Origin of the sequence: Stenotrophomonas sp. A3_2, from assembly GCF_036624925.1 — a bacterium.
GTDB lineage: Bacteria > Pseudomonadota > Gammaproteobacteria > Xanthomonadales > Xanthomonadaceae > Stenotrophomonas > Stenotrophomonas hibiscicola.
Window position 1 is genome coordinate 1 of record NZ_JAZKVY010000327.1, and the last position, 55997, is coordinate 55997.

The following is a 55997-nucleotide window of genomic DNA, read 5'->3' on the forward strand; positions in this document are numbered from 1 at the left end:
GACCACGCAGAAGCGCGCCGCCGGCGTCGCGATCTTGGTGCCGAATCCCGCCCCGCCCGCGCGCTTGCCGACACACGTGATTAACCCGCAGCGGTGGGGCGGCCGCGTCCCCCCGGGGAGCGCCCGGGCCCCGCCCGCCCGCGCCCCCCCCCCCGCCCGGGGGTGCCGCTGCCGCCTCCCGGCGGCGGGGTAATCACCTGTGTCGGCACGCGCGCCGGCGGTGCCGGATGCGGCCCCCAGCGCGCGCCGCCGGCGGCCCGCTTCTGCGTGGTCGGAATACCGATGCCGACGCCGCCACCCACATGCGAGCCGAACGTGCCGGCGCCCACCGACATGCCCACCGGCGAGCCACTGCTGCCTACGCCCATCAGCACCACGCCATTGGCGCCCAGCGCGGCGGCCTCACGCTTCAGGCGTGCCACGGCGGCATCGGTCTGGCCCTGTGTGCCGAAGCCGACGGCGGACGCCGATTCCAGCTGGGCGATTTCCTGGGAACCGGCCGGAGGCGTCGAATAGATCTGCACCAGTGCCGGATCGATGGGTGCGCGGGCGCGGCCCAGCATCACCTTGGAGGTGCTGGCACAGCCGGCGGCGACCAGCAGGATGGCCGCCAACGCGGCCCAACGGATGTTCATGGCACGACCCCTGTAGGACTGGTTGCGATCATCGGCGGGCCACTCTGAATCGGCGCCAACACCCGGGCCAGGGCACGCACGGCAGCACGCTAGCACGCCGGGGGTGACAGCCCCGCCAACGGCAGTAGGCGACGGCAGCGGGAACGTCTATGGTTGGGGCAGGAACCAACTGCGGGAGAGTGGCATGGGCGTGATCAGTCTGTTGTGGGGCGTACTGGCGCTGTTGTGGATGATCCTGGCGCTGATTCCACTGCTCGGCTGGGGCAACTGGTTCCTTATCCCGTTCGCTGCGGTGGGCGCGGTCATCGCAGCGCTGGGCATCCTGTTCACCCACCCGAGCAAGCGTGGCCGGGCCTGGGCCGGCCTGGTCCTGAACGGCATCGTGGTGGTGGTGGGCATCCTCCGCCTCGGCCTGGGTGGTGGCGTCATCTGAGCCCGCGCCCGGGTGCGACAGGGCGTCGCAGGCGCACGGCCGATGGCCGGGCGGGGGCGTACAATGAATGGCTGCGCGAGCCCCCCGCGTGCCTGTGAATCCGCGCCCGGCGCGGCTGCCCCATGATCATCCGACCCCGTCCCCACGGCTGGCAACTGCTGTACATCCTGCGCGGTTCGATCGTCAAAGCGATCGCGCCCAAGGTGCTGGCCATCCTGATCCTGTCCATCGCCGTGGCTGCGGTGGTGGAACTGGCGCCGCCGACCGGCATCGAACGCGTGTCGGTCACGCCGTTCACGCTGCTCGGCTTGGTGCTGTCGATCTTCCTCAGCTTCCGCAACAGCGCCTGCTACGAGCGCTGGTGGGAAGGCCGCAAGCTGTGGGGCCAGCTGGTCTACGAATCGCGTTCGCTGGCCCGCCAGGTGAACCTGTTGCTGGCCGATGACACCGGCCGCCGTCGCCGCATCGCCTACGTCACCACCGCGTTCGCCCACGCCCTGGCCGGGCGCCTGCGTGGGCGCATCGTGGCGCTGATGGCCCTGCCGTGGCTGGACAAGCGCCAGCGCGAACAGCTGGGCCAGCGCGAGAACGTGCCCGACGCGCTGCTGGCGATGATCGCCGCCGAACTGGCCCAGGCGCTGCGCAGCGGTGAGCTCGATCCGATCCTCTACACCCAGCTGGAAGAGCGCCTGCACGCGATGTCGTCGATCCAGGCCGGCTGCGAGCGCATCCTCACCACGCCGCTGCCGTTCGCCTACACCCTGCTGCTGCACCGCTGCGCGTGGATGTTCTGCGTGCTGCTGCCGTTCGGCCTGGCCAGTTCGCTGGGCTGGGGCACGCCGGTGCTGTCGGCGGTGCTGGCTTATGCCTTCTTCGGCCTGGACCAGCTGGGCGAAGAAATGGAAGACCCCTTCGGCCTTGAGCCGAACGATCTGCCGCTGGACGCGCTGGTGCGCACGATCGAGATCGACCAGCTCGATGCGCTCGGCGAACGCCCGTTGCCCGAACCCCTGCTGCCGCAGGGCTACCTGTTGCAATAGCCACTCCTCGGAGCCTGCCATGTCCCACCCGCTGTACCGCCCGCGCCGCATGCGCCACGACGAGTTCTCGCGCCGCCTGATGCGCGAGAACACGCTGACCACCGACGACCTGATCTACCCGGTGTTCGTGCACGAACTGGCCGGCCGCACCGCAGTGCCGTCGATGCCGGGCGTGGAGCGGCTGTCGATCGAAGAACTGCTGAAGGTTGCCGAAGAGGCGCTGGAGCTGGGCATCCCGGTGATCGACCTGTTCCCGGTGATCGACCCGTCGCTGAAGTCGCTGGACGCATCGGCCGCCTGGGCCGAGGACGGCCTGGCGCAGCGTGCGATCCGCGCGCTGAAGTCGCGCTTCCCGGAGCTGGGCGTGATGACCGACGTGGCGCTGGACCCGTACACCACCCACGGCCAGGACGGCATCATCGATGACAAGGGCTACGTGCTGAACGACATCACCGTGGAAGCGCTGGTCAAGCAGTCGGTGTCGCACGCCGAAGCCGGGGTCGACATCGTCTCGCCGTCGGACATGATGGACGGCCGCATCGGCGCGATCCGCCGTGCGCTGGATGCCGACAACCACATCAACGTGCGCATCATGGCCTACTCGGCCAAGTACGCCTCGGCGTTCTACGGCCCGTTCCGTGATGCGGTGGGTAGCGCGGCCAGCCTCGGCAAGGCCGACAAGAAGACCTACCAGATGGACCCGGCCAACGGCGACGAGGCCCTGCGCGAGATCGCGCTGGACCTGGAAGAGGGCGCCGACATGGTGATGGTCAAGCCGGGCATGCCGTACTTGGACCTGGTGCGCCGGGTGAAGGAGACATTCGGTGTGCCGACCTTCGCCTATCAGGTGAGTGGCGAGTACGCGATGATAAAGGCCGCCTTCGCCAACGGCTGGCTGGACGAACGCGCCTGCGTGCTGGAGTCGCTGCTGGGCTTCAAGCGGGCCGGCGCCGACGGCGTGCTGACCTATTTCGCGCCGCAGGTGGCGCGATGGCTGCGCGAGCGCTGACAATAGCGACACGATAGACGGAGGACTGCGATGGCACCCGAACTGGGATGGATGCAATGGCTGATCTGGGGCACCGGAACACTGGTGTTCGGCGCCATCATCGTCGGTGTCTTCATCGCCGCCTGGCGGGCCGGCAAGCGCCCGCCGGAACAGCTCTCCGCTGCCCGCCACGTGGCCCGTGAGCAGGCGCTGCCGGACAGCGTGCAGGCCGAGCTGGCCGCGTTGAACCAGCGCAAGGACAACGGCCAGCTGAGTGAGCTGGAGTACGAGCAGCAGCGCGCCAAGGTGTTGTCTCGCTGACGGGTGGGTGCCAACCTTGGTTGGCACCTTGGCGTGCCGACCAAGGTCGGCACCTACCCCGCGATCATCTACGCATCGCGTGGATCTATCGCACGCACCTGGCACCTCCATCGCCCTGGTAGTCGCCAACCTTGGTTGGCGTCTGCCGTTACCGCGCGCCTGGCACGCACCCGGCCACCGCCGCCACCTTCGGCACCGCCAAGCGGTACACGTCCACGCCACCGGCGCGCGGCGCCTTCGCCGCGCTGCTGGCCACCAGCATCTCGCCCGGCTTGGCGTTGTCGATCACAGGCGCGCCGGTCCAGCCGCCGGTCTGGTTGAACGACAGTCCCAACGGCTGCAGGGCCGCGCCACTCCACGCGCAGCCGCTGCTCCACACCTGTGCGGTCGTGCCGCTGCCGCGGCTGAACACCACCGCGCCGTCGTTGCCCAGCCAGTCGCCGTCGGTCTCGTCGTCGCCGCTGTTCAAGGCGGTCAGTGCGGTTGCCGGGCCACGCACGCCCTGCGCGTCCAGCGTCGCCACGAGCAGGTCCCAGCCGGCACCACGCCCCTGCTGGCGGGCGAACAACAGCCGCTTGCCATCCACGCTCAGGGCTGGTCCGCGCTCTTCGCGGCGGTCACCGTCGCCCGCCAAAGGCTGCGCCTTGCCCAGCTGGCCATCGGCGGAGACTGCGGCGCGGTGCAGCGCCAGCCTGCCCTCGCGGCCGGCCGCGAACAGCAGCCAGTGGCCGTCACGGCTGAAGTAGGGATCACGGACCTCACCGGCCACGCCTACCGGCAGGGCCTGCGCCTGCTGCCAGCGGCCCTCGACCACGCGCGCCTGCCACAGGCCCCAGCCCGCCTCGCCGCGGCGTGCGAACACGATGCGCTGGCCATCGGCGCTGATCGTGGCGCGGCCCTCGTCGGCACGGGTGGAGACCACGCCCATGCCTTCGATGCCGTACTCGTTCAACGCCATCGCCACGGGGGCAGAGAGTAGACTGGCGGCAAGCACCAGCAGGGGCGGGGTGATGCGCATCATCCGGGTCCGTGCACGAAAGAGCATCAGTCTAGCCAGCTTGAGGATTCCATGACCGACCGTTACGCCGTCTTCGGACACCCCGTTGCCCACTCGAAGTCGCCGCAGATCCACGCGACGTTCGGTCGCCAGGAAGGCATCAGCATCGACTACCGTGCAATCGACCTGGCCCCTGATGCGTTCCTGGCCGGCCTGGAAGCCTTCGCCGCCGAAGGCGGTGTCGGTGCCAACGTCACCTCGCCGCACAAGGAAGCCGCGTTCTCGGTGTGCACCACCCTGACCGCGCGCGCGCGCCGCGCCGGCTCGGTCAACACGCTGCTGCGCAAGGGCGACCGCTGGCACGGCGATACCACCGATGGCATCGGCCTGGTGCGTGACCTGACCGACCGCCATGGCCTGGACCTGCGTGGCCGCCGCGTGCTGCTGATCGGCGCCGGCGGTTCCGCGCGCAGCGTCGCGCCGGCGCTGCTCGATGCCGGCATCACCGAGCTGGTGGTGGTCAACCGCACACCGGAACGCGCCGATGAACTGATCGACGCGATGGGCGAACCGGGCCGCGCGATCAGCCGCTACTGGGAAGACCTGCGTGACCTGGGTGACTTCGAGCTGATCGTCAATGCCACCTCGGCCGGCCGCGACCGCGACGTCGAGTTCAAGCTGCCGCTGTCGCTGGTCAACTCGATGACCACCGCCGTCGACCTCAACTACGGCGAGGCTGCCATCGCCTTCCTGGCCTGGGCACGCGCGTCGAACTGCCGCAATACCGTGGATGGGCTGGGCATGCTGGTCGAACAGGCCGCCGAGAGCTTCCTGCAGTGGCATGGCGTGCGCCCGCAGACCGATGAGGTCTACCAGTCGCTGCGGCAGGGCTCGGCCGTGCTGGCCGGCGAGGACTGATCGATGGACGGCACAACCCTGCTGGTGACCGTGCTGAGCATGGTGGGCGTGCGCCTGCCGGTGCTGATCGCGCTGTGCATCGGCCTGGTCTGGGTGGTCGGCGCGCCGCGCGATGCCACCCGCACCGGCGCCCTGGCCGGCCTGCTGCTGTTGCTGCTGTCCAGTCTTGGCGGCCTGGCAGCGGGCATCCTGCCGATGTGGCTGGTCAGCAGCGGTAACTTCGGCGCCGTGTCGGGCATCGGCACCATCCTCGGCGTGCTGCACTTCGCGCTGGCAATGGTTGAAGCCATCGGCGTGGTGCTGCTGGTGTGGGCGCTGGTGCGCCTGCTGCGGCTGCGTGGCAACGTGGTGCAGTGACCTCCCGGTGACGGCCCTGGTCTGTCCCCAGCAGCGTCCGGCGTGTTCATCCGGCCGCCGGGTGTCGTCGCTGGCTTGTTCAGGCAGGCAGCGGCGGCGGTCGTGGCCGGCCATGCGACAATGACCGGCCTGATCCAGCTACGGTAGTTCCCGGCGTGACCGAAACCGTCGCCGCTCCGCGCATGCTCGATGACGCCTTGAAGGACGCGATCCGCAAGGCGTACACCACGCTGCAGGCCAATACCCCCGGCTTCTCCACCCGCCGCTCGCAGAGCCAGATGATCGGCGTGGTGTCGCGTGCGCTGTCGAAAAGTGGCGGCGTCGGCGTGGTCGAGGCGCCCACCGGCGTCGGCAAGAGCCTGGGCTACCTCACCGCAGGTGTACCGATCGCGCTGGCCACCAGGAAGAAGCTGGTGATCAGCACCGGCACCGTGGCGCTGCAGTCGCAGCTGGTCGAGCGCGACATTCCCAACTTCCTCAAGGCCACCGGCCTGGAGGCGACCGTGGCGCTGGCCAAGGGCCGTACCCGCTACCTGTGCACGCGCAATGCTGCCGAGGCACAGGGTGAGGGCTCGCAGGGCGGCATGTTCGAGGATGACGCGCCGCTGTTCGATCGGCCGCTGGCGCCGATCGAAATGGACATCGCCAAGCGCCTGACCGACGCCTTCACCAGCGGCAGCTGGGATGGCGACATCGACAACGCACCGGAGACCATCAGCCCCGGCCTGCGCAGCCGCATCACCACGCCGGCCTCGGGCTGCGCCGGGCGCCGCTGTGCCTATTCGGCGCAGTGTGCGGTGCTGCGTTCGCGCAACACCGTGCGTGATGCGCAGATCGTCGTTACCAACCACGCGCTGCTGCTGTCGGCGCTGTCGATCGGCGACAGCGACAACGGCCAGCCGTTGATCGCGCCGCCGTCGGACATGCTGCTGGTGCTGGACGAAGGCCATCACATCGGCAACGTGGCGATCGACCAGGGCGCGGCCAGCCTGGCGCTGGATGAAATGGCCAAGCGCACCGGCCGCCTGCAGATCCTGATCGCCGGTGCCTACCGCGCGGTCGACAAGGACCGGCTCGGCAACCTGCTGCCCAACGAAGCCATCGAGGTCGCCAGCAACGTGGCCAAGCAGCTGCGCGCGTTCCGTGACCACATCGAGCGGGTGTGGATGCCGGCGCCGGCCGACGAGGAACCAATGTGGCGCGCGGCCAACGGGCGCCTGCCCGAGGCCTGGCGTGAGCCGATCGAGGCGCTGGCCGACGATACCCGCAGTCTCTACAACTGGGCGCATGCCGCCACCGCGCAGGTGGCCAAGGGCAAGCCGGACGATGCCGCACGCGAGCGCCTGCAGCGCAACCTGGGCATGGCGCTGGAAATGATCGAGCAGCAGTACAACCTGTGGCAGGCCTGGCGCCGCGAGGACAAGGACGGCGCGCCGCCGATGGCGCGCTGGGTCACCGCCACCCGCGACGGCGACCTGGTGCTGCACGGCTCACCGGTGTCGGCCGCGCACGTGCTGCGCAAGCTGCTGTGGGATGAAGTGGATTCGGTGGTGATGACTTCGGCGACGCTGACCGGCGGTGGCGATTTCCAATCGCTGGCGATCGACAACGGCATTTCCGAAGAGGCCGAGATGGTTTCGCTGTCGTCGCCGTTCGACCTGCCCAACCAGGCCGAGCTGATCGTGCCGAAGTTTCCGGTCACCCCCGACGATCGCGAAGGCCATCCCCGCGAAGTGGCGCGCTACCTGGACACCGAGCTGGACTGGGCCAAGGGTTCGATGGTGCTGTTCACCTCGCGCTGGAAGATGGAGAAGGTGGCCGGGCTGATGTCGGCCGCGCGCCGCAAGCAGGTGCTGGTGCAGGGCGAGATGTCCAAGACCCGGCTGATCGACGAGCACCTGCGCCGCGTGGCCGCAGGCGAGGGTTCGGTGCTGTTCGGACTGAACTCGTTCGGTGAAGGCCTCGACCTGCCCGGCGAAGCCTGCACCACGGTAGTGATCACCCAGGTGCCGTTCGCCGTGCCGACCGACCCGCAGACCGCCACCCTCAGCGAGTGGTTCGAAGGGCGTGGGCTGAATGCCTTCAACCTGATCGCCATTCCGCACGCGCTGCGCACGCTGACCCAGTTCGCCGGCCGCCTGATCCGCACCTCCACCGACACCGGCCGCGTGATCATCCTCGATTCGCGGCTGCTGACCCGCCGCTACGGCAAGCGCATCATCGACGCGCTGCCGCCGTTCAAGCGCGTGATCGGCTGACACGGGGTCGGGTCCCTTCCGCAGGAAAGGCTCTGACCCCACCACGCACTCTGCTGTTCAACCGCCCAGCGGATTCCGGCAGGCCTGGTTGCCCATCGCATTGTGGTAGTCGCGATCAAAGCAGCGCAGGAAACCATCGAGCACGTCCAGGTTGGGCGGCCACGGCACATCCACCTTCTGCCCGCCGGCGGTCGTGAAATGATAACGCCCATTCTTCAGCGCCCTGGCAATCTGCTCCGGCGCAGGAATCGCAATCAACCTTGCTCGCGCGTTCTCCAGCGCCGCACGATCGCGCCGCAGGAAGGCGATCGTGCCGTCCACGTAGGCGTTCCAGTAACCGGGGTCGGTGTCGGTGGGCTTGTAGGTGCGCTGCATCAGCGCCACCGCCTGCGGGTACTGGCCCGCCTCCGCACGCATCTGGCCTTCATGCCACAGAATCATGGTGTTGCCCGCAGCCTTGGGCAACGCAGCATAGGCGGCGAGCAGATCAGCGGCTTCACGGTGGCAGCCGCGGTCGGCCAGCGTGCGCCAGCCACCTTCCAGGTCCTGATCGAACGCATCCGGTTCCATCGCCAGCATCGCTGCACGGTCGTAGCGGCAGTCGGGTGCTTTTGGCGGTTCTGTCGACGTGCCCATGGCAGCGGCCAGCGCAAAGGAAAGCAACATCATCGCAACCTCCGTGTTGGTGACTTCCTGGACCACCATAACGGATCAGGATGGGTAGTGCCGGCCGCTGGCCGGCAGCCTCATCGATCTGGGCCGTCACGGTGCAGGTGCCGGCCAGCGGCCGGCACTACCGTATGGCGGTCAATCACCCAGCAGGGCGGTGTTGCGCACGGCGCCCTTGTCGGCGCTGGTGGCGAGCAGGGCGTAGGCCTTCAGCGCGCTGGTGACCTTGCGCGGGCGCGGCGCACGCGGTTTCCAGCCGCTCGCATCGGCGTCGGCGCGGCGTTGGGCCAGCGTGGCCTCGTCCAGCAGCAGGTCGATGCGGCGGGCGGGGATGTCGATGCGGATGCGGTCGCCATCTTCCACCAGACCGATCGTGCCGCCGCTGGCGGCTTCCGGCGAGACGTGGCCGATCGACAGGCCCGAGGTGCCGCCGGAGAAGCGGCCGTCGGTGAGCAGCGCGCACTGCTTGCCCAGCCCCTTCGACTTAAGATAGCTGGTCGGGTACAGCATTTCCTGCATGCCGGGGCCGCCCTTCGGCCCTTCGTAGCGGATCACCACCACATCGCCCGGCCGCACCTCGTCGGCGAGGATGCCGGCCACGGCGGCGTCCTGGCTTTCATAGACACGCGCGGGGCCTTCGAACACATGGATCGATTCGTCCACGCCGGCGGTTTTCACCACGCAGCCATCGACAGCCAGGTTGCCGCGCAGCACCGCGAGGCCGCCCTCCAGCGAATACGCATGTTGCAGCGAACGGATGCAGCCCCCGGCGCGGTCCAGGTCCAGCGTCGGCCAGCGCGTGGCCTGGCTGAAGGCCTCCTGGGTGGGAATGCCGGCTGGGCCGGCCTTGAAGAAGGTGTGCAGGGTGTCGTTGTCACTGCGCACCACGTCCCAGCGTTCCAGTGCGTCGGCCAGGCTGGCGCTGTGCACGGTTGGCACCGTGGCATCGAGCAGGCCGGCGCGATCCAGCTCACCGAGGATGCCGAACACGCCGCCGGCGCGGTGCACGTCCTCGATGTGGTACTTCGGTGTGTTCGGCGCCACCTTGCACAGCTGCGGGACGCGTCGCGACAGCGCGTCGATGTGGGTCAGGTCGAAGTCGACCTCCGCTTCCTGCGCTGCGGCCAGCAGGTGCAGGATGGTGTTGGTGGAGCCGCCCATGGCGATGTCCAGGGTCATCGCGTTGGCGAACGCGGCCTGGGTGGCGATCCCGCGCGGCAGCGCGCTCGGGTCTTCGCCGCCGTACCAGCGATGGCAGAGCTCGACGATCAGGCGGCCGGCGCGGCGGAACAGCGCCTCGCGGTCGGCATGGGTGGCCAGCGTAGTGCCGTTGCCGGGCAGCGACAGGCCCAGCGCTTCGGTCAGGCAGTTCATCGAGTTGGCGGTGAACATGCCCGAGCAGGAGCCGCAGGTGGGACAGGCGCTGCGCTCGAACGCGGCCACCTTCTCGTCGGAGGCGCTGTCATCGGCGGCCACCACCATCGCGTCGACCAGGTCCAGCTTGTGCTCGGACAGCCTGGTCTTGCCCGCTTCCATCGGCCCGCCGGAGACGAACACCACCGGGATGTTCAGGCGCAGCGCGGCCATCAGCATGCCAGGGGTGATCTTGTCACAGTTGCTGATGCACACCAGCGCGTCGGCGCAGTGCGCGTTGACCATGTACTCCACGGCGTCGGCGATGATCTCGCGGCTGGGCAGCGAGTACAGCATGCCGTCGTGGCCCATCGCGATGCCGTCGTCCACGGCGATGGTGTTGAATTCCTTGGCGACACCGCCGACCTGTTCGATCTCATGCGCGACCAGCTGGCCAAGATCCTTCAGGTGCACGTGGCCGGGCACGAACTGGGTGAAGGAGTTGGCGATGGCGATGATCGGCTTGTGGAAGTCGCCGTCTTTCATGCCGGTGGCACGCCACAGGGCGCGGGCGCCGGCCATGTTGCGGCCGGCGGTGGAAGTGCGGGAACGGTATTCGGGCATGGCGGGCGGAACGGGCGTGCCGTACGACGTGGGGGTCAGCCGATCATGGCCAATTTTTTCGGTTGCTGCTGCAACCACCGGAGGTGGTCCGGCCGGGCTGCGCCCGGCACCCGAAGAGGCAACGTCCACGTCAACGCCAAAGGCGGGCGCTCCGTGGGATGGCGGGGGGGGGGGGGGGGGGGGGGGGGGGGGGGGGGCGGGCCGCGCCCCGGGGGGGGGGGGGGCGCGCCCCGCCCCCCCCCCCCCCCCCCCCCCCCCCCCCCCCCCCCCCCCCCCCCGCCTTCGACGTTTCCTGTGACTGTTGGTAGGTGTCGACCTTGGTAGACACCGGTGGATCCACGTCATGCGCGGATGATGGGGAACGACGAAAATGAAAGGCCGTTCATCTTTCGCACTTTGCCGATTCCGGTTGCTGGCCCGGATTTGGCATCATTGGGGCATTGATCCGTCGACAGGGCATGAGGCCATGAAACGTTCCCGCACCACCGCGCTGCTGCTGATGAGCGCTGCGCCGCTGCTGTTCACCGCCTGCCAGAAGGAGCCGGAGGTGAAGGTGCAGGAAGGCCTGTACACCTCGGTGGAGGCCTGCACCGAGGCCACCGGTGATCCGTCGTCGTGCCGCAATGCCTTTGCCGAAGCGCAGAAGCAGGCCGCCGATGCGGCGCCGAAGTACGCCAGCAAGGAAGCCTGCGAGAAGGATTACAAGCCGGAGCAGTGCGTGCAGCAGCACACCTCGGCCGGCACCTCGTTCATCGGCCCGATGATGATGGGCTTCTTCATGTCGCAGATGCTGAGCAACCGCGGCGGCCTCGCCCCGCAGGCGCCGGCGTCGGCACCGGCATACCAGGACAAGAACGCTGGCTGGGCGCGCCCGGCACCGGGCGGCACCGGTGGCCTGAACACCGCCAGCGGCATCGGCGCCGGCAAGGCCGGTCTGGCACCGGTCACCAGCGAACCGAACCGTGCGGTCACTGCCAGCCGTGGTGGCTTCGGCAACACCAGCGCACGCCGCAGCACCAGCGGCAGCTACGGCGGCTGATCGACCCATGCAGCGCATCCGGATTGCCGAGCGTGCCCAGTGGCGGGCACGCGCGGAGGAAGCGGGTTTCCGTTTCCATACCATCGATGGCCAGCCCTACTGGGATGAAAGCGCGTACTACGCGTTCACCCTGCGCCAGATCGAACAGGACATCGAAGACCCCAGTGCCGAGCTGCACCAGATGGCGCTGGACCTGGTCGGTGATGTCATCGGCAGCGAGCGGTTGATGGACCAGCTGGCGATTCCGTCGCATTACCGCGACTGGATCGCCGACAGCTGGCGCCAGCGCCAGCCGCACCTTTACGGCCGCCTGGACCTGGCCTACGACGGCACCGGTCCGGCCAAGCTGTACGAGCTGAACTACGACACGCCGACCTCGCTGTTCGAGGCCAGCTTCTTCCAGTGGCAGTGGCTGGAAGACCAGCGCAACGCCGGCCGCCTGCCGCAGCATGCCGACCAGTTCAATGCGATCCATGAGGCGCTGGTCGAGCGCTTCGGCGAACTGGCCACGCAGCTGCCGCCACCGCTGTACTTCAGCGCGGTGGGAAGCTCGGAAGAAGACCGCGGCACGGTCGAGTACCTGCGCGACTGCGCGTCGCAGGCCGGCCTGCATGGCCAGGCCATCGCGATCGAGGACATCGGCCTGTCCGAGGATGGCCGCTTCACCGCGCTGGATGATTCGGTGATCGGCACGCTGTTCAAGCTGTATCCGCTGGAAGACCTGATGGCCGAGGAATTCGGCCGCGCGCTGCCCGCTTCGGGCGTGCAGCTGCTGGAGCCGGCCTGGAAGGCGGTGCTGAGCAACAAGGGCATCCTGCCGTTGCTGTGGCAGCGCAACGTAGGCCATCCGAACCTGCTGGAGGCGCACTTCGATGACGGCAGCACGCTGGCCCCGGGCTGGGTGCGCAAGCCGCTGTTCTCGCGCGAAGGTGCCAACATCGAGATGCACCTGGCCGATGGCAGCACCCAGCGCAGCGACGGTCCCTATGACGGCCCGGCGATCATCCAGCGCGCCCATCCGCTGACCCGCTTCGAAGGCGGCTACCCGCTGATCGGCAGCTGGGTGGTGGGTGACCACGCCTGCGGCATCGGCATCCGCGAGGACGACAGCGCGATCACCCGCGACAGTGCGCGCTTCGTGCCGCACGCGATCGTAGATGAGGCGCCGACGCGGATCTACGTCTGATGACGGTGCGGCGCTGGCCTGGCCGGCATGGGCGTGCCACGCCCGTGCCGGGTCGGCATTTCGATGACGGGCGCAGCCTGCAGGCCTTCGCGGACCGCGTCGCGGTGCGTTGCCACCGCTGCGATGCCCCCGGTTGGGTGATCGCCCGCTGGGAACCCTATCGATGGACCGCGCGTTTCCGCTGCACCGGCTGCAGTTCTGCGTTGGATAGTGGTGACTGGGTCGGTGCGGTCTACATGCTGGGCCGCCAACCTTGTGGATTCTGTGGGTATCAGTGGCTGCATGTGCGTCGCCGGGCTCCCGCCGGAGTGCCTGCACCGGCGTGCTTCGCTGCTCGATGTGCGCAATGTGATCGCAGTACCGATGTTTCGGTCGCGGTGCGTCCGTTGCGTGACGCCGAGCCTGCCGATCCGCACTTCGGATTGCCGCTGCGCCTGGTCGAACCGACCCGCGCGGGCCTGCTCTGGGCCTATAACGCTGAACATCTGCAGGCACTGCACGAATACGCGGGCGCGACGTTGCGCGAAAGCCGCGGCCATCACCGATCCATGTTCTCGCGCCTGCCGCAGTGGATGAAGCTGGCCCGCAACCGGGCGCTGCTGCAGCGTGCGGTGGAGCGGTTGCAGCGGCGCTTGCTGCAGGGGTAGGTAGTGCCGGCCGCTGGCCGACAGCCGAGCAAGGGCTCGGCGCTACAGACAACCCGATTCGTGTAGAGCCGAGCCTACGCTCGGCTCAGAGCAACCCTTCGCGCTTCACCGCCAGGTAGCGCTCCACCAGCGCGCCGGGCAGGGCGTCGGCGGTCACGTCCAGCACCATCACCTTCTCGCTGCGCAGTGCCTCGTGCGCCTTCGCGCGCTGCTGCAGGTACAGCGCGGCGGCACCGGCCTGGGTGGCGTCTTCCAGGGTCTGCACGTCACCCTCCAGCGCGCCATCCAGCTCGCGCTCGCGCAGGCTGGCCACGCATACCAGGTGGCGCCGCTGCAGCAGGCGCACCGCCGCCAGCAGGTCTTCGATGTCCTCGTCGCGCACATTGCTGACCAGCATCACCAGCGCACGCCGGCGCTGGCGCAGCGATACTTCGGTGGCCGCAGCCAGGTAGTCGGTGGCCACCGCGCGCGGCTGCAGGTCGTAGCTGGCGCGCAGCAGGTGCTCGACCGTGCCCATGCCGCGCTGTGGTGCTACCCAGCGGCGTTCGCCCCCGGCAGCGTACAGGCCGGCGGCATCACCCTGGCGCAGCGCCAGGTAGGCCACCACCAGCGAGGCATTCAAGGCATGGTCGAAGTGCGAGAGCCCGCCTTCGCTGGCCAGCATGCGTCGGCCACTGTCGAGCATCAGCAGCAACTGCTGGTTCTTCTCGTCCTGGTACTCGCGCGAGATCAGCTTGCGCGCACGTGCGGTGGCCTTCCAGTCCAGCTGGCGCAGGCTGTCGCCGATGCGGTACTCGCGCATCTGGTGGAAGTCGGTGCCTTCGCCACGGCGGCGCTTCACGTGCGCACCGACCAGCCGCGAGGCCTGGTCGGCACTGAACAATGCGAAGCGGGTGAGCGGCACGAAGTTCGGATAGACCCGCACCTCCAGCGCCGGCGGCAGCGTGCGTTGCTGCCACCACAGGCGCCACGGCGAGCGCATGCGCAGGTGCACCCCCTCGAAGCGGAAGTGCCCACGCTGCAGCGGCTGCAGGTGGTAGTGCAGGGTGGACGCCGTACCGGCCTGCAGGCGCACGCGCTGCGGCAGCGCTTCCAGCGGCCAGCCGCCGGGCACCAGGTCGAACACCTGCACCGTCATCGATTGCTCGGCCTGCACACGCAACGCCGCCTCGCGGCGCACGCCCAGTGCCAGCGCTTCGGGCAGCTCGCGCTGCACCTGCGGCGACGGACGCCGCCACTGCCGCCACAGGTCCCACAGGGCGGGCAACGCGATGGCCACGGCCGCCAGTGCCCAGCTCCAGCGCGGCAGCCATCCGCCCAGCACCAGCCCGCCCAGGGCGGCCCAGGCCAGCAGCAGCGCCAGCAGCAGCGGGGCCGGCCTCATCGGCGCGGCGCTTCCACCTTGGCCAGCAGCGCGCCCAGCACATCGTCGGCGTCCTGGCCTTCAATCTGCAGTTCCGGGGCCAGCGCGATGCGGTGCCGCAGCGCCGGGCGGGCGATGTCGCGCACGTCGTCCGGCGTGACGAAGTCGCGGCCGGCCAGCACCGCCTGTGCGCGCGAGGCACGCACCAGCGCGATGCTGCCGCGTGGGCCAGCGCCGACCGCGATGCCCGGCCACTGCCGGGTCGCCGCGACGATGCGTACTGCGTAGTCGATCACTTCGTCATCGACGGTGATCGCCGCGGTGGCGCGCTGCAGTTCCAGCAGTTCGCCGGCACCGAGTACGCGTGGCACCTGGCTCAGGTCGAAATCGCTGGCGGCGCGGCCACTGGTGATCGCGGTCACCATGCGCTTCTCGTCCTCCAGCTGCGGGTAGTCGATCAGCACCTTCAGCAGGAAGCGGTCCAGCTGTGCCTCCGGCAGCGGGTAGGTGCCTTCCTGCTCCAGCGGGTTCTGCGTGGCCAGCGCCATGAAGGGCGGCGCCAGGGTGAAGGCCTTGCCCTCAATGGTCACCTGGCCTTCCTGCATTACTTCCAGCAGGGCCGACTGGGTCTTGGCCGGGGCACGGTTGATCTCGTCGGCCAGCAGCAGGTTGGTGAACACCGGGCCGCGGCGGATCTTGAAGCTCTCGCTCTTCGGGTCGTACACCGCGTGGCCACTGACGTCGCTGGGCATCAGGTCGGGGGTGAACTGCACGCGCCCGTAGTCCAGCTCCAGGGCCTGTGCCAGTGCACGCACCAGCAGGGTCTTGCCCAGCCCGGGCACGCCTTCGATCAGCACGTGGCCACCGGCCAGCAGCGCCACCAGGATCTGGTCCAGTACATCGGCCTGGCCGATGAAGGCGTGTCCAACGGCGGCGCGGATGGCATCGACGCGTTCGATCAGGCGGGCGTTGGCGGCCGCCGGCAGCTCGGGGACTTCGGTCATAGCAGGGATCTCATCTGGAGCAGCAAGCGGATACGCTCGCGCAGGGCGGAGGAATCGTGCGGCGGAGGTGGCGTCAGTGCGGCGGCAACACGGCCTTGCGGCCACTTCAGCAGTTCGGCGATGGCTTGTTCGCGTGGCGCACCATCCAGTGCGGCAGCCACCGGTGCGCGCAGGCGCAGGCGGTGCAGGAACAGGGCGAGAACGGCCTCGTACAGGCGCGTACCGTGGCCGAAACGCAGCAGCAATTCACCACTGGCGTGCACGTGTTCCAGCAGCGAACGGCGTTCCAGTACCGGTGACGGCAGCAGGCTGCCGAAGCGTTGCGAGCGGGCCCACAACCAGCCCAGCAGGGCCAGCAGCAGCGGCGCCCACAGCGGCCAGCCCTGGTAGAACAGGCGCGCCCACAGCGACGGTGGACGGCTGGCATAGATCAGCCAGACCGCACCCTTGCCGTAGTTCGGATCGAGCAGATAGCGGGTCAGGTCGCGGTGAGCCTTGTCGTGCAGGCCATCGCTGGCACCGCCGGCGGCCGCGGCCAGGCGCGCGGCAGGCGAGTCGACATCACCGCGCAGGAACTCCATGTCCGCCAGCACGCTCACCTTGCCCTGGCCATGGCGCAGGCGCGCAAACACTAGGTCGCGATCCGTGCCCCAGCGACGTTCGGCCTGTGCACTGGCGGCAAAACCCAGGGTGAAGCGGCGGCCTCCACAGAACTCAACGTGACCAGGATCGTCGTCGACATGGAACGGCTGGCAGTCGCTGCGCTGGAACAGGCTGTCCACGCCCAGCTGATCCAGCAGGGGCCCCTGCGTGCTGCCGGCATCGTCCTCGGCCGGTGGCGGCGTCCGCACCAGCAGGTGGCCGCCCCCGTCGACCCAGTCCAGCAGCGCGCTGGCGACGGGCGGCGGCAGTTCGCTGCTGTCCTGCAGCAGCACCACCGTGTCGTGTGGCCCCAGCGTCATTTGCCGCAGTTCCAGCCGTGGCCGCGAGTGCACGTCAATGCCGTCGGCGCGCAGGGCCTGGCCGAGCACGTACAGCGGGTTGTAGCCAGCTTCGCCCTGCGGCGGCAGCTGCACGGTCTCGGTCACCCGCTCATGCGTGCGCAGGTAAAGGATCGTCAGCGGTACACCGAACAGCACCAATGCACCGAGCAGCAGCGACCAGAACAGGCGCGGGCTCATGCCTGCCACCCGTACTGCTGGCGCAGCGTATCGGCCAATGCATCGAAATCGGCGCGGCTGGGCAGGCGGCCACCGTAGGCGGCGTACTGCCACATGCGCACGATGCGCGCGAACAGGTCACGGTCGCTGGCCTCGGGCATGCGCCGCGACGCGCGCAGGCATTGCGCTTCGGTGGCACCGGGTGGAAGCGCGATACCGCTGCGCTCGCCCACCGTGCGCACGCTGGCGCGGTACAGAAGGGCCAGCGCCTGCCGCGGCCGGCCCTGGTCCCAGAGCAGGCCGGCCTGGGTGGCCACGTCCGGCGGCAGCACCACCGGCAACTCCACCTGTTCCTCCACGACCGGCGGTGCGGCCTCGGCCTTGCGTCGGCCACTGCCCCGCAGCCACGGCAGCCACAGCCGTGCGGTCAGCAGCAGCACCAGCAGCAGGACGCCGAGCAGCCCCCACAGGCCCCATTCGGCCAGCCGCGCCAGCCAGGCGATGCCGTCCTTGCGCGCTATGCGTTCACCGTTGCTGTTGGTGTCACGCTGCAGCTGCTTGTCTTCCTTCTTCTCTTCCTCGGCCTGTTCGATCGGCTTCCAGCGGGTGACCTGGCGGGTCGGGCGCTGCAGCGGGTCTTCATAGGCGCGGTTCACTGCCTGACGGAAGCCGGCGGTATCCACCGGCGTACCGCCGAAGATCATTGCCGGGGTGTTGGCCGGGTCGATGGTCGGTGCTTCGTCGCTTTCCTCGGCGTCGATGCCACGGTCGTTGGGCTTGCCAATGGCTCGTTCGGGCTCGGCGTCTGTGTCCTGCGCATGCACCGGTGCGGAGACCAGCGGCAGTGCCAGGCACAGCAGCAGGGCCAGCGTCGATACCGCCGGCAGCAGCCGCTCGCGCAGGCGGCGCAGGGCGATCTCCACATCCCAGGCTTCCATCTGCGTGCGCCGGTTCAAGTACAGGCCAAAGCCCGCACCGACGAAGAACGGGCCGATCAGCACCGAGGCCAGCCAGCACGCCAGGTTGAAGCCCAGCCGTGCCCATGCGGGCGTGTCCTGGCCGATCATGTCCCATGCGGCGCGCCATGATTCGGACATCAGCTCCAGTGGCATGAACATGAACACCGCACCGATCGCGCCGGACACCAGCACGGCTTCGAACGCCATGCAGGTCACGGTCAGTACCAGTGCCGCGCCCGCTGCGCCGGCTGCCACTGCACGACGACGTGGGCCGCGCTGGCCAGGTGTGTTGCCTTCCAGCAGGTTCACCGGCAGGCACAGGCTGCGCAGCACGCTGAAACGACGCCAACCCAGGTAGCCCCAGAAGCCGCTGTTGCCCCAGTGACGTTGCGCACGCAGCGCGGCCAGCGTGCCGACTGGTTCACCGAAGATGCCGCGCGACAGCACATACAGCGGCGCACGTTCGAACAGCGGTTTGCACCACCACATCGCCAGCCAGGCCCAGCCGAAGGCATCCAGCCACCAGCCCAGCGCGTTGAAGATCACGAACAGCGGTGCACTGGCCAGCAGCCAGCTGCCCCATACCGCACGCGCGTGGCGGCGCGACAGGGCGCTGCCCAGCTCCATTGCTTCCCAGCCACTGCGCGCGCGCAGCGCCACGTCCAGGCGGTCAATGCGCATTGCCGCCTCCGCGCCCGCCGCGCCACAGCCACAGCAGCACGCCGGCCCACAGCACGCCGGCCACGCTGAACTTGCCCCACGCCGGCACTTCGGCAATCGACGACCAGAACGCTTCGATGAACGCGGCCACCAGCAGCATGAACGCCACGCCCAGGCACAGCCGGGCCCCGATGCGGCCGCCGTCGACCAGGGCATCCAGGCGGCTGCGCCGGCCGGGGGCCAGCAGTTTCATGCCCAGCTGCAGGCCGGCACCGCCGGCGATCACGATCGCAGTCAGCTCGAAGGCGCCGTGGCCGACCACGAAGCGCCAGAACGGGTCGCCATGGCCGATGTGCTGCAGGTGGCCTGCCACTGAACCGATGATCACGCCGTTGAACAGCAGCACCAGCAGCGTGCCCAGCCCGGCCAGCAGCCCGCTGGCGAAGGCGCGCAGGGCGATGCTGATGTTGTTCATGATGTAGTGGCCGAACATCATCCAGTCGGTGCCGCTGTCACGCCCCAGGCGCTCGGCGGCGGGATCGTACATGCGCTCCATTTCTGCGATCTGGCGGTTGTCCATCAGCATGTGGATCAGGTCCGGATAAACCTGCACCAGCACGAAGCAGGCCACCGCCGGCAGCGCGAACATCGCCAGCGCCGCCCACATGCTGCGCGCCTGGCTGCGCACCAGCAGCGGAAAATCGGCCACCAGGAACTCCAGGGCACGCCGCCAGCGCGTTGGCGGCGTGCGGTACAGCACGCTGTGGCCCTGCTGCATCAGCTGCTGCAGGCGTTGCACCAGCTGCGGGCTGTAGCCGCGCTCGCGGGCCAGCGCCAGCTGCTGGCACAGCCGCCGGTAGCGCTGCGGGAAGGTAGTGTCGTCCAGTGCCAGGCCGCTGGCCTTGCGGCGCGTGCGGCGTGAGGCGCCGGCACGCAGCAGCAGCCACTGCTCCAGATCCTGCCATTCCTGCTGGTAGCGGGCGACGAACTGCTCCTGTTTCATCGCCGCCCCAGCAGCCAGTTGGCCATCGCATACAGGCGCAACACGCCGACCTGGCCGTGGGTGCCGGTCAGTGGCTCGGCAATACCGGCCAGCTCCTGCTGGCGCGCCGCCGACAAGCGTGGCGCGCGCTCGGCGAAGGCCATCAGCGCGGCCTGTTCCTCTGGTCGCAGGGGCTGCGGCGGGGCCAGCACGCTGCCGATGGTCGGCGGCGGTGGCAGGTACAGCGCGGGTGCATGCACCACCACAGTGCCTGCCACCAGGTCGCCCAGACGGCGGCCATGCGGATCGAACAGGCTGCTGATCAGGCCCAGCGCATAGCCGAAGGGCAGCATGTCCACCGTGCGCAGCAGGTTGCGGGTGATCGCCGCCATCCAGCCTGCCGGCGCGCCATCGCGGGACAGCACGCGCAGCCCCAGCGCACGCTTGCCCAGGGTGCGTCCCCACACTGCTTCGCAGACGATCGGGTAGGCCCAGTAGACCAGGAACATCAGCACCAGGTAGAGGCCGGAACCGAACTGGTCCAGCAGTGCCAGCGGGATCGACATCAGCACCAGTGCCGCGATGCGCACGCCGAGATCGACCAGCCAGGCCATCGCCCTCGGTACCGGGCCGGCTGCAGGCAACTGCAGCGGCACACCCTCCGGCGTTACCACCTCGCGGTAGGTATCGAGCATCGGTGCGGCCATCAGCGTGATGGCCTTCGTTGTGGGCGCCGGAGTCCTCTCCGGCAGGCAGCCACAGGCATGGGGGTCTCGACAGGTCCTGGTCGGGCCCAGACTTTAGCAGAGCCGCATGGCGGCGTTGGCCGCTCAGCCCAGGTATTCGTCCTTCAGCCGCACGTAGTGGTCGGCCGAGTAATGCAGCGCCTCGATTTCCTTGTCGCTCAGCGTGCGTGCCGGGCGGGCCGGGTTGCCCACCCACAGCTCGCCTTCGCCGACCACCTTGCCCGGGCCGACCACGGCACCGGCGCCGACGAAGCCATGGCGCTCGACCCGCGCGCCGTCGAGAATGCAGGCACCCATGCCAATCAGGCTGTAATCACCGATGGTGCAGGCGTGGATGATGCAGCCGTGGCCGACGGTCACGCCTTCGCCGATCAGGGTCGGGTAGCCGGCCTTGTTGTAGGGGCTGTGGTGGCTGACGTGGATGATGGTGCCGTCCTGCACGTTGGTGCGTGCGCCGATGCGCACGTAGTTGACGTCACCGCGGATGATCGTGCCCGGCCACACCGAGACGTCCTCGCCCAGCTCCACGTCACCGATGATCGTGCACGACGGGTCGATGTACACGCGCTCGCCGAGGACGGGCATCTTGTCGCGGAAGGGGCGCAGCGGGTTCATCGATGTCTCCGGAAATCAGGGCGTCCGCGACGATGATACGCGCTCGGCCAATGGCGACCCCGCCACCCGCAACTGCCGGAATGCCTCATGCATCCGTGTCGACCAAGGTCGACACCTGCCAGAACGGATCGCGCGCCGCATTGGTGGATGGCATCCACCGATCCCGCGTTACGCCACGCGGCCGCGGCGTGCACGCTCCAGGTGCACCAGCAGCAGCGAGATTGCCGCCGGGGTCATGCCCGGAATGCGCTGCGCCTGGCCGATGGTCTGCGGTCGCACGCGCTCCAGCTTCTGCAGCGCTTCGGCCGACAGCCCGCGCACCGCCGCGTAATCGAAGGCTTCGGCGATCGGCGTGGCTTCATGCCGCTGCTGGCGCTCGATCTCCTCGCGCTGGCGGTCCAGGTAGCCGGCGTACTTCACGCCGATCTCCACCTGCTCGGCCACCTTGGCGTCGGCCACGGCCGGCCCCAGCGATGGCACCTGCATCAGCTGCGCGTAATCCAGCTCGGGGCGCTTGATTAGGTCCAGCACGCTGGTCTCGCGGCTGACCGCCACACCCAGCGTGTCCTGCACTTCGCGGCCCAGCGCATTGGCCGGGGTTGCCCACAGCGCGCCCAAGCGTGCGCGTTCGGCAGCAACAGCGGCCTGCTTGGTCTCGAACGCGTTCCAGCGGCGGTCATCCACCAAGCCCATCTCGCGGCCGGCCGGCGTCAGGCGCTGGTCGGCATTGTCCTCGCGCAGCTGCAGGCGGTACTCGGCGCGGCTGGTGAACATGCGGTAGGGCTCGTTGGTACCGTGAGTGATCAGGTCATCCACCAGCACGCCCAGGTACGCCTCGTCGCGGCGCGGGCACCAGCCGTCCAGCCCGCGCACCTGGCGTGCAGCGTTGAGGCCGGCCAACAGGCCTTGCGCGGCGGCTTCTTCATAGCCGGTGGTGCCGTTGATCTGGCCGGCGAAGAACAGGCCGTTGACCAGCTTGGTTTCCAGCGAAGCCTTCAACCCGCGTGGATCAAAGAAGTCGTACTCGATCGCATAGCCGGGGCGGGTGATGTGCGCGTTGCCGAAACCGCGGATGCTGCGCACCATCTCCAGCTGCACGTCGAACGGCAGCGAGGTGGAGATGCCGTTGGGGTAGATCTCGACGATGCCCAGGCCTTCGGGTTCGACGAAGATCTGGTGGCTGGCCTTCTCGGCAAAGCGCACCACCTTGTCCTCGATGGACGGGCAGTAGCGCGGGCCGATGCCTTCGATCTGGCCGCTGTACAGCGGCGAGCGGTGCAGCGCGTCGCGGATGATCTGGTGGGTCTGTTCGGTGGTGTGGGTGATCCAGCAGCTGACCTGCTGCGGATGCTCGTCCACCGAACCGAGGAAGGACATCACCGGGCGCGGCGAGTCGCCGGGCTGCTCATCCATCACGCTGTAGTCCAGCGAGCGGCCGTCGATGCGCGGCGGCGTGCCGGTCTTCAGGCGGTCCACCTGGAACGGGCGCTCGCGCAGGCGCGCGGCCAGCGTGGTGGCCGGCGGGTCGCCCATGCGGCCGGCGGCGTACTGGGTCGGGCCGACATGGATCTTGCCGGCCAGGAAGGTGCCGGCGGTCAGCACCACGGCCTCGGCGTCGAAGCGCAGGCCGGTCTGGGTGATGACCCCGCGCACGGCGTCGCCTTCGATGACCAGGTCATCGACGGCCGCCTGGAACACGGTCAGGTTGGCCTGGCCTTCGACGATGGCGCGGATCGCCATGCGGTACAGGTTGCGGTCGGCCTGGCAGCGGGTGGCGCGCACGGCCGGGCCCTTGGAGGCGTTGAGGGTGCGCCACTGGATGCCGGCGCGGTCGGCGGCATGCGCCATCGCACCGCCGAGCGCGTCGATTTCCTTGACCAGGTGGCCCTTGCCGATGCCGCCGATGGCCGGGTTGCAGCTCATCGCACCCACGGTTTCGATGTTGTGGGTCAGCAGCAGGGTGCGCACGCCGGTGCGGGCCGCGGCCAGCGCGGCTTCGGTGCCGGCGTGGCCACCGCCGATGACGATGACGTCGTAACGATGGAAGGACGGGTTCATGGGGGCTGTTCAGCTTGGGGCAGGCGCGGCCGGGGGCGGCGCCGGGGTGGCGATTTTAGCGCCATTCGGGGTCCGGACGCCGGCGCCGGCCAGTTGGTGGCGAAATCGGCCCTAAAGTTGGCAGGATTTTTGCAGATAACCCAATAGCACCCATCGTGGCTGGCGCCGTAGGCGCCCGTGACCGGAATTGGAACAGGGGCCGGTACAGGCGCACGGTGGGGGAGCAGAGGGCCGGCAGTCGGGGGACTGTCCGGCCCTGTTTTTTTGGGGTTGTCGGGAAGGCGCCATCCACGCATGGCGTGGATCTACTGAAGCTGGGGCTTTCGCCGGTTGGCGACCTGACAAAACAAACGGCCCCGCATTGCGGGGCCGTCTGCCTTCAGAGGTGCCGACATCCGACAGGGCCGGAACAGGGGGGATCCAGATGTTCCTGTCGGATATCGACGTAGAGCTTTTTGCGGCGGCCCGTGTCGTTTTTGTCACTTTGTGACGCGGGCCGTCACTGTCCGCGTAGAGTGCAGCTTAGACCGTGTGAAATGCAAGACGGTTCAGCGCTCAACTGTGCGCTGCGTCGCACGATCCATGTTGCGCCAGGGGGAACCGTTCATCCTCGGCGCACTCGGTGCCGGTGCCGGACGGGCCTGGGGCGCCGGCGGCTGTGCGTTTGACTGCGGCGGGCGGCGCATCGAGTCCATGTTCCGCCACGGCGAACCACCGTTGTACGACGGTCGCGACGGCGGCGGCGGACGGTGCTCGCCACCATTGCCCGGGCGCGGCGGCGGGCGATGGTTGTGCGGCGGGCGGTAGATCGGGCGCGAGTAATACGGGTTGCCGTAGCCGCCGTAGTAGCCGCCATAGCCACCGTAGTAGGGGCCGTAGTTGTAGGGATAGCCGGCCGGGTAGCGGTACTCCACCGACGGCGCACCGTGGTAGTAGCTGCCGCTGCGGCCGCCGCCGACATAGTCGTAGGTGGTGCAGCCGGTCAGGGCCAGCAACAGGCCACCGGCAAGCATCAGGCGCATTTTCATGGTGGGTCCCCCCAGAGGACGGGTGTGCAGTCAGCTTCGGGCGCCAGCGTTGAATCGGCCCTTAATTCTGCCGGCCAGGATGAATGGAGGCGTAGGCCTGCATGCTGGCATGACCTGCGCCCCGGTCGCCAGCGCGAAGCCATACGTTAATCTTGCGTCATGAGCGATTCACTGTTGCCCCGCGCCGATGACGTCCTGCTTGCTGCGGCGAGGATTGCCCCGCATGCCAGCGTGACCCCGGTACTGCGCTCGCGCATGCTTGATGCGCTGGCCGGCGCGCAACTCGCGTTCAAGGCCGAGCACCTGCAGCGCGGCGGCGCATTCAAGTTCCGTGGTGCCTGCAACGCGGTGTGGGCGCTGGAGGCCGATCGCGCCAGTGCCGGCGTGGTCACGCACTCCTCCGGCAACCACGGCGCCGCCTTGGCGCTGGCCGCGCGCACGCGTGGCATTCCCTGTCACGTGGTGGTGCCGGAAGGCGCGGTGGCGGCCAAGCTGGCCAACATCGCGCGCCATGGCGCCACCCTCTGGCGCTGCCCGCCGACCACCGCCGATCGTGAGGCCGCCTGCGCCAAAGTGCAGGCCGATACCGGCGCGACTCTCGTCCATCCATACACCGACCCGGCGGTGATGGCGGGGCAGGGCACCGCCGCGCTGGAGCTGCTGCACAGCGACGGCCCGTTCGACGTGCTGGTCGTGCCGGTCGGCGGCGGTGGCCTGGCCAGCGGCACCGCGCTGGCCCTGCAGCACGCCAGCCCGCAGACCCGCCTGGTGCTGGCCGAGCCAGCCGGAGCCGACGATACCGCGCGCTCGCTGGCCGCTGGCGAGCGCCAGGGCGCGTTCGCCCCGGACACGATCTGCGATGGACTGCGTACCCTGATCGGCGCGCCGAATTTCGAACTGCTGCGCGCGGCAGGTGCCGAGGTGATCGTGGTTGATGACACCGCGACGATGGCGGCGATGCGCCTGCTGTGGGAGGTGCTCAAGCAGGTGGTCGAGCCGTCGTCGGCCACCGTGCTCGCTGCCGTGCTGGCACAGCCACAGCGCTTCGCCGGCCTGCGCGTGGGCCTGGTGCTGTCTGGTGGCAATGTCGACCTGCCTGCGCTGCGCTGGGGCGCGCCATGAGCCGCGACCGGCACCGGCCCCGCACCGGCCTGCTGGGCTGGCTGTGGCGGCTGTTCGTGCTGCTGGTGGTCTGGCTGCTGGGCGTGACCGCCTGGATCGTCTGGGTCGGTGAGCGCGACCAGGCCGCCAAGGCCGACGCCATCATCGTGCTCGGTGCGGCCGCCTATGACGCCAAGCCATCGCCGGTGTTCGAAGAACGTATCCGGCATGGACTAGACCTGTACGAGGCCCAGTACGCGCCGCTGCTGATCTTCACCGGCGGCTATGGCGGCACCGGTGCGCGCTTCTCCGAATCGCAGGTGGCGCGGCGCTATGCGCTGAAGCATGGCGTGCCGGACGATGCGATCCTGATCGAGACCGCGTCACGCAACACCGTGCAGAACCTGGTGGAAGCCAAGCGACTGATGGACCAGCGCGACCTGCACCGGGTGATCATCGTCAGCGACCCGCTGCACATGGCGCGCGCGCTGCGCCTGAGCAAGGCGCTGGGCATCGATGCGCTGGCCTCGTCCACGCCCAGCACGCGCTTCCGCAGCTTCCACACCAGCTGGCGCTTCCTGGTGCAGGAAATCTACTTCTTCCACCGCGACCTGGTGCGCCCGCCGCTGAGCTCGCCGGCCAATACCTGAGGCGGAAACCTGATTTGGGCGGGTGCCATGCGGTAGTGCCGGCCGCTGGCCGGCCGACGCCCACCATGGAATCGTGAGGTTGCCGGCACTGTGCCGACCAAGGTCGGCACCCACCAGAGCGATTCGCGTATGGCGTCGCATTTGGTAGTGCCGGCCGCTGGACGGCAGATGCCCACCATGGAATCGTGAGGTTGCCGGCCAGCGGCCGGCACTACCAGACGATCAGGTCTGCTTGCGCCGGATCGGAATCGCCGACACCGGCACCGAGGCCACGTCATGCCCGCCTTCGCGGATCGGTGCGCCCGGGTCCGGTGCCCAGGCGTGGGCATAGATCACTTCCCAGCTGCTGGGCAGCTTGCCGTCGGCGCGCCGCATCGGTTCATACGCCGCTGCCGCCGCCGCGAAACGGCTACGCCCGGTCAGTGTGTGGCGGCGGTCCACCCGCGCGTTGGTCGCGCCCATCGCGCGCAGTTCGCGCATCAACGAGGGCAGGTCGTCGTAGGTCAGGGTGAACAGATCGCGGTCCAGCACCGGGTCGCGGAAGCCCGCCATCATCAACGCATCGCCGAACTGGGCGATCTGTGCAAAGCGGCTCACGTGCGGGCGGTCATCGGCGGCCGCGAAGGCTTCGTTGAGTTCGATCAGGGTTTCCGGGCCGAAGGTGGAACACAGCAGCAGGCCACCGGGCTTGAGCACGCGACGGAAGCCTGCGAACACCGCCGGCAGGTCGTCCACCCACTGCAGGCACAGGTTGCTGAAGATCACATCCACGCTGTTGTCCGCCAACGGCAATGCGGCGGCGTCGCCGCACAGGCGCTGGAACGGCTTCCACCAGCCGGCCTGGCGCTTGGCCTGGTCCAGCATCGGCAGCGCCACGTCCAGCGCGATCACCTGCGCCTTCGGCCAGCGCTTCTTCATCAACGCGCTGGCGTGGCCGGTGCCGGCACCGATGTCCAGCACCACCTCGGGCTTGCGTGCCTCCAGGTAGTCCAGCGATTCGATCAGCCGCGACTGCACCTCGCGCTGCAGGGCGGCAGCGGCGTCATAGCTGCTGGCGGCACGCGCGAACGCGCGGCGGACATGGCGGGCATCGAAGTGGGACGGCATTGCGAAAGTCTCTTAGAACGTACCGGGGTAGGCGCCGCCGTCGATCAGCAGGTTCTGTCCGGTGAGGTAACCGGCCTGTGCACTGCACAGGAAGGCGCAGGCGGCGCCGAATTCGTCAGGCGTGCCGAAGCGGCCGGCGGGAATCTGCTGGCGGCGGCGTTCGGCGACTTCGCCGGCATCGCCGTCCTTGCCCGCACTGTGGGCGAAGTTGGCGCGCAGGCGGTCGGTGTCGAACTGGCCGGGCAGCAGATTGTTGATGGTGACGTTGTGGGCCACCGTGCGGCGCGCCAGGCCGGCGACGAAACCGGTCAGGCCACTGCGCGCGCCGTTGGACAACGCCAGGATGTCGATCGGGGCTTTCACCGCCGACGATGTGATGTTGACGATGCGGCCGAAGCCGCGCTCGATCATCGCGTCGACGGTGGCGCGGATCAGCGCGATCGGCGCCAGCATGTTGGCGTCCAGCGCGGCAATCCAGTCGTCGCGTTCGAAATTGCGGAAATCACCGGGCGGCGGACCACCGGCATTGTTGACCAGGATGTCCACCTGCGGGCAGGCGGTCAGCGCCGCAGTGCGGCCGGCCTCGGTGGTGACGTCGGCGGCGACGGCGCGCACCTCACCGGCACCGGGCAGGGCGCTCAGCCCTGCGGCGGCAACCTGCAGTGCCTCCTCGCCACGAGCCACGATCACCACGTTGACGCCCTCGCGCACCAGCGCACGCGCGCAGCCCAGGCCCAAGCCCTTGCTTGCGCCGCAGACCAGTGCCCAGCGGCCGTTGATACCCAGATCCATGCGTCAATCCTGCGGAATTCGGAGGGGGCTCATTGTCCGCCATCGGCCGGTGACAGGCCGGCAACGAAGTGTTGCAGGGCGGCGGCCACCTCATCGGCATGGCCGAGGAAAGGCGCATGTCCACCATGGGCGATCGTCAGCGCCTGCGCGCCCGGGGCCAGCGCTGCGGCGGCCTGCATCGCCACCGGAGACACCAACCGGTCTCGCTGGCCGGCGATCCACAGGCTGGGCTTGCCCAGCGTCGGCAGCGCGCCGCGCAGATCGGTGCTTTCGAGCAGGCGCAGGCCTTCCAGCAGGGCGCGTTCGGTGGGCGCACCGCGCTCGACCAGGCGCTGCCGCAGGACGCGCAGCTCCTCGCGGGCGTGTGCCGAGCCCATCACGTCCAGCGCGAGGAAGCGTTCCAGGGTGCCGGCGAAGTCGGTGGCCAGCTCGCGCCCGAACTGCTCGAACACCGCCGGTTCCACTGCATGCGGCCAGTCTTCGCCACGCACGAAGCGTGGCGTGGCCGCGATCATCGCCAGCCCGCGCACCTTCGGCAGCGTCGCGGCAGCGTGCAGCGCGAACAGGCCGCCCAGCGACCAGCCGCACCACACCGCCGGGGGTGTGGCCGCGGCAATGGCACTGACCACGAACGGCAGGCGCAGCGGCGTGGTGTCCTCGCGGCTGTGGCCATGGCCGGGCAGGTCGACCAGGTGCAGGGTGAACTGGTCCGCCAGGCGCTGCACCAGCGGCGCGAATACACCGCCCTGCAGGGCCCAGCCGTGGATCAGTACCAGGTCCGGCCCACGGCCGGTGACGTCAATATGCATGGGCAACGACACGGAACTCAGGCAAAAGCGGGCAGCGGCGGTGGCGCGGCTTCACGCACGGCCAGGGTCACGCGATCGCGCGCGCTGGCGATAGCCTCCACCAGGCCGCGCACCTGTTCCGGCGTATGCAGCGCGGACAGTGTCACGCGCAGGCGTGCCTTGCCTTCCGGCACAGTCGGCGGGCGGATTGCACCGACCAGCCAGCCGGCCTGTTCCAGCGCCGTGGACATCGCCACGGCGGTGCGGTCATCGCCGAACAGCAGCGGCTGGATCGGTGTTTCCGAAGCCATCAGGTCCAGGCCATGGCGACGCGCTTCAGTGCGGAACAGCGCGATCAGGTCGGTCAGCTTTGTGCGACGCCAGTGGTCGCGGCGCGCCAGGCGCACTGCTTCAAGCGCAGCAGCGGCCATCGCCGGTGGCACGGCGGTGGTGTAGATGTACGGGCGCGCGGTTTCGGCCAGATGCTCGATCAGGTCGTCGCGGCCCAGCACCAGCGCACCGGAACCGCCCAGTGCCTTGCCCAGCGTGACCAGCTGCAGCGGTACGTCGTCCACGCCCAGTCCGGCGGCGGCCACGGCACCACGGCCATCACCGACCACGCCTACACCGTGCGCATCATCCACATAGAACAGCGCCTGTTGCAGGCGTGCCACAAGCGACAATGCACGCAGCGGTGCGATGTCGCCGTCCATGCTGAAGACACCATCGGTGGCCAGCATTGCCGCGCCGTCGGGCGCGTGCTTGAGCTGGCGCATCGCGCCTTCCGCATCCAGGTGCGGGTAGCGGCGCAGGCGCGCACCGGCCAGCCGGGTGGCATCAAGGAGGCTGGCGTGGTTGAGCTTGTCCTGTACGCAGACATCGTTCTCTTCGCTCAGCAGTGCCTGCTGTACCGCCAGATTGGCGGCGAAGCCACTGCCGAACAGCAGCGCACGCGGATAGCCCAGCCACTCGGCCACCTCGCGTTCCAGCGCCTCATGCAGGGCATGATGGCCGCAGACCAGGTGCGAGGCACCGGCGCCAGCGCCTTCGCGTGCGGCGGCGTCCTGCAGCGCGTTGACCACGCTGAACTGCTGGGCCAGGCCCAGGTAGTCGTTGCTGCAGAAGCCGGTCAGCCACTGGCCGTCCACTTCCAGGCGCACGCCATCACGACGGGTGACCATGCGTCGCGGGCGGCGACGGCCTTGGGCATCGCGCAGAGCGCGCTGGGCGTGGAGGCGGGCGGTCAGGTCGGGGCGGGCCATGGTGGCTGAATGCGTCGACGGGGCGGCTAGGGTAGCGCGTTGCCGCGGCGCCTGCTTGCGGCCCGTCTCAGGCCGCGTGAGCGCAGCCACAGCCGGGCGTATCGGCACTGATATCGGCGTGCACGGTACCGCCGTGGTCGTGGCCTTCGGCATCCCCCTGCACCGCCATCGGCTGTAGCCCCAGCCGTGCGAACAGCGCCAGATCGCGCTCGCTTTCCGGGTTGCCGGTGGTCAGCAGCTTGTCGCCGTAGAAGATGGAGTTGGCGCCGGCCAGGAAACACAGCGCCTGCAGTTCGTCACTCATCGCCTCGCGCCCGGCCGACAGCCGCACCATCGAGCGCGGCATGGCGATGCGGGCCACCGCGATCATGCGCACGAACTCGAATGGGTCCAGTTCGGCGCTGCCATGCAGCGGCGTACCTGCCACCTGCACCAGCTTGTTGATCGGCACCGAATCCGGATGCGCCGGCAGCGTGGCCAGCGCCAGCAGCAGGCCAACGCGCTGCGCGCGCGTCTCGCCCATGCCGACGATGCCGCCGCAGCAGGTCTTCAGGCCGGCATCGCGCACGTGTTCCAGCGTATCCAGGCGGTCCTGGTACTGGCGCGTGTGGATGATCGAATCGTAGTAGTCCGGCGCGGTGTCGAGGTTGTGGTTGTAGTAGTCCAGGCCGGCGTCCTTCAGCGCACGTGCCTGCTCGCCGCTGAGCATGCCCAGCGTGGCGCAGGTCTCCAGGCCCAGTGCCTTCACCCCGGCGATCATCGCCGCCACCTTCGGAATGTCGCGATCCTTCGGTGAACGCCATGCGGCACCCATGCAGAAGCGCGACGCACCGGCGGCCTTGGCCCGGCGCGCCTTGGCCAGCACCGCATCGGTCTCCATCAGCTTCTGCGCATTCACCCCGGTGCTGTAGCGCTGCGCCTGCGGGCAGTACGCGCAGTCTTCCGGGCAGCCTCCGGTCTTCACCGACAACAGCGTGGACACCTGCACCTGCGCCGGATCGAAGTGCTCGCGGTGCACCGCGGCGGCGCGGAACAGCAGCTCGGGAAACGGCAGATCGAACAGCGCCTGCAGTTCGTCGTGATGCCAGTCGTGGCGGATGGCAGCAGCCATGGCGGGGCCTTGGGTACGAATGGAGCGAGGGCGGCAGTGTGGGTGGGGGGGCACGGGCTGTCAACTTTTAGTTTGATGTTTTGGTTTACTTGGCCGTGACTGGAATGGAATCCCATACAAGCGATGGCCATGGCGCTGCATCGATTGCGGGCATCGCTGCTGCCGCGGCGAACCCCGTCCTCGGGCCGGGAGCGGGGGCAGCCTGCGCGGTGAGCTTGGCCCGAACATCGTCAGGATCGACCCGCGCAGCGCGTTGGACGTAACCTCAAGCACACACGTTCAATCGGGCAGCGCTGCAATGGACAATCCGGACAACTGGCAGCCGATCACCCGGGAAGAACTGGAAACCCTGGTCGCACGGCAGTTGCAGGATTGCTCACCTGTCCAACGAGCCACCTTCGAATCCCTGCGCGTGCCATTCCATGCGGTTCGGTTGCACAGGCTGGGCATGATTGAGTGGGTCTGGGCGGTCGCACAGCTGCCCGACGGGTTGCTGTACTACGAGGACGTTGAGGAAGGATTCGAGATGGGCACGCCGGGAGAGGATGGTGTGTTGCCGAACCAAGGCTGTTCTCAGCTGACGCTGACCCACATTCTCCATCGTTTGGTGATCTGAGCATCAGATCTCGCAGATCGCTGCATCTGCCCGAGTTCAGGACGCTCTTCTGGCGGCATACGTGCATTTCACCGCATCCTGCAAGGCCTTCGGCCACAGTGGCCGCTGTCTAACCAAAGCGCTGGCGCGCAGACTTTGACTCATGACCGATCTCCATCGCCTCCGCGGCCGCATCACCGCGCTGGTTCTCAGCGAAGCCTGGCGCCGCCGCGCCGCGCTCTGGGGCGGCGCCGTGGCCGTGGCGCTGGTGGCCATCCTGTTCGCCAAGGCCAGCGATGCGGCCTTCCATCTGTTCCAGCGCATCACGTCACACTCGCCATGGTGGGCCCTGCTGCTCACGCCCGGCATCTTCGCGCTGCTGGCGTGGCTCACTTCCGGCGTGCTGAAGCCCACGCGGGGCAGCGGCATTCCGCAGGTCATCGCTGCGCTGGACAAGGCCGATGAGCCGTTCCGGAAAACCAACCTTTCCCCAGCGGTTTCGGCCGGCAAGCTGCTGCTGACCTCGCTGTCGCTGCTGGGGGGCGCATCGGTCGGGCGCGAGGGGCCCACCGTGCACGTAGGCGCAAGCCTGATGTATCTGTTCGGCCGCTGGTTCGGTTTCAAGGATCCCCGCGAGCTCTCGCACTTCCTGCTGGCCGGTGGTGCGGCGGGTATCGCGGCGGCCTTCAACACGCCGCTGGCCGGTATCGTCTTCGCCATCGAGGAGCTCAGCGGCCGCTTCGAGCATCGTTTCTCAGGCACCCTGCTGACCGCAGTGATCGTCGGCGGCGTGGTGTCGCTGGGCCTGCTCGGCAACTACACCTACTTCGGCCATGTGAGTGCACGCCTGCCACTCGGCCAGGGCTGGCTGGCCATCCTGCTTTGCGGCGTGGTGGCAGGGCTGCTGGGCGGCCTGTTCGCGCGTGCGGTGCTGGCCAGTGCGGCGGGCCGCCCGCGTTGGCTCGGGCAACTGCGGCAGCGGCATCCGGTGCTGTTGGCCGCAGGCTGCGGCATGGCGGTGGTACTGCTCGCCCTGGTCTTCGGTGAAGGTGCGTTCGGCACCGGCTACGAGCAGGCGCGCAGCCTGGTGCAGGGGCAGGCGCTGGTCGGTCACGAGTTCGGGTTGATGAAGCTGCTGGCCAATCTGGCCTCGTACGTGGCGGGCATTCCCGGCGGCCTGTTCTCGCCGGCGTTGGCGGTCGGCGCTGGACTCGGCCACAACCTGGCAGTGCTGATGCCGGGCGTGGACCCGCGCGCGTTCGTGCTGCTGGGCATGTGTGCTTACCTGACCGGCGTTACCCAGGCCCCGCTGACGTCGGCGGTGATCTCGCTGGAACTGACCGACAGCGGCGACCTGCTGCTGCCGATACTGGCCACGGTGCTGATCGCGCGTGGCGTGTCCGGGCTGGTGTGCAGGGTGCCGATCTATCGCGGGCTGGCGGAGTTGTTGATCGGGCCCGCCGCTACGCCACCGGCGACCGGACAGGGTGAACGCCTTTCCTGACGGGCGGCGGCCCCCGTCGCAGTTGAGGGCAGTTCCGACACTGCAATCGGTGCTTCGCCGATGGCCGCACGCGGCGTGCGCCATCAAGTATTGGGTGATGCGTACTTATCTCCTGCGTTCGGCAACCCGTGTCTCGCGCGCACTGCTTGGTGTGCTGCTACCGCTCCGCTGCCTGGTCTGCGGCGACCCGGGCCACGATGATCTTGATCTGTGCTGCGCTTGCCTGGCCGATCTGCCCTGGGCAGGCCGTGCCTGCCTGCGCTGCGCGTTGCCGTTGCCCGACACCGCGTTGATCGTCTGTGGCAGCTGCCGCGAGGAGGTACCGCCACAGACGGCTACCCACGCCAGCCTGCTGTACCTGCCACCGGTCGACCAGTTGCTGGTCCGCTACAAGTTCCATCAGGATCTCGCAGCCGGACGCCTGCTCGCGCAGCTGATGCAGCGCGCACCGCCGCCGTGGTGGTGTCCACCGCTGGTGCCGGTGCCGCTGCACAATCGCCGGCTGCGCCAGCGCGGCTACAACCAGGCGGGCGAGCTGTGCCGGCTGCTGCCGATGCCGGTCTGGCAGGGGCTGTACCGGAGGCGCCACACCGCGCCGCAGTCCGAGCGCACGGCCGAACAGCGCAGGGAAAATCTGTTCGATGCGTTCGATGTGCGTGGCTTGGTGCCAACGCGGCTGACCGTGGTCGATGATGTGATGACCACCGGCAGCACGGTGATGGAGGTTGCCGAGACGCTGCGCCTGGTGGGCGCTGCGGAGGTGCGCGTGTGGGTCTGCGCGCGGGCGCCGTGATCGCCCTCTTCATCCACAGGGGCTAGGATGAGGCCGGTTCCGGATCGAAGGAGTGGTCATGAATTCCCCCTTGTCTCCCTTGCTGTCGGCGGTTGGCCGCAGCTGGTGGATCCTGCTGCTGTACGGGCTTGTCGCACTGGGTTTTGGCATCGTTGCCATCGGCTGGCCCTTGTCCGCAGCGATGGCGCTGGCGTGGACACTGGGCGTGATGGCCATCGTTGAAGGTGTCATCAGCCTGTTCGCACTGATCAGCGGCGGCAGTGGTGCCTCGCGTGGGTGGCTGGCGCTGTATGCCATCGCCTCGCTGGGCTTCGGCATCCTGGCGGTCATCAATCCGCTGGCCACGGCCAGCGTGCTGGTGCTGTTCCTGGCGGCGTGGCTGCTGGTGGCAGGCATCTATCGCATCGTATTCGCGATCCGCGTGCGCAAGCAGATCCAGGGCGAGTGGCTGCTGATCCTCAGTGGCGTGCTGGCGGTGGTGCTGGGGCTGCTGTTCGCGGCCAATCCGTATGCAGGCGTGGCGGTGACCACGCTGTGGATCGGCATCGGCAGCCTGCTGTATGGGCTGCTGCAGGTACTGGTGGCATTCAAGCTGCGGAAGCTGAAGTGAGGGCTGCGCTTTCCCTGTTGCTGGGCGTGGCGTTGGCCCTGACCGGATGCATGCCTGGCGCCACACCCGGTGCCTTGGCAGGCAAGGATCATGCGCCACGCCCCGGCGTGGATGTGCGCCTGAGCGCGGTGGACGCCTCCGGCAAAGGCCGGCCGGCGCAATGGCAAGGCGAAACCCTGGCCCTGCGCGAGCCGCCGATTGCCGGCAGTGCGGACATTGCTGATGTGCGCTACGTACTGGACGATTCCAAGCAGCCCGGCCTGCAGATCCGCTACCGGCCCGAAGCGCACCAGCGCATCCACGATGACACGGCAGCACTGGTGGGCCAGCGGGCAGCGATCAGCGTGGATGGCCGCGTGCTGATGGTGGCGACGGTGCAGGGACCGTTCGGCGAATCGATGATGCTGAGCGGGTTGCCCAGCGTTGCCGAGGCGCAGGCGCTGGCCAAGCACATCACGGGCGACTGACGGACGTGCCAACACCCCCACGCTGCGCATGGAGGTCGACCAAGGTCGACCGCTACCGGGCGAACCGTGCCTCGATCTCTTCCAGCGACTTGCCCTTGGTCTCCGGCAGCCAGAACGCGGCCACCAGGAAGAACACAAAGGTGCACGCCGCCCAGAACACGAACATGCTGGCGTAGCCGTAGTGGCCCACCGTGGGCAGGAAGATGGCGGCGATGGTGGTGGACACGAACTGGTTGATCAGCAGCGCGATGCTCATGCCATTGGAACGGATGCGGTTCGGCATCAGCTCCGACAGTGCCAGCCACACGCACACGCCGGGGCCGACGGCGAAGAACGCCACGAACACCAGGATGCAGGTGGCCACGGCCCAGCCGTGTGCCGGTGGCGGCACCGGGCCAATGCGGGCCTGCTCGATGCGCAATGGCGCCTGGCTGGCACTGGCCGGGTCGGCAAATGGATTCAGGTGGAGTTTGCGGAAGAACGCACCGATCACGCTGTCCGGCTGCACGGTGCCGGCACGCTCGATGCGCAGCTCGCGGTCGGTCAGGTTGTCGCTGCGCAGGGCGCGCACATTGGTGAAGTCGCCGTAGGCATACGACACGGTCAGTTGCAGCGGCCGGCCTTCGCTGTCGATGCCAGCGCCGAGGCGCTGCCACTGCGCATCATCCAGCACCAGCCGCAGGCCGTCGCCGCTGACCGCTGCCTGCAGTTGCGGCTGCACGTCGGTACGGCCGCGTTCGGCCTGGAAGAACAGCGTGGCCGCGCCCAGCAGGGCCACGCAGATGCCGCCGCTGCCGAGCATCAGCAGGAATTTGCGGCCCTTGCGGTCGACCAGCAGCAGCGCGACCACGGTCATCACCGCATTCAGCAGCTTGATCGCCACGTCGGCGCCGTTGGCCACCGAGCCGGACAGGCCGGCCTGGTTGAGGATGTTCACCGCGTAGGCCAGCACCGAATTGATGCCGGTGGCCTGGGTGCAGGCCAGCACCACGCAGGCCAGCACGAACGGCACCACGTAGCGGCGGCTGAGCAGCGGGTCGCGCTTGCCGTCGCTGCTGCTCGATTCCGGCGCCTGGATCTGGGCCAGCGTGGGCTCGACGTCTGCGGCGGGGAGGACGCGCTGAAGGCTGCGGCGGGCTTCATCGATGCGGCCGCGGCGCACCAGCCAGCGTGGTGATTCGGACAGCCAGAAGATACCGGCGCAGAACAGCAGGCCGGGCGCCAGGCAGGTCCAGAAGATGGTGCGCCAGGCGTGGTCCTTCACCGTGAACAGCTCCTGCGCCTGCTGTGCCAGCGGCAGCGAGCGCACGGTTTCGGCGGCGGCATCCACGGCGTGGGCGTGGTACAGGCCGATCAGGGCTGCCAGCACCAGGCCAACGGTCAGCAGCAGCTGGAACATCGCGGCGCCGCGCCCGCGTCGCTCGGGGCTGAGCACTTCGGCCAGGTACAGCGGAATCACTACACCGATCAAACCGCCACTGATGCCCTGCAGCAGGCGGCCCAGCAGCAGCGGCGTGTAACCGGAGGCCAGCGCCATGATCGGAATCGAGGCGGTGAACAGCAGGCCGGCCAGCAGCATCGCGCCGCGGCGGCCGATCAGGTCGGCGATCATGCCGGCGAACAGCGAGGACAGCACGCTGCCCAGCAGTACGGCCGCCACCACGAAGCCGAGCTGCTGGCTGCTGAGCTGCCAGGCGTGACTGGCGGTCGCTTCAAGATAGGGCAGGGCACCGGCGATGATGCCGATGTCGATGCCGTACAGCAGGCCCCCCAGGCCGCCGATGAAGAGCAGGTAGCGTACGGGCCAGCGCGGGGCGGTGCTTGCAGTCATCGGCAGTTCCTGTGGTAGCGCCGGGCCAGGCCCGGCGGCGGTTCGTCGCAGAGTGCATTCTGTAGAGCCGAGCCATGCTCGGCTGCTTTCCGTTCCGATACCGAGGTTCCCCATGCCGCGCTTCGCGCGGTGAGCCGAGCATGGCTCGGCTCTACAGGGAGCCCGCGCGGCATCCGGGCCGCATCGCTTGCGTCAGGTCAGATCGACCACGCGCCCACCAATGACCACCTGCTGCAGGCGCAGTTCGGCGTCCAGTACCACCAGGTCGGCGCGGGCGTCGGGCGCAATGCGGCCGCGATCATCCAGGCCCAGGTAATCGGCGGGGAAGGTGGACACGCGATGCGAGGCATCGGCCAGTTCCAGTCCCACACGCACCAGGTTGCGCAGCGCCTGGTCCATGGTCAGTGCGCTGCCGGCCAGCGAACCGGTGGCCAGACGCACGCAGCCGCCGCACTTGTGCACGCGCTGTTCGCCCAGCGCGTACTCGCCATCGGGCATGCCGGTAGCGGCGGTGGCGTCGGTCACCGCGTACAAGCGCGGGATCGCGCGCGCGGCCAGGCGAATCACGCCGGGGTGGATGTGCTGCAGGTCGGGAATGATCTCGGCGTACTGTGCGTGCGCCAGTGCCGCCGCGGCGATGCCCGGTCGATAGTGATCGACACCGGACATGCCATTGAACAGGTGAGTGAAGCCGGAGGCGCCCGCCTGCAGGGCAGCAACACCCTCTTCGTAAGTGCCGGCGCTGTGGCCCAGCTGCACGCGGATGCCCATCGCGGAAAGCGCGGGAATCAGCGCGGTGTGCTCGCCGATTTCCGGCGCCAGTGTCATCACCCGGATCGGTGCAAGTGCATGCAGTTGCTGCACCAGCGCCAGCGTCGCCTCGATTGTGCGGTTGGGTTGCGCGCCCAGGCGCTGCGGGCTGATGAACGGCCCTTCCAGATGTACGCCGGCAATGCAGGCGGCGTCGGCATCGGGCGCTGCCATGGTCGCGGCCACGCCGTGCAGCGCGTGCTCGATCTCATCCAGGCCGGCGGTCATGGTGGTCGCCAGCAGTGTGGTGGTACCGAAGCGCAGGTGGGTGCGGGCAATGGTGCGTGCCACGTCGCCGCCCTGCATCAGGTCGACGCCGGCCGCACCATGCACGTGCAGGTCGATGAAGCCGGGCAGGATCACCGGCAGCTGCAGGTCGTCAGCGCCGCTGTGGTCGTCCACCTGCAGCTGGCGGATGTGCGAATCGAAGTGGACGTGGCCACGCCGCCAACCCAGCGGCGTGAGGATGCGGCCATGCAGGGTGCGGGTGTCGGTCATGCAGTGGGCTCGGCGATGATCACCTCGATGCCCAGCCGCTGCAGCCCTTCACGGGTTGCGTCGTCGATGCCGGCGTCGGTGATGATGGCGTGGATCTGATCGAGAAGTGCGATGCGGTGCAGGCTGACGCGGCCGAACTTGGAGGCGTCGGTCAGCACCACGATGCGGCGCGCGCGCTCGACCATGCGGTGGTTGAGGCGGGCTTCGGCTTCATCGTGGGTGGTCAGGCCGAACTGCAGGTCCAGGCCGTCCACGCCCAGGAACAGGGTGTCGAAGCTGTAGGAGTTGAGGCTGGCTTCGGCCTGGCTGCCCTGCAGCGACAACGACTGCTGGCGCAGCAGTCCACCGGTCAGCAGCACGTTGATGCCCGGCGCGTTGGCCAGTTCCCAGGCGATGTTCAACCCATTGGTCATCACCGTCACGTCGCGCTGGGTGCGCAAGTGGCGGGCCAGGGTCATCGTGGTCGAGCCGGAGTCGATGATGATGTTGTCACCGGGCCGCACCAGGCGCGCGGCACACGCGCCGATCGATTCCTTCAGCGGCAGGTTCAGTGCGTCCTTTTCGTGGATGTCCTGTTCCTGTGGCGGCGTGCGCACCAGCGTGGCGCCGCCGTGAGTACGATTGGCCAGGCCTTGCGATTCGAAGTGGGTCAGGTCGGCACGGATGGTCACCGCCGACACGCCGAAGCGCTCGACCAGATCGGCCACCTGCACCGAGCCGTGCTCGATCAGCAGCTGCAGGATCTGTTGCCGGCGGGAGCGGGTGTTGCGCATGGCCATTCTCGGTGTCGCGGGGAAAGGTAAAGATTAGCCGTTCGCAGCAACGGCGGCAGCCGCGTCTGCGTGATGCGTGCGGGTTCCGGCCTGGTTGGCGCTGCAGGCACGGGCGTACTCGCCCAGGCACAGGCCGACGCGATGCTGTGCCAGCGCGGTAGGCGTATTGGCCAGCGTGCCCTCGCGCACGGCGCGGTACTGCTCCGGCAGGTACTGGCTGAGCAGCACCAGTGGCGGCGCGTGCTGTTCCAGGTTGGCGAACAGGGTCTGCACCGCCTGCACCAGCGCGGGCTCGCCCCAGTAGTAACGGCAGCGGTCACTGAAGGAGTAGCTGCGCAGCAGGCGCAGCGCAGTGTCATCGCCCTGGTAGTAGGACTGCCAGTACTTCGGCTGCGCCACCATCACCTCGTCCAGCACCTGCGGCAGGCGTGAACACTGCGCGGCCGGCAGCAGTTCGGCCTCGATCGCGGCCAGCGCGAACAGCGCTTCGCGGTAGGCGAAGGTCGCCGCCGGGCCGACCTTGAGGATGGCGAAGTGGTCGCGCACCAAGGCGTGCAGGCCACTTTCGCGCTGGTAGTCGGTGGAATGCGCTTCGAACACGATGCGCGGCTGCTGTTCGAGGAAGTCGGCCAGCGTGCTGGCGGCGGCTGGGTCGTACTCGTGCACACTGCTGTGGTCGAAGTCCACGCCCGGTTGCACCACCATGGCGATCACGCGCTGCCACGCATCGCGCAGCTGCGGCGTATCGAACGCCTGCTGATGAATCGCCAGGGTCTGCGCGGCAGCAGCGGGCGTGGTCACCTGCAGGCCCTCGGCCAGCGAGGCTTCACCCCCGGGAATCGGCACCTCGGTACCGATCACGTAGACCGGCGGCGGCAGGCCATGTTCGGCGGCGGTGCGCTCGGCGATTTCGGCCAGCTCGGCCGAGCGCGCAGCGACGATGGCATCGGGCAGTGGCACCGGATCATCGGCGCAGGACATGCTGCAATCCAGATGGATCTTGTGGAAACCGGCGGCGACGTAGGCTTCGATCAGCACGCGCGCGTGGGTCATCGCTTCGGCAGCCGGGCGCTTCTGCCAGGCATTCGGGCCGAGGTGGTCGCCACCCAGGATCAGCCGCTCGCGCGGGAAACCCTCTTCATCGGCCAGCGTGCTGACGTAATCGCGGTACTGCGGCGGAGTCATCCCGGTGTAGCCGCCGAACTGGTCGACCTGGTTGGAGGTGGCCTCGATCAGCAGCACGGTGCCGTGCGCCAGCGCCACGTGCATGGCCGCGCGCAGCACCTGCTCGTTGCTGCAGCAGACGCTGTACAGGCCGACATTGGCACCGGCGCGGTGGGAAGCAAGCAGGGTCTGCAACGGGGACATGGTCAGGCTCCGGACATCAGGAAAACGAGGGTTGGCAGGCGAGCAGGGCGGCACCACGTGCGCCACCGGCATCGCCGAAGCGTGGCGGCACGATCGGTGGCACCTGCACACCCTTGAACAGGTGGGTGGCGATGGCGGCGGGCAGGTGCTGGTACAGCGGCGCGTACTGCGAAAGGCCGCCGCCGAGCACGATCACGTGCGGGTCCAGCGCCAGCACTAGCGCGGCCAGGCTGTGGCCGAGCAGGTCGCGGTGGATGTCCAGCGCCTTGCGCGCGCGGGCATCACCGGCTTCGGCCAGGGCGATCACGGCGCTGGCGTCGGCGGCGCTGCCACCAAGGTGGCGCTCGATCATCGCCACGCCACTGCCGGACACATAACGCTCCACGCAGCCCTGCAGGCCGCAGGCGCAGTCGATCAGCGGCAGGCCGTGGCGCTGCAGCAGATGACCGGGCACGCTCCAGTGGCCCCATTCGCCGGCCAGCCCGTTGAAACCGGTCAGCAGGCGGCCCTGCAGGCAGAAGCCACCACCGGCACCAGTGCCGAGAATGGCGCCGAACATGCTGGGGTAGCCGTCAGCCGCGCCGCCGTGCGCTTCAGACAGGGCAAAGCACTGCAGATCGTTGCCGAAGTGCAGCGGGCGCTGCAGGCGTGCCTGCAGATCCTGCGCCACGCATTGGCCGGTCAGTGCAGGCACGTTCGCGCTGAGTTGGCGGCCGCTGCGGCGGTCGCGCACGCCGGGCAGGGCGATGCCGATGGCCGCATCGCTGCGGCCGAGGGCAGCGTCCGCCTCGGCGACCAGCGCCACCACCGCCTGCAGGAAGCCGTCGTAGTCACCCTGTGGGGTGGCCACGCGGCGGCGCCAGGTGACCTGCATCGCCGCATCGCACGCCACCAGCTCGATCTTGGTGCCGCCGATGTCGATGCCATAGCAGGCGTGGGCGATCAGCTCAGCCATGGTGGATGGTGACGCCCTTGACGACGCGGTTGACGGTGCCGTCCGGGAACGGGTTGTCCGGGGTCAGGCCCAGCGCGGCCGAGCGCTGCAGCGCGAACAGCTGCGCGAAGCCCAGCCACACCGGTGCCAGCCACGGATCGTCCAGTGCCGGCACGGTGAGGGTGTATTCGTCATCGGCGCCGATGTCCGAATGCGGGCCGATCGCCAGCACCTGGCCGGCCACGCCGTCGCGGCGCAGCTCTTCCAGCAGGTCCTGTTCGTAGCGGCGCGCCAGCGGCTGCACGCTGCGCAGCACCACCACCAGGGTGTTGCCGTCCAGCGTCGACTTCGGGCCATGGCGGAAGCCCAGCGGTGTGTTGGCCAGCGCCAGCACGCGGCCGGCGGTCAGCTCCAGCACCTTCAGCGCGCATTCGCGCGCCAGCGCTTCCAGCGGGCCGCTGCCGAGGTAGATGATGCGGTTGAACGGGCGCTGCGCCAGCGCCGCCACCGGTGCATCCCACTGCGCCTGGCCTTCGCGGGCCAGCGCGGCGATCTGCTTCAGGCGCGCCACGCGCGCATCCCACGGCGAACGATCGAACACGGTCAGTGCGGCCAGCAGCATGCAGGTCAGGCTGCTGGTCATGGCGAAGGCGCGATCGCAGCTGGCCGACGGCATCAGCAGCGTGCAGGTATCGGCACGGCCGGCACCACGACGGGCGAGTTCGCCATCGGCGTTGCAGGTGATGTCGAGGAAGCGTGCCTCATCCACATCGGCGCGCACGCGGTCCACCGCGGCCACGCTTTCCGGACTGGAACCACTGCGGCCAAACGAGACCAGCAGGGTGGGGCGGTCGCGCTGCAGGTACAGCGCCGGATGGGTCAGCAGGCTGGTGGTGTGCACCACGCGCACCTCGGCCGGCCACTGCGCGTTGATCGCGTCGGCCACCATCTCGGCGATGAAGCCGGAGCTGCCGGCGCCGGTGAACAGCACGCGCTGGTTGGGATCGTTGAGGCTGCCGCCGAGGAAGGCCTGCAGGCGGTCGCGGGCACGCGACAGATCCTGGGCGAGGGCTTCCCACAGCGCTGGCTGCTGGGCGATTTCGGTAGCGGTATCGGCTCCGCCAAGGCGCTGCCAGGCGGACACATCGGAAAGCAGGGTGACGTCCATTCGGAGGTTCCAGTTGGGCCAGCGCACCATCTGCGTTTTCTTTCGAAATGTCAAACATCGAAAGTAAAAAGAAAGAAAATGACGCGATGACTTTTCCCGCTGCCGAGCACTCGGGAAAACGAAAGAACGGGGCGAATGCCGTATCGCACAATGCTTAACAGGCAGCTGCAATCGATTACACAAAGTATTGCGACGCAACAACTTTCGTTTCAGTGGAATATATCTTCCTTTTTCCTTTCAATTTGTTGACATCTTTCGAATCGCTGCCCTAGAGTCGGCCCAACCGCTTTCGAAACGCCCGGTGAACGGGTTGGGAGTCCGTGTGGAAATCTGCGTTCGTCGCTCGCCGCTGATGCTGGCCCTGGTGCCGGCATTGATGTTGGCGTCCATGCCGGCCCAGGCCGAGCCGGTCGGCAACCTGCGTTCGGTTGCCGCCAGCGCCAGCCGCGACGGCGTGCAGGGCTGGGACCTGCAGACCGACAAGGGCGCGCGCATCCGCATCGAACTGCCGGCCACCGACATCATCCGCGTGCAGGCCGGCCGCAACGGCACGCTGACCGGCGCCGGCGACAAGGCCGCGCCGATCGTACTGCCGCAGCCCAAGGCCAACGTGCAGGCGAAGCTGGAAGAAGACGCGCAGGAAATCCGCGTGCGGACCGAGTCCCTGGTGCTGCATGTACAGCGGCAGCCGCTACGCATGCGCCTGGAACGGCTGGACAACGGCCAGCCCACCGCGCTGTGGCAGGAACTGCAGCCGCTGGACCTGGATGCCACGCAGAGCGTGCAGGTGCTGTCCTCGCAGGCCGATGAGGGCTACTTCGGTGGCGGCCAGCAGAACGGCCGCTACCAGTTCAAGGGCCGCGAGCTGGAGGTGTCCTATTCCGGCGGCTGGGAAGAGGGCGACCGCCCCAGTCCTGCACCGATGCTGCTGAGCAGCCGTGGCTGGGGCATGCTGCGCAACACCTGGAGCGATGGCAGCTACGATCTGCGCGAGGCCGACCAGGCCACGCTGCTGCATCGCGAAGACCGCTTCGATGCCTATTACTTCGTCGGCGCCGACCTGCCGAAACTGATCGAGCGCTACACCCAGCTGACCGGCCGCCCGAACATGGTCGCGCGCTGGGCGCTGTCCTACGGCGACGCCGATTGCTACAACGATGGCGACAACAGCAAGAAGCCCGGCACCGTGCCCGAAGGCTGGAGCGACGGCCCGACCGGCACCACCCCCGATGTGATCGACAGCGTGGCCAAGCAGTACCGCGCCCACGACATGCCCGGTGGCTGGATCCTGCCCAACGACGGCTACGGCTGCGGTTACAAGCAGTTGCCGGAAACCGTGAAGGGGCTGGCCGGCTACGGTTTCCGCACCGGACTGTGGACCGAGAACGGTGTCGACAAGATCGCCTGGGAAGTGGGCAAGGCCGGCAGCCGCGTGCAGAAGCTGGACGTGGCCTGGACCGGCAAGGGCTACCAGTTCGCGATGGACGCCAACCGTCAGGCGTTCAACGGCATCCTCGACAATTCCGATTCGCGCCCGTTCCTGTGGACGGTGATGGGCTGGGCCGGCATCCAGCGCTATGCGGTGGCCTGGACCGGCGACCAGAGCAGCAGCTGGGATTACATCCGCTGGCACGTGCCGACCCTGGTCGGGTCGGGCCTGTCCGGCATGGCCTACGCCAGCGGCGATGTGGATGCGATCTTCGGCGGCAGCGCCGAGACCTTCACCCGCGACCTGCAGTGGAAGGCGTTCACGCCGGTACTGATGGGCATGAGCGGCTGGTCGTCGAACGCACGCAAGCATCCGTGGTGGTACGACGAGCCCTACCGCAGCATCAACCGCGATTACCTGAAGTTGAAGATGCGCCTGACCCCGTACATGTACGGCCTGGTGCACGAGGCCGCGCAGACCGGCGCACCGCCGGTGCGCGGCCTGATGTGGGACAACCCGCGCGACCCGCATGCGCAGGATGAAACCTACAAGTACCAGTTCCTGCTTGGCCGCGACCTGCTGGTGGCGCCGGTGTACCGCAGCCAGGCCGCCAGCCGTGGCTGGCGCCGCGATATCCACCTGCCGGCCGGCGGCTGGATCGACTACTGGGATGGCCGCCGCGTGCAGGCCGGCGCCGACGGCCGCCAGCTCGACCGCCAGGTGGACCTGGCCACGCTGCCGGTGTTCGTGCGTGCCGGTGCGATCCTGCCGATGTACCCCTCGATGCTGTTCGACGGCGAAAAGCCGCTCGATGAAGTGACCTTCGATCTGTATCCGCAGGGCGAGTCGCAGTACACGCTGTACGAAGACGATGGCAACACGCGCCGCTACCAGCAGGGTGAGTCGAGCACGCAGCAGATCCGAGTGCAGGCGCCAGCGCAGGGCAGTGGCCCGGTGCAGGTGCAGATCGATGCGGTGCAGGGCCAGTACAACGGCCAGCTGCCGCAGCGCCGCTACGGCCTGCGCGTGCTCAGCCGCCAGGCGCCGCGTGCGGTGCATGCCGGTGGCCGCGCGTTGCCGGCGCTGGCCGATGCGGCGGCGTTCAACGGTGCGGCTGAAGGCTGGTACTTCGATGCCAAGGAGCGCCGTGGCACGCTGCACGTGCGTACCGCTACCCAGGACATCCGCCAGCCGCTTCAGCTGCAGCTGGACTTCGAGGTGGCCGCTGCGGCCGCCGACGATGCCTATCCGGCTGCGCCGGTACTCGGCCGCGAACTGCCGGCCGACAGCCTGCTGGTGGTCAATCGCCCGGCCGAAGAGCCCGGCCATGCGCTGGAAAATGCCTTCGATGATGACCCGGCCACCTGGTTCCGCAGTGTGCGCAACCAAGCCGTGCGCACCGGTGCGCATGAGTGGGTGATCGGGTTCGGCGAGCGCAGGATGATCGATGGCATCGACATCGCGCCGCGCAACGACAAGAACTGGAAGCACGGCCAGGTACGCGACTACGAGGTGTACCTGGGCGACAGCAATGGCGAATGGGGTGAGCCGATCGCACGTGGCCGCCTGCAGCTGAAGGAAGGCGTGCAGCGCATCGCGTTCCCGGCCCATGCCGGCCGCCTGCTGCGCTTCCGCGTGCTGAGCGTGCAGAACCCGGAAGGCGATGGCGCCAGCAGCACCGATCCGATGGTTACCGCCGCACAGGGCAGTGCCCGCGCCTTCGATGCGCTGCAGCCGCGCGACGTCGGCCCGATCGCACTGTCCACCTTCCACATCCTCGAACACCAGGAACCGGAGCGACCGGCCCGGCAGCGCTATCTCTCCGAGCTGCCGGTGCCGGCCGCGCTGGCCAGCCAGGTGCGCGCCGACCAGTCGTTCCGTGGCGATGCCGGCATGCGCATGAACGGCCTGCAGTTCCGCCGTGGCCTGGGCGTCGGCGCCAACAGCCGCATCGACCTGCGCCTGCAGGGCGGCTGGCACCTGCTGCGTGCCGACCTCGGCATCGACGACGCCTGCCGCAGCGCCGGTGGCCTGCAGTTCCAGGTCTGGGGTGACAACCGCCTGCTGTACGACAGCGGCCTGGTGAAGGCACCCGGCGTGGTCAAGCCGGAGCTGGACATCCGTGGCCTTTCCACCCTGAGCCTGCGCACGCTGGGTGCGCAGGGCAGCCAACCCGCCCAGGTCTGTGCCAACTGGGCCAACGCCGTACTGATCGGCCAGGAGGGCGACTCCGCCAGCATCGTCGCCCCATGACCCCCTCGTAACACCGCTCCTCCCCCCGCCCATTCCGACTACGGCCCTCGTGGCCGTGGCCCGGGAGCGTTTTGCCCGCCGAACGCCCACGCGCTCACTTATTGCGCTGCACCCCTGCCAGGAGAGAACCCCGATGTTGCCCGCCCGCCACCACCGCCCCCCCTGTCGTTCGATCGCTCCGCTGTCGCTGGCCATCGCCGGCGTGCTGCTGTCGGTCGCCGTTCCTGCCTTCGCCCAGGAGAGCAAGGACAAGGCCACCGACCTGGCCCGCATCGAGGTCACCGGCTCCAACATCCGCCGCACCGACGTTGAAACCGCCTCGCCGGTGCAGGTGATCAGCAAGCAGGACATCCAGAACATGGGTGCGCGCACGCTGCTGCAGGTGCTCGACAACCTGCCGGCCGCCCGCCCGGCGCAGCAGGACGCGCGTTCGCTGTTCACCGGTTCCGACGGTGCTTCGCAGGCCAACCTGCGTGGCCTCGGTGCCCAGGGAACGCTGGTGCTGCTGAATGGTCGTCGCCTGTCGTACTACGGTGCCCCGGCCGGCTTCCAGACCCAGTTCGTCAACATCGACGCGATCCCGGCTGCGGCCATCGAACGCATGGAAGTGCTGACCGACGGCGCTTCGGCGGTGTACGGCACCGACGCGGTGGCCGGCGTGATCAACGTGATCACCAAGCGCAACTTCCAGGGCGCCGAGGTCAGCTTCACCAACGACACCTCCTCGCGCATCGACTCCTACGGCGAGCGCCAGGCCAGCATCACCGCCGGCTTCGGTGACCTGGCCGAGAACCGCTTCAACATCTACGGTGCGGTCAACATGTACCGCCGCGACGCGATTCCGCTGAGCGATTTCTACGACAAGCGGCCCGACCAGTACTACGTCAACAATCCGAACTACCTCAACAACCTGCGCCTGGGCGTGGGCAGCAAGCCGGGTGAATTCAATCCGGGCACTTACTTCGCCTTCGATCCGGTCACCGGCCGCCGCGTGCAGGAAGCCGCGCCGGGCTGCAAGAACGTGCTGACCAGTGAAGCGGCCGGTCCGCGTTGCGTCTGGGAAACCTGGATGAACAACGAGATCGACGCCGGTGCCAAGTCCGAGCGCAACACCGCCTACCTCAACGGCACTTTCCTGGTGGGTGACAGCACCGAGATCTTCGCCGAGGCGACCTACACCGACATCGACCTGCGCGCCAACGGCGGCACGCCGCGCACCTACGGCACCACCACCGGCAACCCGACCAGCTGGTTCTCGCGCAATACCGGCAACACCGTCAACCAGTTCCTGTACCCGTTCCTGGGCCCCAACAACGAATACAACCATGCCAGTCCGCAGTTGAAGGCGATGATGGGCGGGGTGGTCGGCCTGAACTACCTGCTGCAGGATGCCGGCCCGAACTACTTCGGCCAGCGCAACACCGACAAGAGCTACCGCGTGCTGGCCGGTGCGCGTGGCAACCGAGGTGACTGGAACTGGGAGACCGCCTTCGCCAGCGCCGGTACCCACTCCACCACCTACCAGACGATCAACGTCAACACCAAGGGCTTCGAGAAGGCGTTCGGGCCGTACACGATCGATCCGGGTACCGGTCGGGTGATCATCTCCGACCACCCGGCGTACAAGTTCGGCGAGATCAGCGAAGCCAACGCCGCATTGATCCGTGAAGCATTCCCGACCTTCGACATCCAGTCGTGGACCCGCCTGCATACCCTGGACGGCAAGATCGAAGGACCGCTGTTCCAGCTGCCGGCCGGCGAGATGCGCGCCGCGTTCGGCTTTAACGCCAGCCGCGAGACCTTCTACACCCCGGGCAATGCCGATGCGGCCAATGGCCTGATCACCCAGCAGGGTGGCTCGTGGTTCGACGGCAAGCGCAACACCTACGCGCTGTTCGCCGAGACCGTGGCGCCGATCACCGACAAGCTGGAACTGGATGCGGCGGTGCGCGTGGACAAGTACCCGAACTTCAGTGCCAACGTGGCGCCGAAGATCGGCTTCAAGTACCAGGCCTTCGACCAGCTGATGCTGCGCGGCACCTATTCCACCGGCTTCCGCGCACCGAGCCTGGCCGAGTCCGGCAATGGCGGCGTGTTCGCACAGCTCGGTGGCTTCCGTGATGAACTGCGCTGCGGCGAGACCAACGCCATCGCCAACCTGCTGCTGAAGTCGCAGCGGCCGGGTGACGTCGACCTCGGCAAGAACCTGCTGAACGTCGACTGCAGCCGCACCGTGGCGCGCATGACCCAGCCGAACAAGGACCTGAAGCCGGAAAAGGCCAAGATCGCCACCCTCGGCTTCGTATACGAGCCAGCAACCTGGCTGTCGGTGTCGGCCGACTACTGGTTCATCTACCGTGACAATGAAATCGTCGCGCCGGACTACCGCCGCATGGAAGACATCATCTCGATGTCGCGCTCGCCGATCACCGACAGCGACCGTGCCAATCTTGCCCAGTTGGCGGCGATGTGCGCCGACCCGGCCAGCGGCGTGAGCTGCCCGGCCACCCTGCCGGGCTACTCCGCCGGCAACGTGGCCAGCGTGGTCGGCCAGTACAAGAACCGCGGCAAGACGCTGATCGACGGCTTCGACATCGACGCGCGCAGCCGCTTCTCGCTGGGCGACTGGGGCAACCTGAACATCGGCCTGGCCGCCACCATCGCCAACCGCAACCGCTTCTACATGGACGCGGAGAACGGCTGGTACTACGGCGACGTGGTGGGCTACTACAACAACCCGCGCCTGCGTGCCACGCTCAATGCAGACTGGACCTACAAGCAGGTGACCACCAGCATGTTCGTCAACTACGTGGGCGGCACCAAGTGGGCCACCGACCAGATCGACGAAGAGAGCAACAACAAGGAAACCTGCACCGGCGGCTACCTGGCCCTGCAGAAGAGCAAGTGCGATGGTGCACCGTCGTGGTGGACCGCCAACATGAGCGTCACCTGGCGCCCGGATGACGCGTGGAACCTGAGCTTCACCGTCAAGAACCTGTTCAACCGCCTGCCGTTCTACGATCCGAACAGCTTCCTGGGTGACTCCAGTGACTACGCCACCATCTTCGGTCGTGGTTACAGTGTGACCATCGGCTACCGATTCAAGTAATTCCGTTTGCGTGACCCGGCGGGCCGGCTACGGCCGGCTCGCTGCCAAGAGGAGAGATGTCTGCCATGAAGCGTAGGGAATTCATCGCGGCCAGTGCCGCTGTCGCCGCCAGCAGCCTGCTGCCGCAGACCCCGGCATGGGCACGCGGGCGCAAGGTGCGCCTGGCCATGATCGGCACCGGGATGCGTGGGCTGGTGCTGCTGAAGGAGCTGGTGCGCCGCGACGATGTCGAGGTGGTCGCGTTGTGCGACATCGAGCCGATCATGCTCGGCCGCGCCATGGACATGGTGGCCAAGGCCGGCAAGCCGGCCCCGAAGACCTACGGCCAGGATCGCGACACCAATGCCTGGAAGCGCCTGTTGGATCAGAAGGGCATCGATGGCGTGATCATCGCCACGCCGTGGGAGTATCACGCGCCGATGGCGATTGCCGCGATGCAGGCCGGCGTGGCCGTGGGCTGCGAAGTAGTGGCCGGCATCACCCTGCAGGACCACTGGGACGTGTTGAAGACCCAGCTGAGCACCGGTACCCCGTACATGCTGCTGGAGAACGTCTGCTATCGCCGCGACGTGATGGCCGCGTTGCAGATGGTGCGCCAGGGCCTGTTCGGCGAGCTGGTGCATCTGCAGGCCGGCTACCAGCACGACCTGCGCGGCGTGAAGTTCAATTCCGGCGACCCCAACCAGCCCTACGACAGCGGCGCGGAGTTCGGGCCCAAGGGCTGGAGCGAAGCGCGCTGGCGCACCGAGCATTCGGTGGAGCGCAACGGCGAGCTGTACCCCAGCCACGGCATCGGCCCGTGCGCGATGTACACCGGCATCAACCGTGGCAACCGCTTCACCCACATCAATGCCTTCGCGACCAAGGCGCGTGGCCTGCACGAATACACCGTGGCCAAGAGTGGCGGCACCACCCACCCCAGCACCAAGGTGAAGTTCAAGCTCGGCGACATCGTCACCACCACGCTGGCCTGCGAGAACGGCGAGACCATCCTGCTGCAGCACGACACCTCGCTGCCGCGCCCGTATTCGATGGGCTTCCGCGTGCAGGGCACCAAGGGCCTGTGGATGGACGTGAACCATTCGATCCACATCGAAGGCCGCAGCCCGCCGCACCAGTGGGAAGAGTTCAAGAAGTACCAGGACGAGTACGAGCACCCGCTGTGGAAGCAGAATGCCGACACCGCCGCCAGCGCCGGCCACGGTGGCATGGACTGGTTCGTCATCCACGCGTTTGTCGAGGCGCTGAAGGCCAAGGCACCGATGCCGATCGACATCTACGATGCGGTGACCTGGAGTGCGATCACGCCGCTGAGCGAGCAGTCGATCGCCAATAGTTTCCAGACGCTGGAGTTCCCGGACTTCACTGCAGGTGCGTGGAAGCAGCGCAAGCCGATCTTCGCGTTCGATGGCAGGTACTGATCTGCTCTGTGTAGAGTCGAGCCATGCTCGACTGCTTTGAACATAACGCCGGGCATAGCCCGGCGTTGTTGTTTGTGGCGTCCCCCTACCAAGCCCATGCTAGGCTCGGCTTCGTGCCGGACAGTTGATGTCAAACGACAGAGAGGAGCTGCCTGATGCGCCTGCTGACCTTCACCTGTCCACTTTGCGGCGCCGCGGGGCAGCGGTTTCCACTGCTTTCCGCATCGAGACGGCAGGCGAAGACGGCATGCAGGGGATGTGGCGTGGTGCTGCGCTCGGATCCTCGCTTGGGCCTGTATACGCTCTACCTGTTGTATACGCAGATCATCGTAATGCTGGCTGCATTACCCATGATCTGGGCCTATGCCTCGGGCCGATGGTTCTGGCTGGCTGCGATCTGGGCCGTGGTGTTGATGTTGTCCTGGGTCCCCGGCGCGATCAGGCACGCACGAAGTCCGATCGTGCGCGCCTGGCGCGATCCCGATTACAGCTATGCGCGCAGGCCGGGCGCTACCACTACGCGCGCCGCTGCAAACCCCGGGCAGGGTAGCGATGTGCCAGGTGCCAGCCAATGATCCGGCCGATCATTCTGCTCCTGACCGCAAGCATGGCCGCGTGTGCATCGCACCCGGCCGATGCCGTGCAGTGTCCCGAGGCCACGATCACCTACATCGGCAGTGAAACTGTGGATACCGTGGTCCTTGGCAGGTTCCAGATCGCTACGGAGGGATCGCAGGCACTACGGCTGCCACTGGCCAGCGTGGATCGGCAGGCGCATGCACACGCGGTATCGACCGATATCCGCGACGAACACGGTCTGGCCTGGCGTCCCTTCAGTGTTGTTCTGGAAGAGCTCAAGCCGCCGGCTGCGGACCTGGTGGTTGCACGTGGTGAGATTGAAACCTTCCTGTACGACGGCAAGGGCGCCTTCCTGCCCGGTGCCGTGCAGAAAGGGCAGGCGCTTTCCATCGTCGTGCGCGATCTTCAAGGTTGCACACATCGCTCGATGCCGTTCGCTCCTGAGCCACGTTGACGTGGAAGCGCAAGCGAGAGGCCCGGGGTGACGGGAACGAGCAGGGGAAGATGGCGCGCCCGGAGGGATTCGAACCCCCGACCAATGGCTTCGGAAGCCACTACTCTATCCGGCTGAGCTACGGGCGCGTTGTAGAACCGCCGCGCCACCGGCCAGTGCCGGGGCGGGCATCGCAGCGCCATGAGGCGGTGCGGGACCGGCATTCTATCCAGTTTCGCCGAACAAATCTCCCCCCACGGGCAAAGCCCTGCCGGAGGGGCAGGAGTATCCTATCGCCATGGCTGATACCCCCCTCACTTCGCCGCAGTCGCCGGCGACGCCGCGTTGGCGGCATTACTGGAGTCTGATGCGCGCCGATCGCCCGATCGGCACGCTGCTGCTGCTGTGGCCCACCTGGTGGGCGTTGTGGCTGGCCGCAGGCGGCCTGCCGCCGCTGTGGACCCTGTTCGTGTTCACTGCCGGTGTGTGGCTGACCCGCTCGGCCGGTTGCGTCATCAACGACTACGCCGACCGCTGGCTCGACCCGCACGTGGAGCGCACCAAGGCGCGCCCGCTGGCCACCGGTGCGATCAGTGGCCGTGCCGCGCTGGCGCTGTTTGCGGTGCTGATGCTGGTGGCATTTGGCCTGGTGCTGACGATGAACGGGCTGACCATCGGCCTGAGCTTCATCGGCGTGTTCCTGGCCGCCAGCTACCCCTACCTGAAGCGCTACACCCATCTGCCACAGGTCTACCTGGGAATGTCCTTCGGCTGGGGCATCCCGATGGCGTTCGCCGCCGTGCAGGGCGAGGTGCCGATGCTGGGCTGGCTGATGTATGCCGGCAACATCCTGTGGTCCACCGCCTACGACACCTGGTACGCCATGGTCGATCGCGAGGACGACCTGAAGATGGGCTCGCACTCCACCGCGATCCTGTTCGGTGACCTCGACCTGGTCATCCAGGGCGTGCTCTACGCGCTGTTCCTGGCCACCATGGCGCTGGTTGGCGTGCGTGGCGGGCTGGGTGGGTACTACCTGGCCGGTGTGGCCGTGGCCACGGTGCTGGTGGTGTACGAGTTCTGGATCTGCCGCAATCGCGAACGCGGTCCATGCTTCAAGGCGTTCCTGCACAACAATTGGGTGGGTGCCGCGCTGTTTGCCGGCATCGCCGTGGACCTGGCGCTGCGCTGAGACGCGCAGCCGAGCGTGGGCTCGGCTCTACAGGTGGCCCCCCGAAACCGGATATCCGTAGCGCCCGAGCCCATGCTCGGGCGGCGGCGCACAGCGCCGGGCCTTCCGCCGCCTACGACCAATAGGTGGCTGACAGCCTGCACCCCACCGCCCAGAATCGATCCATCGAACCTGGGAGGGTAGGCGATGGCCTCGAAGGCAGCAGTACAGGATGGCTGGATGGCGCGCGCAGCGCTGCGCTCGGCCGCCTGGGCGGAAAAGTGGTTCCCCGACGCGTATGTGTTCGCGGTGCTGGGCGTGGTCATCGTCGCGCTGGCCGCGATGGGCTTCGGCTCGACCCCGCAGGCCACCGCCAGCGCCTTCGGTGACGGCTTCTGGAGCCTGATCCCCTTCACCATGCAGATGGCCTTCGTGGTCATCGGTGGCTACGCCGTGGCCACCGCGCCGGTGGTCGCACGCTTCATCGATTTCCTCGCCCGTGTGCCGCGCACCGGTCGCGGCGCGGTGGTGTACGTGGGCCTGGTCAGCATGCTCGCCTCGCTGCTCAGCTGGGGTTTCTCGCTGGTGTTCGGCGGCCTGCTGGTCCGCGCGTTGGCCCGCCGTACCGAGCTGCGCATGGACTACCGCGCGGCCGGTGCTTCGGCATATCTTGGCCTGGGCGCGGTGTGGGCCATGGGGCTGAGTTCCTCGGCCGCACAGCTCCAGGCCAACCCGGCCAGCATGCCGCCGGGGCTGGTGGAGATCACCGGCGTGCTGCCGTTCACCGAAACCATCTTCCTGTGGCAGTCGATCGCGCTGACCGCAGTGCTGATCCTGGTCTCGCTGCTGATCGCTTGGCTGACCGCGCCTGCGGCCGGCAGTGCGCGTACCGCCGAGGATTTCCCGGGCGCCGCGCAGGCCGAGCCGGAGCCGCTGCAGCGGCGCACGCGCCCGGGCGAGTGGCTGGAATACAGCCCGCTGCTGACCGTGCTGCTCTCGTTGCTGGCGTTCGGTTGGCTGTTCAACGAGTTCGCCAACAAACCGGTGGTCACCGCCATCGCCAACCTCAACACCTACAACTTCCTGTTCATTTCGCTGGGCCTGCTGCTGCACTGGCGCCCGCGCAGCTTCCTCAACGCGGTGGCCAAGGCGGTGCCGAGCACCACCGGCGTACTGATCCAGTTCCCGCTGTACGGCGGTATCGCGATGATCCTCACCCACGCCGCCGGCGGTGACGGGCAGACCTTGGCGCACCGGCTGTCGAGCCTGTTCGTGCACGTGGCCAGCACCGATTCGTTCGCGCTGGTGATGGGCGTCTATTCGGCGGTGCTGGGCTTCTTCGTGCCGTCTGGTGGCGGCAAGTGGATCATCGAGGCGCCCTACGTGATGCAGGCCGCCAACGAACTGAAGGCGCACCTGGGCTGGGCCGTGCAGGTCTACAACGCGGCCGAAGCGCTGCCGAACCTGATCAACCCGTTCTGGATGCTGCCGCTGCTGGGCGTGCTGGGCCTGAAGGCACGCGACATCGTGGGCTTCACCTTCATCCAGCTGCTGGTGCATATCCCGCTGGTGCTGGGCCTGCTGTGGCTGCTGGGGATGACGCTGGCGTACGTGCCGCCGGTGATGCCATGAATGCAGCGTTGGCTTCCCTGTGTGAGCCGGGAAAGCCAGCCTCGTTCAGCGCGTGTCTCCGGCTGCGAGCGCCATGAATGCGTGCAACGCCGATGACGGCATGAGCACATGCCGAACCCGCATGAATCCTTCAGGCGCTTGTGCCGCAAGAGGTTCCGCGCGTTCATTCACAGGCGTACACACGAATGTAGCCGGCCACCCACGTGTGATTAACCAATCGCTGCAGACGATGGTCCCGTCCACCGCATTCCGCGCGTGGCTTTGGAGATCGGACATGGCACAGCAGAACCAGAACCCGAACCAGAAGCAGCAGGGCCAGCAGAACCAGCAGGATCAGCAGCAGGGGCGCGGCCGCGACCAGCAGCAGCAACAGCAGCAGGAACAGCAGCAGCGCAACCAGCGCAACCAGCAGCAGGGTGGGCAGGACGAGGAAGAGTGACTTCGATGCCCCAGCCTGGGCAACCCGCGAAGCCCCGCCCTGTGCGGGGCTTCGCTTATTCCAGCACGCCGATGCGCTGCAGCACCGGCGCCGCCGACATGTCATTGGGATTGGTGCCGGGCTGGTCCTGCGGCACGTCCATGCCCATGCCGCGGTACAGATCCACCCAGTGCCGGGCGATCTGCCCGGTCTGCGGGTTGCGGAAGTTCATCGGCTGCAACGCGAACACATGGTGCGCACGGAATGCGCGCTCGATGAAGTCCGAGCAGTAGTAGCTGTCCTCGTTCAACACGTATGACGTGTTGTACGGTTTGCCCAGCATCGTGCGTGCGGTCGCGATCGCATCCTTGATGGCGGCCTGCTGCGGTGCCTGCAGGCGATAGACCACGATCTGCCGCTGCCTGGCGCGGGCGTCCTGGCGGAACTCGACCAGGGATTGCCGGCGCGATCCCTTCTCGTCGGCGTGCAGTACCTCCCACCCCTGCGACGCCAAGGCGACAAGGGCCACGTGGTCGAAGCTGGGGCCGTGCTGCTTGCCGGTGGCATCGTCGATGGCCGCGCTGAGGCCGCTGCGGCCGGCGGTGACGAACAGCAGGTCGCCTTCCCGGACCTCCAGTGCGGCCACAACACCAGGCCACAGCGTTGGCGCCAGCAGGGAGAGGGCAAGCAGGAATGCGCGCATGGGGGCCAGGGTCGAAGCATGTGCGGCGTAGTCTAACGGCTGCTGCGATGACGTTGATTTCAGTCCAAGTGTGATATGAGTCTCAATTCAGCATGTCGGGATATTCCTGACAGCGGATGTTGAAACTGAATCGACAGAGGCATGGCTATCCTTGCCTCCCTACCGCGCCGGAACCGCGCGCGACCGCCCGGAATCAGGAGGATCCCTTGAACCAGCTCCGCCCCGTTGCCCTGCTTGCGCTTGCCCTGGGGCTTGCGCTGTCGGGCTGCAAGCCTGCGCCCCAGGCTGCCATCACTGACGCCGCCGCACCGGCTCCGAGCAGCACGGCCGCCGCCACGACGCCGGCCACGCCGGTTGCCGCGGCCCCGGCAGACGCGTCTGCCAGCTGCCCCCATCCGGTCTTCGACGACTTCCTCAAGCATTTCGGCAACGAGATCGCGCTGCAGGAAACGTCCACTGCCGATCCGCTGCTGGACAGCCACATCGATGGCGACGCCGAGCCGGAGCCACGCAAGGTGGAGGAGAAGGTGCCGCTTGCCAAGGTCGAATGGCCGGTGATGCCGGACCCGGCCACGCTGCAACGCCAGGGCCGCGAGATGCAGGTCACCCGCCTGCCCGACGGCCAGGTACAGGTGCAGATGCGCACC

General features: G+C 68.2%; 51 protein-coding genes and 1 tRNA gene (1 of these 52 running past the window's edge). 26 read left to right on the forward strand and 26 right to left on the reverse strand.

Annotated elements, in window-relative coordinates:
• Nucleotides 1–80: 80 nt before the first annotated feature.
• Nucleotides 81–635, reverse strand: a complete 555-nt coding sequence (locus tag R5H29_RS15060) for a hypothetical protein (protein WP_407073535.1) — start codon at nt 633–635, stop codon at nt 81–83.
• Nucleotides 636–819: 184 nt separating this feature from the next.
• Between R5H29_RS15060 and R5H29_RS15065 the strand changes: the two genes are divergently transcribed.
• From R5H29_RS15065 to R5H29_RS15080, 4 genes are all read left to right on the forward strand, one after another.
• Nucleotides 820–1068: a hypothetical protein gene (locus tag R5H29_RS15065; RefSeq protein ID WP_006475755.1), complete on the forward strand. Its 249-nt coding sequence runs from the start codon at nt 820–822 to the stop codon at nt 1066–1068.
• A 122-nt stretch (nt 1069–1190) separates the two neighbouring features.
• Nucleotides 1191–2108, forward strand: a complete 918-nt coding sequence (locus R5H29_RS15070; RefSeq protein WP_019661664.1) for a bestrophin family protein — start codon at nt 1191–1193, stop codon at nt 2106–2108.
• Nucleotides 2109–2127: 19 nt separating this feature from the next.
• Nucleotides 2128–3117, forward strand: a complete 990-nt coding sequence (gene hemB, locus R5H29_RS15075; protein WP_332329387.1) for a porphobilinogen synthase — start codon at nt 2128–2130, stop codon at nt 3115–3117.
• A 30-nt stretch (nt 3118–3147) separates the two neighbouring features.
• A complete protein-coding gene (locus R5H29_RS15080) occupies nt 3148–3417 on the forward strand; it encodes a hypothetical protein (RefSeq protein WP_019661663.1) in 270 nt (89 codons plus the stop codon).
• A gap of 148 nt (nt 3418–3565) precedes the next feature.
• Here R5H29_RS15080 and R5H29_RS15085 read toward each other — a convergent pair whose 3' ends face one another.
• Entirely contained in the window at nt 3566–4438 is an 873-nt protein-coding gene (locus R5H29_RS15085; RefSeq protein WP_332329425.1) for a hypothetical protein, read from the reverse strand.
• 48 nt (nt 4439–4486) lie between these two features.
• Between R5H29_RS15085 and aroE the strand changes: the two genes are divergently transcribed.
• From aroE to dinG, 3 genes are all read left to right on the forward strand, one after another.
• Nucleotides 4487–5332, forward strand: a complete 846-nt coding sequence (gene aroE / locus R5H29_RS15090) for a shikimate dehydrogenase (protein WP_019661661.1) — start codon at nt 4487–4489, stop codon at nt 5330–5332.
• Between the two features lie 3 nt (nt 5333–5335).
• Entirely contained in the window at nt 5336–5689 is a 354-nt protein-coding gene (locus R5H29_RS15095) for a hypothetical protein (protein ID WP_134730918.1), read from the forward strand.
• A 182-nt stretch (nt 5690–5871) separates the two neighbouring features.
• Complete coding sequence (dinG, locus tag R5H29_RS15100) at nt 5872–7947, forward strand: ATP-dependent DNA helicase DinG (protein ID WP_332329426.1); 2076 nt, start codon at nt 5872–5874, stop codon at nt 7945–7947.
• Nucleotides 7948–8004: 57 nt separating this feature from the next.
• Here dinG and R5H29_RS15105 read toward each other — a convergent pair whose 3' ends face one another.
• Nucleotides 8005–8616: a hypothetical protein gene (locus R5H29_RS15105; protein ID WP_100479126.1), complete on the reverse strand. Its 612-nt coding sequence runs from the start codon at nt 8614–8616 to the stop codon at nt 8005–8007.
• A gap of 138 nt (nt 8617–8754) precedes the next feature.
• Nucleotides 8755–10593 carry a dihydroxy-acid dehydratase gene (gene ilvD / locus R5H29_RS15110; protein WP_332329389.1) on the reverse strand — a complete coding sequence of 613 codons (1839 nt, stop codon included), beginning with the start codon at nt 10591–10593 and terminating at the stop codon, nt 8755–8757.
• A gap of 466 nt (nt 10594–11059) precedes the next feature.
• Between ilvD and R5H29_RS15115 the strand changes: the two genes are divergently transcribed.
• Genes R5H29_RS15115 through R5H29_RS15125 form a run of 3 tightly spaced genes read left to right on the forward strand, consistent with a single transcriptional unit; the run spans nt 11060 to nt 13465 of the window.
• Nucleotides 11060–11632: a DUF1190 domain-containing protein gene (locus tag R5H29_RS15115; RefSeq protein WP_005420172.1), complete on the forward strand. Its 573-nt coding sequence runs from the start codon at nt 11060–11062 to the stop codon at nt 11630–11632.
• 7 nt (nt 11633–11639) lie between these two features.
• On the forward strand, nt 11640–12818 hold the full coding sequence (locus R5H29_RS15120) for a glutathionylspermidine synthase family protein (RefSeq protein ID WP_134730924.1): 1179 nt from the start codon (nt 11640–11642) through the stop codon (nt 12816–12818).
• On the forward strand, nt 12818–13465 hold the full coding sequence (locus R5H29_RS15125; RefSeq protein ID WP_134730926.1) for a hypothetical protein: 648 nt from the start codon (nt 12818–12820) through the stop codon (nt 13463–13465). The genes R5H29_RS15120 and R5H29_RS15125 overlap by 1 nt, the downstream gene beginning before the upstream one ends.
• A gap of 85 nt (nt 13466–13550) precedes the next feature.
• Here R5H29_RS15125 and R5H29_RS15130 read toward each other — a convergent pair whose 3' ends face one another.
• The 9 genes from R5H29_RS15130 to R5H29_RS15170 form a co-directional block, all read right to left on the reverse strand.
• The gene (locus R5H29_RS15130; RefSeq protein ID WP_134730928.1) at nt 13551–14849 is read right to left on the reverse strand and encodes a DUF58 domain-containing protein; all 1299 of its coding nucleotides are present in this window, start codon (nt 14847–14849) and stop codon (nt 13551–13553) included.
• On the reverse strand, nt 14846–15832 hold the full coding sequence (locus R5H29_RS15135; RefSeq protein ID WP_134730930.1) for a MoxR family ATPase: 987 nt from the start codon (nt 15830–15832) through the stop codon (nt 14846–14848). Before R5H29_RS15135 ends, R5H29_RS15130 begins: the two co-directional genes overlap by 4 nt.
• A complete protein-coding gene (locus R5H29_RS15140; protein ID WP_332329390.1) occupies nt 15829–17013 on the reverse strand; it encodes a DUF4350 domain-containing protein in 1185 nt (394 codons plus the stop codon). The genes R5H29_RS15135 and R5H29_RS15140 overlap by 4 nt, the downstream gene beginning before the upstream one ends.
• Nucleotides 17010–18632 (reverse strand): DUF4129 domain-containing protein, encoded by a 1623-nt coding sequence (locus R5H29_RS15145; RefSeq protein ID WP_332329391.1) that lies wholly within the window; start codon nt 18630–18632, stop codon nt 17010–17012. The genes R5H29_RS15140 and R5H29_RS15145 overlap by 4 nt, the downstream gene beginning before the upstream one ends.
• Nucleotides 18622–19614, reverse strand: a complete 993-nt coding sequence (locus tag R5H29_RS15150; protein ID WP_134735738.1) for a stage II sporulation protein M — start codon at nt 19612–19614, stop codon at nt 18622–18624. The genes R5H29_RS15145 and R5H29_RS15150 overlap by 11 nt, the downstream gene beginning before the upstream one ends.
• On the reverse strand, nt 19611–20300 hold the full coding sequence (locus tag R5H29_RS15155; RefSeq protein ID WP_019661651.1) for an RDD family protein: 690 nt from the start codon (nt 20298–20300) through the stop codon (nt 19611–19613). The genes R5H29_RS15150 and R5H29_RS15155 overlap by 4 nt, the downstream gene beginning before the upstream one ends.
• Nucleotides 20301–20423: 123 nt before the next feature.
• On the reverse strand, nt 20424–20954 hold the full coding sequence (locus tag R5H29_RS15160) for a gamma carbonic anhydrase family protein (RefSeq protein ID WP_019661650.1): 531 nt from the start codon (nt 20952–20954) through the stop codon (nt 20424–20426).
• 168 nt (nt 20955–21122) lie between these two features.
• Nucleotides 21123–23012 carry a tRNA uridine-5-carboxymethylaminomethyl(34) synthesis enzyme MnmG gene (gene mnmG / locus R5H29_RS15165; RefSeq protein WP_021203344.1) on the reverse strand — a complete coding sequence of 630 codons (1890 nt, stop codon included), beginning with the start codon at nt 23010–23012 and terminating at the stop codon, nt 21123–21125.
• Between the two features lie 548 nt (nt 23013–23560).
• Nucleotides 23561–24040: a hypothetical protein gene (locus R5H29_RS15170; RefSeq protein ID WP_019661648.1), complete on the reverse strand. Its 480-nt coding sequence runs from the start codon at nt 24038–24040 to the stop codon at nt 23561–23563.
• A 159-nt stretch (nt 24041–24199) separates the two neighbouring features.
• Here R5H29_RS15170 and R5H29_RS15175 point away from each other — a divergent pair, with 159 nt between their 5' ends.
• Nucleotides 24200–25162, forward strand: coding sequence for a pyridoxal-phosphate dependent enzyme (locus R5H29_RS15175; protein WP_019661647.1), 963 nt, complete (start codon nt 24200–24202; stop codon nt 25160–25162).
• Nucleotides 25147–25791, forward strand: coding sequence for a YdcF family protein (locus tag R5H29_RS15180; RefSeq protein ID WP_058979308.1), 645 nt, complete (start codon nt 25147–25149; stop codon nt 25789–25791). Before R5H29_RS15175 ends, R5H29_RS15180 begins: the two co-directional genes overlap by 16 nt.
• Before the next feature lie 222 nt (nt 25792–26013).
• Here R5H29_RS15180 and bioC read toward each other — a convergent pair whose 3' ends face one another.
• The 5 genes from bioC to bioB all read right to left on the reverse strand — a co-directional run bounded on the left by bioC (nt 26014) and on the right by bioB (nt 30851).
• The gene (bioC, locus tag R5H29_RS15185) at nt 26014–26898 is read right to left on the reverse strand and encodes a malonyl-ACP O-methyltransferase BioC (protein ID WP_010482174.1); all 885 of its coding nucleotides are present in this window, start codon (nt 26896–26898) and stop codon (nt 26014–26016) included.
• A gap of 12 nt (nt 26899–26910) precedes the next feature.
• Entirely contained in the window at nt 26911–27690 is a 780-nt protein-coding gene (locus tag R5H29_RS15190; protein ID WP_332329392.1) for an SDR family oxidoreductase, read from the reverse strand.
• 29 nt (nt 27691–27719) lie between these two features.
• Nucleotides 27720–28499, reverse strand: a complete 780-nt coding sequence (gene bioH, locus R5H29_RS15195; RefSeq protein WP_155030292.1) for a pimeloyl-ACP methyl ester esterase BioH — start codon at nt 28497–28499, stop codon at nt 27720–27722.
• Nucleotides 28500–28516: 17 nt separating this feature from the next.
• Nucleotides 28517–29740, reverse strand: a complete 1224-nt coding sequence (bioF, locus tag R5H29_RS15200) for an 8-amino-7-oxononanoate synthase (RefSeq protein ID WP_312546065.1) — start codon at nt 29738–29740, stop codon at nt 28517–28519.
• Nucleotides 29741–29807: 67 nt separating this feature from the next.
• Nucleotides 29808–30851: a biotin synthase BioB gene (gene bioB / locus R5H29_RS15205; protein WP_332329393.1), complete on the reverse strand. Its 1044-nt coding sequence runs from the start codon at nt 30849–30851 to the stop codon at nt 29808–29810.
• A 298-nt stretch (nt 30852–31149) separates the two neighbouring features.
• Here bioB and R5H29_RS15210 point away from each other — a divergent pair, with 298 nt between their 5' ends.
• The 5 genes from R5H29_RS15210 to R5H29_RS15230 all read left to right on the forward strand — a co-directional run bounded on the left by R5H29_RS15210 (nt 31150) and on the right by R5H29_RS15230 (nt 34820).
• The gene (locus R5H29_RS15210) at nt 31150–31467 is read left to right on the forward strand and encodes a hypothetical protein (protein WP_111098629.1); all 318 of its coding nucleotides are present in this window, start codon (nt 31150–31152) and stop codon (nt 31465–31467) included.
• Between the two features lie 142 nt (nt 31468–31609).
• On the forward strand, nt 31610–32950 hold the full coding sequence (locus R5H29_RS15215; protein ID WP_058979044.1) for a chloride channel protein: 1341 nt from the start codon (nt 31610–31612) through the stop codon (nt 32948–32950).
• Nucleotides 32951–33047: 97 nt separating this feature from the next.
• Nucleotides 33048–33743, forward strand: a complete 696-nt coding sequence (locus tag R5H29_RS15220; RefSeq protein WP_058979042.1) for a ComF family protein — start codon at nt 33048–33050, stop codon at nt 33741–33743.
• Nucleotides 33744–33801: 58 nt separating this feature from the next.
• Nucleotides 33802–34353, forward strand: coding sequence for an HdeD family acid-resistance protein (locus tag R5H29_RS15225; protein ID WP_021203354.1), 552 nt, complete (start codon nt 33802–33804; stop codon nt 34351–34353).
• A 50-nt stretch (nt 34354–34403) separates the two neighbouring features.
• Entirely contained in the window at nt 34404–34820 is a 417-nt protein-coding gene (locus R5H29_RS15230) for a SecDF P1 head subdomain-containing protein (protein WP_227844579.1), read from the forward strand.
• 52 nt (nt 34821–34872) lie between these two features.
• Here R5H29_RS15230 and R5H29_RS15235 read toward each other — a convergent pair whose 3' ends face one another.
• From R5H29_RS15235 to R5H29_RS15260, 6 genes are all read right to left on the reverse strand, one after another.
• Nucleotides 34873–36651 (reverse strand): MFS transporter, encoded by a 1779-nt coding sequence (locus R5H29_RS15235; RefSeq protein ID WP_134735745.1) that lies wholly within the window; start codon nt 36649–36651, stop codon nt 34873–34875.
• 192 nt (nt 36652–36843) lie between these two features.
• A complete protein-coding gene (gene nagA / locus R5H29_RS15240) occupies nt 36844–37959 on the reverse strand; it encodes an N-acetylglucosamine-6-phosphate deacetylase (protein WP_134735746.1) in 1116 nt (371 codons plus the stop codon).
• Nucleotides 37956–38732, reverse strand: coding sequence for a DeoR family transcriptional regulator (locus tag R5H29_RS15245; protein ID WP_010482152.1), 777 nt, complete (start codon nt 38730–38732; stop codon nt 37956–37958). The genes nagA and R5H29_RS15245 overlap by 4 nt, the downstream gene beginning before the upstream one ends.
• Before the next feature lie 33 nt (nt 38733–38765).
• Nucleotides 38766–40100, reverse strand: a complete 1335-nt coding sequence (locus R5H29_RS15250) for a D-tagatose-bisphosphate aldolase, class II, non-catalytic subunit (protein WP_099559857.1) — start codon at nt 40098–40100, stop codon at nt 38766–38768.
• A 16-nt stretch (nt 40101–40116) separates the two neighbouring features.
• Nucleotides 40117–41055 (reverse strand): ROK family protein, encoded by a 939-nt coding sequence (locus R5H29_RS15255; RefSeq protein ID WP_111098632.1) that lies wholly within the window; start codon nt 41053–41055, stop codon nt 40117–40119.
• The gene (locus R5H29_RS15260; protein ID WP_111098633.1) at nt 41048–42202 is read right to left on the reverse strand and encodes an SIS domain-containing protein; all 1155 of its coding nucleotides are present in this window, start codon (nt 42200–42202) and stop codon (nt 41048–41050) included. The genes R5H29_RS15255 and R5H29_RS15260 overlap by 8 nt, the downstream gene beginning before the upstream one ends.
• A 322-nt stretch (nt 42203–42524) precedes the next feature.
• Between R5H29_RS15260 and R5H29_RS15265 the strand changes: the two genes are divergently transcribed.
• From R5H29_RS15265 to R5H29_RS15285, 5 genes are all read left to right on the forward strand, one after another.
• Nucleotides 42525–45884: a TIM-barrel domain-containing protein gene (locus R5H29_RS15265; RefSeq protein ID WP_155030280.1), complete on the forward strand. Its 3360-nt coding sequence runs from the start codon at nt 42525–42527 to the stop codon at nt 45882–45884.
• 133 nt (nt 45885–46017) lie between these two features.
• A complete protein-coding gene (locus R5H29_RS15270; RefSeq protein WP_111098635.1) occupies nt 46018–48993 on the forward strand; it encodes a TonB-dependent receptor in 2976 nt (991 codons plus the stop codon).
• Between the two features lie 65 nt (nt 48994–49058).
• Nucleotides 49059–50414, forward strand: a complete 1356-nt coding sequence (locus tag R5H29_RS15275) for a Gfo/Idh/MocA family protein (RefSeq protein WP_155030279.1) — start codon at nt 49059–49061, stop codon at nt 50412–50414.
• Between the two features lie 155 nt (nt 50415–50569).
• Nucleotides 50570–50989: a hypothetical protein gene (locus R5H29_RS15280; RefSeq protein WP_019661622.1), complete on the forward strand. Its 420-nt coding sequence runs from the start codon at nt 50570–50572 to the stop codon at nt 50987–50989.
• On the forward strand, nt 50986–51447 hold the full coding sequence (locus R5H29_RS15285) for a hypothetical protein (RefSeq protein WP_021203366.1): 462 nt from the start codon (nt 50986–50988) through the stop codon (nt 51445–51447). The genes R5H29_RS15280 and R5H29_RS15285 overlap by 4 nt, the downstream gene beginning before the upstream one ends.
• Before the next feature lie 51 nt (nt 51448–51498).
• Here the strand turns inward: R5H29_RS15285 and R5H29_RS15290 are convergent.
• A tRNA-Arg gene (locus R5H29_RS15290) sits at nt 51499–51575 on the reverse strand.
• Nucleotides 51576–51724: 149 nt separating this feature from the next.
• On the opposite strand from R5H29_RS15290, the gene ubiA reads away from it, so the two are divergent.
• From ubiA to R5H29_RS15305, 3 genes are all read left to right on the forward strand, one after another.
• Entirely contained in the window at nt 51725–52618 is an 894-nt protein-coding gene (gene ubiA / locus R5H29_RS15295) for a 4-hydroxybenzoate octaprenyltransferase (RefSeq protein ID WP_332329394.1), read from the forward strand.
• A gap of 186 nt (nt 52619–52804) precedes the next feature.
• Nucleotides 52805–54229: a short-chain fatty acid transporter gene (locus R5H29_RS15300; protein WP_019661620.1), complete on the forward strand. Its 1425-nt coding sequence runs from the start codon at nt 52805–52807 to the stop codon at nt 54227–54229.
• Between the two features lie 274 nt (nt 54230–54503).
• Nucleotides 54504–54668, forward strand: coding sequence for a hypothetical protein (locus tag R5H29_RS15305; RefSeq protein WP_005414774.1), 165 nt, complete (start codon nt 54504–54506; stop codon nt 54666–54668).
• 55 nt (nt 54669–54723) lie between these two features.
• Here the strand turns inward: R5H29_RS15305 and R5H29_RS15310 are convergent, their stop codons facing one another.
• Nucleotides 54724–55350 carry a YiiX/YebB-like N1pC/P60 family cysteine hydrolase gene (locus R5H29_RS15310; RefSeq protein WP_019661619.1) on the reverse strand — a complete coding sequence of 209 codons (627 nt, stop codon included), beginning with the start codon at nt 55348–55350 and terminating at the stop codon, nt 54724–54726.
• Nucleotides 55351–55556: 206 nt separating this feature from the next.
• Here R5H29_RS15310 and R5H29_RS15315 point away from each other — a divergent pair, with 206 nt between their 5' ends.
• Nucleotides 55557–55997: the 5' portion of a hypothetical protein gene (locus tag R5H29_RS15315; protein ID WP_019661618.1), read on the forward strand. Its footprint extends 84 nt past the window's final position; 441 of the gene's 525 nt are visible here — the first part of the coding sequence; its start codon is at nt 55557–55559; its stop codon lies off the right edge, out of view.

Bases quoted from the DNA above. Each gene is read 5' to 3' on its own strand.
- R5H29_RS15060 (WP_407073535.1), bottom strand. From the start codon at position 635: ATGAACATCCGTTGGGCCGCGTTGGCGGCCATCCTGCTGGTCGCCGCC.
- R5H29_RS15065 (WP_006475755.1), top strand. From the start codon at position 820: ATGGGCGTGATCAGTCTGTTGTGGGGCGTACTGGCGCTGTTGTGGATG.
- R5H29_RS15070 (WP_019661664.1), top strand. From the start codon at position 1,191: ATGATCATCCGACCCCGTCCCCACGGCTGGCAACTGCTGTACATCCTG.
- hemB (WP_332329387.1), top strand. From the start codon at position 2,128: ATGTCCCACCCGCTGTACCGCCCGCGCCGCATGCGCCACGACGAGTTC.
- R5H29_RS15080 (WP_019661663.1), top strand. From the start codon at position 3,148: ATGGCACCCGAACTGGGATGGATGCAATGGCTGATCTGGGGCACCGGA.
- R5H29_RS15085 (WP_332329425.1), bottom strand. From the start codon at position 4,438: ATGATGCGCATCACCCCGCCCCTGCTGGTGCTTGCCGCCAGTCTACTC.
- aroE (WP_019661661.1), top strand. From the start codon at position 4,487: ATGACCGACCGTTACGCCGTCTTCGGACACCCCGTTGCCCACTCGAAG.
- R5H29_RS15095 (WP_134730918.1), top strand. From the start codon at position 5,336: ATGGACGGCACAACCCTGCTGGTGACCGTGCTGAGCATGGTGGGCGTG.
- dinG (WP_332329426.1), top strand. From the start codon at position 5,872: ATGCTCGATGACGCCTTGAAGGACGCGATCCGCAAGGCGTACACCACG.
- R5H29_RS15105 (WP_100479126.1), bottom strand. From the start codon at position 8,616: ATGATGTTGCTTTCCTTTGCGCTGGCCGCTGCCATGGGCACGTCGACA.
- ilvD (WP_332329389.1), bottom strand. From the start codon at position 10,593: ATGCCCGAATACCGTTCCCGCACTTCCACCGCCGGCCGCAACATGGCC.
- R5H29_RS15115 (WP_005420172.1), top strand. From the start codon at position 11,060: ATGAAACGTTCCCGCACCACCGCGCTGCTGCTGATGAGCGCTGCGCCG.
- R5H29_RS15120 (WP_134730924.1), top strand. From the start codon at position 11,640: ATGCAGCGCATCCGGATTGCCGAGCGTGCCCAGTGGCGGGCACGCGCG.
- R5H29_RS15125 (WP_134730926.1), top strand. From the start codon at position 12,818: ATGACGGTGCGGCGCTGGCCTGGCCGGCATGGGCGTGCCACGCCCGTG.
- R5H29_RS15130 (WP_134730928.1), bottom strand. From the start codon at position 14,849: ATGAGGCCGGCCCCGCTGCTGCTGGCGCTGCTGCTGGCCTGGGCCGCC.
- R5H29_RS15135 (WP_134730930.1), bottom strand. From the start codon at position 15,832: ATGACCGAAGTCCCCGAGCTGCCGGCGGCCGCCAACGCCCGCCTGATC.
- R5H29_RS15140 (WP_332329390.1), bottom strand. From the start codon at position 17,013: ATGAGCCCGCGCCTGTTCTGGTCGCTGCTGCTCGGTGCATTGGTGCTG.
- R5H29_RS15145 (WP_332329391.1), bottom strand. From the start codon at position 18,632: ATGCGCATTGACCGCCTGGACGTGGCGCTGCGCGCGCGCAGTGGCTGG.
- R5H29_RS15150 (WP_134735738.1), bottom strand. From the start codon at position 19,614: ATGAAACAGGAGCAGTTCGTCGCCCGCTACCAGCAGGAATGGCAGGAT.
- R5H29_RS15155 (WP_019661651.1), bottom strand. From the start codon at position 20,300: ATGGCCGCACCGATGCTCGATACCTACCGCGAGGTGGTAACGCCGGAG.
- R5H29_RS15160 (WP_019661650.1), bottom strand. From the start codon at position 20,954: ATGAACCCGCTGCGCCCCTTCCGCGACAAGATGCCCGTCCTCGGCGAG.
- mnmG (WP_021203344.1), bottom strand. From the start codon at position 23,012: ATGAACCCGTCCTTCCATCGTTACGACGTCATCGTCATCGGCGGTGGC.
- R5H29_RS15170 (WP_019661648.1), bottom strand. From the start codon at position 24,040: ATGAAAATGCGCCTGATGCTTGCCGGTGGCCTGTTGCTGGCCCTGACC.
- R5H29_RS15175 (WP_019661647.1), top strand. From the start codon at position 24,200: ATGAGCGATTCACTGTTGCCCCGCGCCGATGACGTCCTGCTTGCTGCG.
- bioC (WP_010482174.1), bottom strand. From the start codon at position 26,898: ATGCCGTCCCACTTCGATGCCCGCCATGTCCGCCGCGCGTTCGCGCGT.
- R5H29_RS15190 (WP_332329392.1), bottom strand. From the start codon at position 27,690: ATGGATCTGGGTATCAACGGCCGCTGGGCACTGGTCTGCGGCGCAAGC.
- bioH (WP_155030292.1), bottom strand. From the start codon at position 28,499: ATGCATATTGACGTCACCGGCCGTGGGCCGGACCTGGTACTGATCCAC.
- bioF (WP_312546065.1), bottom strand. From the start codon at position 29,740: ATGGCCCGCCCCGACCTGACCGCCCGCCTCCACGCCCAGCGCGCTCTG.
- bioB (WP_332329393.1), bottom strand. From the start codon at position 30,851: ATGGCTGCTGCCATCCGCCACGACTGGCATCACGACGAACTGCAGGCG.
- R5H29_RS15210 (WP_111098629.1), top strand. From the start codon at position 31,150: ATGGACAATCCGGACAACTGGCAGCCGATCACCCGGGAAGAACTGGAA.
- R5H29_RS15215 (WP_058979044.1), top strand. From the start codon at position 31,610: ATGACCGATCTCCATCGCCTCCGCGGCCGCATCACCGCGCTGGTTCTC.
- R5H29_RS15220 (WP_058979042.1), top strand. From the start codon at position 33,048: ATGCGTACTTATCTCCTGCGTTCGGCAACCCGTGTCTCGCGCGCACTG.
- R5H29_RS15225 (WP_021203354.1), top strand. From the start codon at position 33,802: ATGAATTCCCCCTTGTCTCCCTTGCTGTCGGCGGTTGGCCGCAGCTGG.
- R5H29_RS15230 (WP_227844579.1), top strand. From the start codon at position 34,404: ATGCCTGGCGCCACACCCGGTGCCTTGGCAGGCAAGGATCATGCGCCA.
- R5H29_RS15235 (WP_134735745.1), bottom strand. From the start codon at position 36,651: ATGACTGCAAGCACCGCCCCGCGCTGGCCCGTACGCTACCTGCTCTTC.
- nagA (WP_134735746.1), bottom strand. From the start codon at position 37,959: ATGACCGACACCCGCACCCTGCATGGCCGCATCCTCACGCCGCTGGGT.
- R5H29_RS15245 (WP_010482152.1), bottom strand. From the start codon at position 38,732: ATGCGCAACACCCGCTCCCGCCGGCAACAGATCCTGCAGCTGCTGATC.
- R5H29_RS15250 (WP_099559857.1), bottom strand. From the start codon at position 40,100: ATGTCCCCGTTGCAGACCCTGCTTGCTTCCCACCGCGCCGGTGCCAAT.
- R5H29_RS15255 (WP_111098632.1), bottom strand. From the start codon at position 41,055: ATGGCTGAGCTGATCGCCCACGCCTGCTATGGCATCGACATCGGCGGC.
- R5H29_RS15260 (WP_111098633.1), bottom strand. From the start codon at position 42,202: ATGGACGTCACCCTGCTTTCCGATGTGTCCGCCTGGCAGCGCCTTGGC.
- R5H29_RS15270 (WP_111098635.1), top strand. From the start codon at position 46,018: ATGTTGCCCGCCCGCCACCACCGCCCCCCCTGTCGTTCGATCGCTCCG.
- R5H29_RS15275 (WP_155030279.1), top strand. From the start codon at position 49,059: ATGAAGCGTAGGGAATTCATCGCGGCCAGTGCCGCTGTCGCCGCCAGC.
- R5H29_RS15280 (WP_019661622.1), top strand. From the start codon at position 50,570: ATGCGCCTGCTGACCTTCACCTGTCCACTTTGCGGCGCCGCGGGGCAG.
- R5H29_RS15285 (WP_021203366.1), top strand. From the start codon at position 50,986: ATGATCCGGCCGATCATTCTGCTCCTGACCGCAAGCATGGCCGCGTGT.
- ubiA (WP_332329394.1), top strand. From the start codon at position 51,725: ATGGCTGATACCCCCCTCACTTCGCCGCAGTCGCCGGCGACGCCGCGT.
- R5H29_RS15300 (WP_019661620.1), top strand. From the start codon at position 52,805: ATGGCCTCGAAGGCAGCAGTACAGGATGGCTGGATGGCGCGCGCAGCG.
- R5H29_RS15305 (WP_005414774.1), top strand. From the start codon at position 54,504: ATGGCACAGCAGAACCAGAACCCGAACCAGAAGCAGCAGGGCCAGCAG.
- R5H29_RS15310 (WP_019661619.1), bottom strand. From the start codon at position 55,350: ATGCGCGCATTCCTGCTTGCCCTCTCCCTGCTGGCGCCAACGCTGTGG.